The organism is Streptomyces globisporus (genome assembly GCF_003501885.1).
In the GTDB taxonomy this organism is placed as follows: domain Bacteria; phylum Actinomycetota; class Actinomycetes; order Streptomycetales; family Streptomycetaceae; genus Streptomyces; species Streptomyces globisporus_D.
In genome coordinates this window covers 1-53,811 of the sequence record NZ_QWFA01000011.1, presented here as the reverse complement: position 1 = coordinate 53,811, position 53,811 = coordinate 1, and the positions used below count along the sequence as shown (strand labels likewise).

General features: G+C 72.3%; 52 protein-coding genes and 2 pseudogenes. 28 read left to right on the top strand and 26 right to left on the bottom strand.

Features of this window, described 5'->3' with window-relative positions; all coding sequences use genetic code 11:
- The first annotated feature begins 271 nt into the window (after window positions 1-271).
- The 3 genes and pseudogenes from D3105_RS03935 (at window position 272) to D3105_RS03925 (ending at window position 2,140) form a co-directional block, all read left to right on the top strand.
- Window positions 272-616 (top strand): hypothetical protein, encoded by a 345-nt coding sequence (locus D3105_RS03935; protein WP_240646793.1) that lies wholly within the window; start codon window positions 272-274, stop codon window positions 614-616.
- Window positions 586-1,062, top strand: a pseudogene (locus tag D3105_RS03930) (hypothetical protein); the annotation flags it as partial. The gene D3105_RS03935 and the pseudogene D3105_RS03930, both read left to right, overlap by 31 nt.
- 61 nt (window positions 1,063-1,123) lie before the next feature.
- Window positions 1,124-2,140 (top strand): hypothetical protein, encoded by a 1,017-nt coding sequence (locus D3105_RS03925; RefSeq protein ID WP_118900019.1) that lies wholly within the window; start codon window positions 1,124-1,126, stop codon window positions 2,138-2,140.
- 21 nt (window positions 2,141-2,161) lie between these two features.
- On the opposite strand, the gene D3105_RS03920 is transcribed toward D3105_RS03925, so the two are convergent.
- On the bottom strand, window positions 2,162-2,872 hold the full coding sequence (locus D3105_RS03920) for a uridine kinase family protein (protein WP_118900017.1): 711 nt from the start codon (window positions 2,870-2,872) through the stop codon (window positions 2,162-2,164).
- A gap of 63 nt (window positions 2,873-2,935) precedes the next feature.
- Between D3105_RS03920 and D3105_RS03915 the strand changes: the two genes are divergently transcribed.
- The gene (locus D3105_RS03915; protein WP_006127092.1) at window positions 2,936-3,355 is read left to right on the top strand and encodes a hypothetical protein; all 420 of its coding nucleotides are present in this window, start codon (window positions 2,936-2,938) and stop codon (window positions 3,353-3,355) included.
- 82 nt (window positions 3,356-3,437) lie between these two features.
- Here the strand turns inward: D3105_RS03915 and D3105_RS03910 are convergent, their stop codons facing one another.
- The 3 genes from D3105_RS03910 to deoC are packed head-to-tail and all read right to left on the bottom strand — an operon-like array spanning window position 3,438 to window position 6,737.
- Window positions 3,438-4,355, bottom strand: coding sequence for an aldehyde dehydrogenase family protein (locus D3105_RS03910; protein WP_118900014.1), 918 nt, complete (start codon window positions 4,353-4,355; stop codon window positions 3,438-3,440).
- Window positions 4,348-5,784: an aldehyde dehydrogenase family protein gene (locus D3105_RS03905; RefSeq protein WP_118900012.1), complete on the bottom strand. Its 1,437-nt coding sequence runs from the start codon at window positions 5,782-5,784 to the stop codon at window positions 4,348-4,350. The genes D3105_RS03910 and D3105_RS03905 overlap by 8 nt, the downstream gene beginning before the upstream one ends.
- A 5-nt stretch (window positions 5,785-5,789) precedes the next feature.
- Window positions 5,790-6,737 (bottom strand): deoxyribose-phosphate aldolase, encoded by a 948-nt coding sequence (deoC, locus tag D3105_RS03900; protein ID WP_118900025.1) that lies wholly within the window; start codon window positions 6,735-6,737, stop codon window positions 5,790-5,792.
- A gap of 134 nt (window positions 6,738-6,871) precedes the next feature.
- Here deoC and D3105_RS03895 point away from each other — a divergent pair, with 134 nt between their 5' ends.
- A complete protein-coding gene (locus tag D3105_RS03895; RefSeq protein WP_118900010.1) occupies window positions 6,872-7,510 on the top strand; it encodes a PH domain-containing protein in 639 nt (212 codons plus the stop codon).
- 73 nt (window positions 7,511-7,583) lie between these two features.
- Here D3105_RS03895 and D3105_RS03890 read toward each other — a convergent pair whose 3' ends face one another.
- From D3105_RS03890 to D3105_RS03880, 3 genes are all read right to left on the bottom strand, one after another.
- Window positions 7,584-9,224 carry a phospho-sugar mutase gene (locus D3105_RS03890; RefSeq protein WP_118900008.1) on the bottom strand — a complete coding sequence of 547 codons (1,641 nt, stop codon included), beginning with the start codon at window positions 9,222-9,224 and terminating at the stop codon, window positions 7,584-7,586.
- A 226-nt stretch (window positions 9,225-9,450) separates the two neighbouring features.
- The gene (locus tag D3105_RS03885) at window positions 9,451-10,275 is read right to left on the bottom strand and encodes a purine-nucleoside phosphorylase (protein WP_118900006.1); all 825 of its coding nucleotides are present in this window, start codon (window positions 10,273-10,275) and stop codon (window positions 9,451-9,453) included.
- Window positions 10,276-10,391: 116 nt separating this feature from the next.
- Window positions 10,392-10,829 carry a gamma-glutamylcyclotransferase gene (locus D3105_RS03880; RefSeq protein WP_006127099.1) on the bottom strand — a complete coding sequence of 146 codons (438 nt, stop codon included), beginning with the start codon at window positions 10,827-10,829 and terminating at the stop codon, window positions 10,392-10,394.
- A gap of 260 nt (window positions 10,830-11,089) precedes the next feature.
- Between D3105_RS03880 and D3105_RS03875 the strand changes: the two genes are divergently transcribed.
- Window positions 11,090-12,529 carry an NAD(P)H-quinone dehydrogenase gene (locus D3105_RS03875; protein ID WP_118900003.1) on the top strand — a complete coding sequence of 480 codons (1,440 nt, stop codon included), beginning with the start codon at window positions 11,090-11,092 and terminating at the stop codon, window positions 12,527-12,529.
- A gap of 186 nt (window positions 12,530-12,715) precedes the next feature.
- The gene (locus D3105_RS03870; RefSeq protein WP_118900001.1) at window positions 12,716-13,678 is read left to right on the top strand and encodes a DeoR/GlpR family DNA-binding transcription regulator; all 963 of its coding nucleotides are present in this window, start codon (window positions 12,716-12,718) and stop codon (window positions 13,676-13,678) included.
- A 63-nt stretch (window positions 13,679-13,741) separates the two neighbouring features.
- On the opposite strand, the gene D3105_RS03865 is transcribed toward D3105_RS03870, so the two are convergent.
- Together D3105_RS03865 and D3105_RS03860 are read right to left on the bottom strand one after the other, a co-directional pair.
- Window positions 13,742-14,338 carry a TetR/AcrR family transcriptional regulator gene (locus tag D3105_RS03865; protein ID WP_097874599.1) on the bottom strand — a complete coding sequence of 199 codons (597 nt, stop codon included), beginning with the start codon at window positions 14,336-14,338 and terminating at the stop codon, window positions 13,742-13,744.
- 119 nt (window positions 14,339-14,457) lie between these two features.
- On the bottom strand, window positions 14,458-16,212 hold the full coding sequence (locus tag D3105_RS03860) for an acetyl/propionyl/methylcrotonyl-CoA carboxylase subunit alpha (RefSeq protein WP_118899999.1): 1,755 nt from the start codon (window positions 16,210-16,212) through the stop codon (window positions 14,458-14,460).
- A 351-nt stretch (window positions 16,213-16,563) separates the two neighbouring features.
- Here D3105_RS03860 and D3105_RS03855 point away from each other — a divergent pair, with 351 nt between their 5' ends.
- The gene (locus D3105_RS03855; RefSeq protein WP_118899997.1) at window positions 16,564-16,998 is read left to right on the top strand and encodes a hypothetical protein; all 435 of its coding nucleotides are present in this window, start codon (window positions 16,564-16,566) and stop codon (window positions 16,996-16,998) included.
- On the opposite strand, the gene D3105_RS03850 is transcribed toward D3105_RS03855, so the two are convergent.
- The 4 genes from D3105_RS03850 to D3105_RS03840 form a co-directional block, all read right to left on the bottom strand.
- Window positions 16,979-17,590, bottom strand: a complete 612-nt coding sequence (locus D3105_RS03850; RefSeq protein WP_118899995.1) for a nucleoside triphosphate pyrophosphatase — start codon at window positions 17,588-17,590, stop codon at window positions 16,979-16,981. The genes D3105_RS03855 and D3105_RS03850 overlap by 20 nt on opposite strands.
- A 56-nt stretch (window positions 17,591-17,646) precedes the next feature.
- Window positions 17,647-17,775 carry a morphogenic membrane protein MmpB gene (gene mmpB / locus D3105_RS35690; RefSeq protein ID WP_006127106.1) on the bottom strand — a complete coding sequence of 43 codons (129 nt, stop codon included), beginning with the start codon at window positions 17,773-17,775 and terminating at the stop codon, window positions 17,647-17,649.
- Between the two features lie 76 nt (window positions 17,776-17,851).
- Window positions 17,852-18,058, bottom strand: a complete 207-nt coding sequence (locus tag D3105_RS03845; RefSeq protein ID WP_010058521.1) for an acyl-CoA carboxylase epsilon subunit — start codon at window positions 18,056-18,058, stop codon at window positions 17,852-17,854.
- Between the two features lie 35 nt (window positions 18,059-18,093).
- Window positions 18,094-19,674: an acyl-CoA carboxylase subunit beta gene (locus D3105_RS03840; protein ID WP_118899993.1), complete on the bottom strand. Its 1,581-nt coding sequence runs from the start codon at window positions 19,672-19,674 to the stop codon at window positions 18,094-18,096.
- Between the two features lie 241 nt (window positions 19,675-19,915).
- Between D3105_RS03840 and D3105_RS03835 the strand changes: the two genes are divergently transcribed.
- The 5 genes from D3105_RS03835 (at window position 19,916) to hutH (ending at window position 26,220) form a co-directional block, all read left to right on the top strand.
- Window positions 19,916-20,824: a biotin--[acetyl-CoA-carboxylase] ligase gene (locus D3105_RS03835; protein WP_118899991.1), complete on the top strand. Its 909-nt coding sequence runs from the start codon at window positions 19,916-19,918 to the stop codon at window positions 20,822-20,824.
- Window positions 20,825-21,062: 238 nt separating this feature from the next.
- On the top strand, window positions 21,063-22,262 hold the full coding sequence (locus D3105_RS03830; protein ID WP_006127111.1) for an adenylate/guanylate cyclase domain-containing protein: 1,200 nt from the start codon (window positions 21,063-21,065) through the stop codon (window positions 22,260-22,262).
- 261 nt (window positions 22,263-22,523) lie between these two features.
- Window positions 22,524-23,336 (top strand): enoyl-CoA hydratase/isomerase family protein, encoded by an 813-nt coding sequence (locus D3105_RS03820; RefSeq protein WP_118899988.1) that lies wholly within the window; start codon window positions 22,524-22,526, stop codon window positions 23,334-23,336.
- A gap of 103 nt (window positions 23,337-23,439) precedes the next feature.
- A complete protein-coding gene (locus D3105_RS03815) occupies window positions 23,440-24,594 on the top strand; it encodes a GGDEF domain-containing protein (RefSeq protein ID WP_118899986.1) in 1,155 nt (384 codons plus the stop codon).
- Window positions 24,595-24,669: 75 nt separating this feature from the next.
- Window positions 24,670-26,220, top strand: a complete 1,551-nt coding sequence (hutH, locus tag D3105_RS03810; protein WP_118899983.1) for a histidine ammonia-lyase — start codon at window positions 24,670-24,672, stop codon at window positions 26,218-26,220.
- Window positions 26,221-26,299: 79 nt separating this feature from the next.
- Here the strand turns inward: hutH and D3105_RS03805 are convergent, their stop codons facing one another.
- A complete protein-coding gene (locus tag D3105_RS03805; RefSeq protein ID WP_118899981.1) occupies window positions 26,300-26,599 on the bottom strand; it encodes a hypothetical protein in 300 nt (99 codons plus the stop codon).
- Window positions 26,600-26,706: 107 nt separating this feature from the next.
- Between D3105_RS03805 and D3105_RS03800 the strand changes: the two genes are divergently transcribed.
- The 4 genes from D3105_RS03800 to D3105_RS03785 all read left to right on the top strand — a co-directional run bounded on the left by D3105_RS03800 (window position 26,707) and on the right by D3105_RS03785 (window position 31,002).
- Complete coding sequence (locus D3105_RS03800) at window positions 26,707-27,156, top strand: hypothetical protein (protein WP_240646790.1); 450 nt, start codon at window positions 26,707-26,709, stop codon at window positions 27,154-27,156.
- A gap of 235 nt (window positions 27,157-27,391) precedes the next feature.
- Window positions 27,392-28,660 carry a L,D-transpeptidase gene (locus tag D3105_RS03795; protein WP_118899977.1) on the top strand — a complete coding sequence of 423 codons (1,269 nt, stop codon included), beginning with the start codon at window positions 27,392-27,394 and terminating at the stop codon, window positions 28,658-28,660.
- A 226-nt stretch (window positions 28,661-28,886) separates the two neighbouring features.
- Window positions 28,887-29,297 (top strand): DUF1330 domain-containing protein, encoded by a 411-nt coding sequence (locus tag D3105_RS03790; protein WP_118899975.1) that lies wholly within the window; start codon window positions 28,887-28,889, stop codon window positions 29,295-29,297.
- Window positions 29,298-29,454: 157 nt separating this feature from the next.
- Window positions 29,455-31,002, top strand: a complete 1,548-nt coding sequence (locus D3105_RS03785) for a SpoIIE family protein phosphatase (RefSeq protein ID WP_118899972.1) — start codon at window positions 29,455-29,457, stop codon at window positions 31,000-31,002.
- Here the strand turns inward: D3105_RS03785 and D3105_RS03780 are convergent.
- Window positions 30,969-31,418, bottom strand: a complete 450-nt coding sequence (locus tag D3105_RS03780; protein WP_118899970.1) for an RDD family protein — start codon at window positions 31,416-31,418, stop codon at window positions 30,969-30,971. The two genes, D3105_RS03785 and D3105_RS03780, sit on opposite strands and share 34 nt — an antisense overlap.
- Before the next feature lie 495 nt (window positions 31,419-31,913).
- On the opposite strand from D3105_RS03780, the gene gdhA reads away from it, so the two are divergent.
- The 3 genes from gdhA (at window position 31,914) to D3105_RS03765 (ending at window position 34,568) form a co-directional block, all read left to right on the top strand.
- A complete protein-coding gene (gene gdhA / locus D3105_RS03775) occupies window positions 31,914-33,302 on the top strand; it encodes an NADP-specific glutamate dehydrogenase (RefSeq protein ID WP_107413075.1) in 1,389 nt (462 codons plus the stop codon).
- A 174-nt stretch (window positions 33,303-33,476) separates the two neighbouring features.
- Window positions 33,477-34,124 (top strand): hypothetical protein, encoded by a 648-nt coding sequence (locus D3105_RS03770; RefSeq protein ID WP_118899968.1) that lies wholly within the window; start codon window positions 33,477-33,479, stop codon window positions 34,122-34,124.
- Between the two features lie 9 nt (window positions 34,125-34,133).
- Complete coding sequence (locus D3105_RS03765; protein WP_206272642.1) at window positions 34,134-34,568, top strand: helix-turn-helix domain-containing protein; 435 nt, start codon at window positions 34,134-34,136, stop codon at window positions 34,566-34,568.
- A 46-nt stretch (window positions 34,569-34,614) separates the two neighbouring features.
- Here D3105_RS03765 and D3105_RS03760 read toward each other — a convergent pair whose 3' ends face one another.
- Entirely contained in the window at window positions 34,615-35,526 is a 912-nt protein-coding gene (locus D3105_RS03760) for an alpha/beta fold hydrolase (protein ID WP_118899966.1), read from the bottom strand.
- A gap of 105 nt (window positions 35,527-35,631) precedes the next feature.
- On the opposite strand from D3105_RS03760, the gene D3105_RS03755 reads away from it, so the two are divergent.
- Window positions 35,632-36,354 (top strand): TetR/AcrR family transcriptional regulator, encoded by a 723-nt coding sequence (locus D3105_RS03755; RefSeq protein ID WP_118899963.1) that lies wholly within the window; start codon window positions 35,632-35,634, stop codon window positions 36,352-36,354.
- A 22-nt stretch (window positions 36,355-36,376) separates the two neighbouring features.
- On the opposite strand, the gene msrA is transcribed toward D3105_RS03755, so the two are convergent.
- A complete protein-coding gene (gene msrA / locus D3105_RS03750; protein ID WP_010058498.1) occupies window positions 36,377-37,042 on the bottom strand; it encodes a peptide-methionine (S)-S-oxide reductase MsrA in 666 nt (221 codons plus the stop codon).
- 94 nt (window positions 37,043-37,136) lie between these two features.
- Entirely contained in the window at window positions 37,137-38,240 is a 1,104-nt protein-coding gene (locus D3105_RS03745; protein WP_118899961.1) for a hypothetical protein, read from the bottom strand.
- A gap of 67 nt (window positions 38,241-38,307) precedes the next feature.
- Here D3105_RS03745 and D3105_RS03740 point away from each other — a divergent pair, with 67 nt between their 5' ends.
- On the top strand, window positions 38,308-39,453 hold the full coding sequence (locus D3105_RS03740; RefSeq protein WP_118899959.1) for a cystathionine gamma-synthase: 1,146 nt from the start codon (window positions 38,308-38,310) through the stop codon (window positions 39,451-39,453).
- Window positions 39,454-39,513: 60 nt separating this feature from the next.
- Here D3105_RS03740 and D3105_RS03735 read toward each other — a convergent pair whose 3' ends face one another.
- The 4 genes from D3105_RS03735 to D3105_RS03720 form a co-directional block, all read right to left on the bottom strand.
- Complete coding sequence (locus tag D3105_RS03735; protein WP_118899957.1) at window positions 39,514-39,711, bottom strand: DUF1059 domain-containing protein; 198 nt, start codon at window positions 39,709-39,711, stop codon at window positions 39,514-39,516.
- A 70-nt stretch (window positions 39,712-39,781) separates the two neighbouring features.
- Window positions 39,782-40,045 carry a hypothetical protein gene (locus D3105_RS03730; RefSeq protein WP_118899955.1) on the bottom strand — a complete coding sequence of 88 codons (264 nt, stop codon included), beginning with the start codon at window positions 40,043-40,045 and terminating at the stop codon, window positions 39,782-39,784.
- On the bottom strand, window positions 40,042-40,566 hold the full coding sequence (locus D3105_RS03725) for a sigma factor-like helix-turn-helix DNA-binding protein (protein WP_118900021.1): 525 nt from the start codon (window positions 40,564-40,566) through the stop codon (window positions 40,042-40,044). Before D3105_RS03725 ends, D3105_RS03730 begins: the two co-directional genes overlap by 4 nt.
- Window positions 40,567-40,638: 72 nt before the next feature.
- Window positions 40,639-41,169: a MarR family winged helix-turn-helix transcriptional regulator gene (locus D3105_RS03720; RefSeq protein WP_118899953.1), complete on the bottom strand. Its 531-nt coding sequence runs from the start codon at window positions 41,167-41,169 to the stop codon at window positions 40,639-40,641.
- Window positions 41,170-41,325: 156 nt separating this feature from the next.
- On the opposite strand from D3105_RS03720, the gene ilvA reads away from it, so the two are divergent.
- From ilvA to D3105_RS03705, 3 genes are all read left to right on the top strand, one after another.
- Complete coding sequence (gene ilvA / locus D3105_RS03715) at window positions 41,326-42,555, top strand: threonine ammonia-lyase (RefSeq protein WP_118899951.1); 1,230 nt, start codon at window positions 41,326-41,328, stop codon at window positions 42,553-42,555.
- 137 nt (window positions 42,556-42,692) lie between these two features.
- Window positions 42,693-43,682, top strand: coding sequence for an ATP-binding cassette domain-containing protein (locus tag D3105_RS03710; RefSeq protein ID WP_118899949.1), 990 nt, complete (start codon window positions 42,693-42,695; stop codon window positions 43,680-43,682).
- A complete protein-coding gene (locus D3105_RS03705; RefSeq protein WP_118899947.1) occupies window positions 43,679-44,542 on the top strand; it encodes an ABC transporter permease in 864 nt (287 codons plus the stop codon). The genes D3105_RS03710 and D3105_RS03705 overlap by 4 nt, the downstream gene beginning before the upstream one ends.
- 93 nt (window positions 44,543-44,635) lie before the next feature.
- On the opposite strand, the gene greA is transcribed toward D3105_RS03705, so the two are convergent.
- Together greA and D3105_RS03695 are read right to left on the bottom strand one after the other, a co-directional pair.
- Window positions 44,636-45,133: a transcription elongation factor GreA gene (gene greA, locus D3105_RS03700; RefSeq protein ID WP_006127137.1), complete on the bottom strand. Its 498-nt coding sequence runs from the start codon at window positions 45,131-45,133 to the stop codon at window positions 44,636-44,638.
- 212 nt (window positions 45,134-45,345) lie between these two features.
- Entirely contained in the window at window positions 45,346-45,762 is a 417-nt protein-coding gene (locus tag D3105_RS03695; protein ID WP_029182089.1) for a DUF4307 domain-containing protein, read from the bottom strand.
- 157 nt (window positions 45,763-45,919) lie between these two features.
- Here D3105_RS03695 and mca point away from each other — a divergent pair, with 157 nt between their 5' ends.
- A complete protein-coding gene (gene mca / locus D3105_RS03690; RefSeq protein ID WP_006127139.1) occupies window positions 45,920-46,801 on the top strand; it encodes a mycothiol conjugate amidase Mca in 882 nt (293 codons plus the stop codon).
- A gap of 1 nt (window position 46,802) precedes the next feature.
- Window positions 46,803-47,048: a hypothetical protein gene (locus tag D3105_RS03685; protein ID WP_118899945.1), complete on the top strand. Its 246-nt coding sequence runs from the start codon at window positions 46,803-46,805 to the stop codon at window positions 47,046-47,048.
- A gap of 104 nt (window positions 47,049-47,152) precedes the next feature.
- Here the strand turns inward: D3105_RS03685 and D3105_RS03680 are convergent, their stop codons facing one another.
- The gene (locus tag D3105_RS03680) at window positions 47,153-50,374 is read right to left on the bottom strand and encodes a tetratricopeptide repeat protein (RefSeq protein WP_118899943.1); all 3,222 of its coding nucleotides are present in this window, start codon (window positions 50,372-50,374) and stop codon (window positions 47,153-47,155) included.
- 154 nt (window positions 50,375-50,528) lie between these two features.
- Window positions 50,529-51,611: a DUF4190 domain-containing protein gene (locus D3105_RS03675; protein WP_240646789.1), complete on the bottom strand. Its 1,083-nt coding sequence runs from the start codon at window positions 51,609-51,611 to the stop codon at window positions 50,529-50,531.
- A 308-nt stretch (window positions 51,612-51,919) separates the two neighbouring features.
- Between D3105_RS03675 and D3105_RS03670 the strand changes: the two are divergent.
- Window positions 51,920-53,800 (top strand): annotated as a pseudogene (locus tag D3105_RS03670) (thioredoxin domain-containing protein); the annotation flags it as partial.
- Window positions 53,801-53,811: the final 11 nt, after the last annotated feature.

Sequence of the window (53,811 nt, the reverse complement as noted above, 5' to 3'; positions counted from 1 at the left end):
CAGTAAAACGGGGACCGAGGGGACCCGGGGGAAATCGGGGGAGTACGGGGAAAGGTCCAGCGCTTCGGGGGAGGCGCGGGCCACGGGGGAAACACAGCGGGGTCGTACGGGCCGGGGGGTCCTGTACGGCCCCGCCGGCATGTGGCGAGTCCGGGAACGGCCCTTGTTAGGGTGATCGGGCCACGTCAAGCGTGGGTGGTGCCAAGGATTCCCGGGGGGACGGATGAGCAGCCAACCAGGTGACCCGACGGCCGGCTCCGCACCGGCATCGATGCGACTCAACGAGGCCCCCGCCGATCCTTCCCCACCTCCCGTCTACGGACCGTTCGCGCCCGGACAGGCCCCCGGGCTGGTCTCCAGTCCGGCGCAGAAGCGCGCGGCGGCCAACGCCATCGAGCAGCATCTCGAACCGGACACCAAGAAGTCGGGCAACTGGGCGAGCGAGGAGAACGCGGCCGCGGTCACGGCGCTCGGTGCCAAGGACGGTGAGGGCTGGATCACCTCGCGTGCGATGAAGGACGCGCACAGCGCGTGGGGCAAGCAGGTCCGGAACCTGATGAACCGGCTCGGCAGGGAGAAGAGTACTCCGGTCGGCAGGTGCCCCAGAGCAGCCTGACGGAGAACGTGACCAACTGGGATGTCAAGGCGCGGCACGTGGGCGAAGCATTCGGCGGCATGAACGCCATCGGCACGGACATGGTGCTCGATGTCAGGGACGCCGAGGTCGGGAAGATCAACGACCAGGCCCGTTACGGCTATCACGGGTTCGGAGCGGCGGCCAACATGATTCCCCAGGTCGGAGACATCGCGCAACGCGCCGTGGACGCCGCCGCATATGAGTGGTCCAAGGACGTCATCACCGAGCAGGAGGACATCGCGCGCGAAGGCGTCAGCAAGGAGACGGCGGGTGGCATAGCCGGGACGAACAACCTGATCGACTCCTGGGCCGACACCCGGGAGGCCAAGGGTACCGACGCAGCGGAGAACGCCAAGGGCGAGGCGAAGCAGAGCTACATCACCGGCCGTGAAGAGGCCTACTCGGCCCTGCGAACCAGGAAGTGAGCACGTGAGCACAGCAGGAGCAGCAGGCCGTACGCGTCCGGCGTGGAAGGTCTGGGCGGTCGTGGCCGCCGTCGTCGTGGTGATCGCCGGGTTGCTGCACGCCTGGCGCAACACCAACGTGCTGACGGCGGACCGGCTCTGCGGGGATCTGGTCTCGGCGGAGAAGGTGGACGCCGTCCTTCCGGGGGCCGGGCGCCTGGATGCCGAAGGGGACGGTCTGGACGAGGACGACCTGACGGATACGGGGTGCAGGGTCGAGAAGTCGTCCGTCGTCCTCGGTTCCGGCGAGAGCGGGCTCAGTGTCCGGCTCTGGGGGGTACGGGGCTATGACCCACTGGCGTTCGAAAGCGAGCCCTACCCACCGGGTGCCTCGTACTTCACCGGCGAGGTGACCGGTGGGGTCGATGCGTACAAGGCGTGGGTCATGCTGCCCGAGAAGTGCTGGACCGACCGGCCGGTGGTCGCCGAGTTCAGCATCAACGAACCGGCTGCCGACCGCACCGCCTTCGCCGCCCTGGCCACCGACACCGCACGGACCATAGCGGCCCGGAGCAAGTGCGGTGACCTCCCGGAGAAGCCCGGAACGCTCATCTCTGCCCGCTCCGATGCCGCGCGCCCGGTCTCCGAAGGGCAGGTGTGCGGTCTGGACGGCCTGACCTTGGCGGGCCAGGTTCCGGCCGGGACGAAGGTGCTCGAAGAGGGGCAGCAGGCCCCCGCCGACGTGTGGTCCTGCAAGCTGACCCTGGACGACGAGACGAGTGGTTTCGTCCGTGGTGACGGCTTCATGAAGTACACCGCCACCCGGGACCCGCTGCTCATCGATGCCCTGCGGAAGTTTCCGGGCACGGCCGAGCGCACGGCGCCGGACGGCCGGAAAGCCGAAGAGGTCGACAGGGGCGTCGGATTCATCCTGCCCTGCGCGGACGGCGGCCCCCTCTACCTGGCAGTGGATTCGGGTCAGCAGTACCTGGAGGCGAGCAAGCGCCACGCGGACCTGCCGAAGCGGGACACCTACGCCGCCCCCTTCATGAAAGCCGCCGCCAGGACCTTCGGCTGCGACGCGCCCGCCACCGGCTGAGCGCGAGCGGGGCGCCCGCCCCTACTCCGGGGCCGGCGCCCCCACGCTCGCCCGCCGGCACCGCCCCGCCGCCGCGGCCGCGAACCGGCCCAGTGCCTCCTCCTTGCCGCACGGATACGCCCCCAGCGCCGTCTGACGGGCCACGATGCGCCGTTCGGCCCGCATCAGGCGCCAGCCGCGCCGCAGCAGAAACGGGACCGATTTGCGGCCCTCGCGCAGGTCCCGCACCAGGCGTCGGCGGAACGTCGTCGACGGGCGGCCGCGCAGGCACAGCGCGTCGGCCAGCAGTCCCAGTTCCTGGCACCGCTCCACGATGTCCGCCGCGAAGATGCCCTCGGCCACGAACAGCGGTGACCGCTCGATGTGGAAGGTTTCGTGGCCCGTACGCGAGCTGGTGGCGATGTCGTACACCGGAACGTCCGTACGGCCGCACCGGCACAGCTCGGCGATGGCGGCCACCGCCGCGTCCGCGTCCCAGGACCCGGCGGAGTCCCAGTCGATGTCCGTGGAGCCGGGGACCCGGGGCAGCGTCGGGTCGTCGTACTCCTTGTAGAAGTCGTCGAGGCGCAGCACCGGAAGGCCGGTGCGGGCGGCGAGGACGGACTTGCCGGAGCCGGAGGGGCCCGCGAGCAGGACGACGCGGGTCGGGATCGGTTGGGAACTCACAGAACAGAAGTGTGAGGCATTGACCCGCGCAGGGGACCCCTCGGGCCTCCTGTTGGTATCCAGCATCACACCTCAACTACTCTGCGCGTACGGACGATTACCCGACCAGGCTCGATCAGGTGGAAAAACATGGCACTTCATGCACGTAAGCCCGAACGTCGCGTCCTGCTGCGCGCCGGTCTGACCTTCACCGCGCTGGGGGCCGCGCTGGGGGCCGGTGCGGGCTCCGCACAGGCCGTCTCGCTGCCGCCCGCGGCCGAGGTCCCGGAGCAGGGGGTCTCCGCCCTCCAGGCGGTCGGCGAGACGGCCGCGCCCGCCGTGACGAGCGCGCTCGGGACCTCGCTGGCCAGCAGCGTCGCCCCGATCACCGACCTTCAGCTGGACCCGCTGGCGGGCACCGGGGTGGACCCGCTGGACAACGCCGTGGGCACCCAGATCGCCGACTTCAAGCCGGTGACCACCGCGATCGTCACCGACCCGATCACCAGCGGCGGCGCGCTGAGCGACCTGCCCGTGGTGGGGTCGGTGACCAAGCTCGTCACCGGCTGACACACGCGGACACGGACACGGCGAACGGGGCCGCCCGGGGTGGAGGGCGGCCCCGTTCGGGTACCTGCGGTGCGGTCCGACCTCAGTACGAGGAGCCCGCGGCTCCCAGCGCGCCCGTCGGGTGCCAGACCGTCTTGGTCTCCAGGAACGCCGTCAGGCGGTGCGTGCCGGGGGAGGCCGACCAGTCCTCGGAGGCCGACGCGGCGTCCGTGTCCACAGGCTGTGGACGCAGTACGCGCTTCAGGTTGTCGGCGGACGCGATCTCCAGCTCCTTCGCCAGCTCGGCGTCCGCGCCGGTCAGGTCGATCGCGTTGACGTCCTGGTGGGCGGCGAGGGGGGCCGCCAGCTCCGCCGTGACGCCCGACAGGATGTTGACCACACCGCCGGGGACGTCGGAGGTGGCCAGCACCTCGCCCAGCGACAGCGCGGGCAGCGGGGCGTCGGCGGAGGCGATGACGACCGCCGTGTTGCCGGTCGCGATCACCGGGGCGATCACCGAGACCAGGCCGAGGAACGACGACTTCTGCGGTGCGAGGACCGCGACGACGCCCGTCGGCTCGGGGGTGGAGAGGTTGAGATACGGGCCCGCGACCGGGTTGGCCCCGCCCGCGATCTGGCCGATCTTGTCGGTCCAGCCCGCGTACCAGACCCAGCGGTCGATCGCCCCGTCCACCACGGCCGCCGCCTTGGACTTCGACAGCCCCTCGGAGGCGGCCACCTCGCGGACGAACTGCTCCTTGCGGCCCTCCAGCATCTCCGCGACGCGGTAGAGGACCTGGCCGCGGTTGTACGCGGTCGCGCCCGACCAGCCGCCGAACGCCTTGCGCGCGGCCACGACCGCGTCGCGCGCGTCCTTGCGGGAGGACTGCGGCGCGTTGGCCAGCCATGCGCCCTTGGAGTCGGTCACCTCGTACACCCGGCCGCTCTCGGAGCGGGGGAACTTGCCCCCGACGTACAGCTTGTAGGTCTTGAAGACGCCAAGACGGTTCTGATCAGACATCGAGGTACGCCTCCAGGCCGTGGCGGCCGCCCTCGCGGCCGAAGCCCGACTCCTTGTAGCCGCCGAACGGCGACGTCGGGTCGAACTTGTTGAACGTGTTGGCCCAGACGACGCCCGCGCGGAGCTTGTTGGCCACCGCGAGGATGCGGGAGCCCTTCTCCGTCCAGATGCCCGCCGAGAGGCCGTACTGGCTGTTGTTGGCCTTGGCGACCGCCTCGTCCGGGGTGCGGAAGGAGAGTACGGAGAGCACCGGCCCGAAGATCTCGTCCCGGGCCACCGTGTGCGCCTGGGTGACGTTCGTGAAGAGCGTCGGGGCGAACCAGTAGCCCGACGAGGGCAGTTCGCAGGGGGCGCTCCAGCGCTCCGCGCCCTCCGCCTCGCCGGTCTCGACCAGGGAGGTGATCCGGGCGAGCTGCTCGGCGGAGTTGATCGCGCCGATGTCGGTGTTCTTGTCCAGCGGGTCGCCGAGGCGCAGCGTCGAGAGCCGGCGCTTGAGCGCGTCCAGCACCTCGTCCTGGACCGACTCCTGGACCAGCAGCCGGGAGCCCGCGCAGCAGACCTGGCCCTGGTTGAAGAAGATCCCGGTGACGATGCCCTCGACGGCCTGGTCGATCGGGGCGTCGTCGAACACGATGTTCGCGCCCTTGCCGCCCAGCTCCAGGGTGACCTTCTTGTCCGTACCCGCGACGGAGCGCGCGATGGCCTTGCCGACGGCGGTCGAACCGGTGAAGGCCACCTTGTTGACGTCCGGGTGCGTGACGAGCGCCTCGCCCGCGTCCCCGTAGCCGGTGAGGATGTTGACGACGCCCTTGGGGAGCCCCGCCTGGCGGCAGATGTCCGCGAAGAAGAGCGCGCTCAGCGGCGTCGTCTCGGCGGGCTTCAGGACCACCGTGTTGCCCGTGGCGAGCGCCGGGGCGATCTTCCACGCGAGCATCAGCAGCGGGAAGTTCCACGGGATGACCTGACCGGCCACGCCCAGCGGACGGGGGTTCGGCCCGTACCCCGCGTGGTCCAGCTTGTCGGCCCAGCCCGCGTAGTAGAAGAAGTGCGCCGCGACCAGCGGGAGGTCCGCGTCGCGGGTCTCCTTGATCGGCTTGCCGTTGTCGAGCGTCTCCAGAACGGCCAGCTCACGGCTGCGCTCCTGGATGATCCGGGCGATCCGGAACAGGTACTTGGCGCGCTCGGAGCCGGGCAGCGCCGACCACTTCTCGAACGCCTTGCGTGCCGCCTTCACGGCCCGGTCCACGTCCGCCGCGCCCGCCTGGGCCACCTCGGAGAGGACCTCCTCGCTGCTCGGCGAGACGGTCTTGAAGACCTTGCCGTCGGCGGCCTCGGTGAACTCGCCGTCGATGAACAGCCCGTACGACGGGGCGATGTCGACGACGGAACGGGACTCCGGCGCCGGTGCGTACTCGAATGCGGATGCCATGGCTATCAGTCCACCGTCACGTAATCGGGGCCGGAGTAACGGCCGGTGCTGAGCTTCTGGCGCTGCATCAGCAGGTCGTTGAGCAGGCTGGACGCGCCGAACCGGAACCAGTGCGGGTCCAGCCACTCCTCGCCCGCCGTCTCGTTCACCAGGACCAGGAACTTCACCGCGTCCTTGGTGGTGCGGATGCCGCCGGCCGGCTTCACACCGATCTGCACGCCGGTGGCCGCCCGGAAGTCCCGGACCGCCTCCAGCATGAGGAGGGTGTTGGCGGGGGTGGCGTTGGTGGCCACCTTGCCGGTCGAGGTCTTGATGAAGTCCGCGCCCGCCAGCATCCCGATCCAGGAGGCCCGGCGGATGTTGTCGTACGTGGACAGCTCGCCGGTCTCGAAGATCACCTTGAGGCGGGCGGGGCCGCACTCCGCCTTCACGGCGAGGATCTCCTCGTACACCTTCAGGAACCGGCCGGAGAGGAACGCCCCCCGGTCGATCACCATGTCGATCTCGTCGGCCCCGGCCGCCACGGCGTCACGGACGTCCGCGAGCTTGACGTCCAGCGCGGCACGGCCCGCCGGGAAGGCGGTCGCCACGGACGCCACCTTCACACCGGAACCGGCCAGCGTGGCGGCGGCGGTGGAGACCATATCGGGGTAGACGCAGACGGCCGCGGTGCGCGGGGTCGTGCGGTCGGTCGGGTCGGGATTGACGGCCTTGGCGGCGAGAGCCCGGACCTTGCCCGGGGTGTCCGCGCCTTCCAGCGTCGTCAGGTCGATCATCGAGATGGCGAGATCGATGGCGTACGCCTTGGCCGTCGTCTTGATCGAACGGGTTCCGAGGGAGGCGGCGCGCGCTTCGAGGCCGACGGCGTCGACGCCGGGCAACCCGAAGAGGAAGCGGCGCAGCGCACTGTCGGACGCGGTCGCGTCGGCAAATGCGGGAGCAGTGGTGGGCATGGTCACCAGAGGAGCATATCTACGCGCGTAGCGACCTGTACAGGGGGCCGGGCGATCCGTGCGTTGCGACCCGTGGGCGCGAGCGCGGGCGGGCGCTCCGCCGGGCCGGACGCCCATCGGGCAGAATCGGCCCCATGACGAGCCCCACACCTCCCGCAGAGCCGCCCCACGCCGACCGGACCTACCGCTCCGTGGCCGCGCTGGTCTGCGGGTCGCTGCTGCTCCTGCTGATCGCCTGGATGGCCGGGGACGCCATGATCCGGGGCGAGGGGCGGACGCCGTGGCTCGCGCTGGCCGCGCTGCTCCTCGTGGTGCCGCTGGTGGTGGCGTTCACCCTGCGGCCCGCCGTCTTCGCGAACGACGAGCGCATCCGGGTCCGCAACCCGTTCCGGACGGTCCAGCTCCCCTGGACCGAGGTCGCCGACGTACGGGCCTCGTACTCCTCCGAACTGCTCGCCCAGGACGGTACGAAGTACCAGCTGTGGGCGATCCCCGTCTCCCTGCGCGCCCGCAAGCGCGCGGCGCGCAGCGCGGCCCGGGCGGCGCACGATGACCCCTACGGCCGTACGTCGGTGAGCGCCGACGTACGCGACTCCGCCGGGCGCACGGGCTCGGCCGACCAGACCGTCCGCGATCTGCGGGACATCGCCGAGCGAGCCGGTGACACGACTCAGGAGGGCGTGGACCGGGGCTCGGTGCGCTGGGCGTACGAGGTGATCGCCCCGGCCGTCGCGGGGGCCGTTCTGCTGGTGGTGCTGGTGGCGGTGGGCTGACGCCGACGCCACCGGACGCCGAAGGGCCGGCACCCCGGGAGGGGTGCCGGCCCTTCGGCGTGGCAGTGGCAGGTCAGATGCCCGCGGCCGTCGCCAGGTCCTGCTTGATCCCGGCGAGCAGTTCGGCTCCCCGGGCCCGCGCGGCGGGCAGCCCGGCCGCGTCCGCCACCGGGACGACGACCTCCAGGTAGCACTTCAGCTTCGGCTCGGTGCCGCTCGGGCGGACGATCACCCGGGCCCCCTCCAGCTGGTAGCGCAGCCCGTCGGTGGGCGGCAGCCGGTCCGTGCCGCGCGACAGGTCCTCGGCCGAGGTGACCGCGAGGCCGGCCAGGGCGGTCGGGGGCTGCTCGCGGAGCCGGGCCATGGCGTCCGCGATGACCGACAGGTCCTCCACCCGCACCGAGAGCTGGTCGGTGGCGTGCAGGCCGTGCGCGAGCGCCAGGTCGTCCAGCAGGTCCAGCAGCGTACGGCCCTGCTCCTTGAGTACGGAGGCGAGCTCGGCGACGAGCAGGGCGGCGGTGATGCCGTCCTTGTCGCGGACACCCTCGGGGTCGACGCAGTAGCCGAGCGCCTCCTCGTAGCCGTACCGCAGGCCGTCCACCCGGGCGATCCACTTGAAGCCCGTCAGCGTCTCCTCGTAACCGAGGCCCGCCTTCTCGGCGATCCGGCCGAGCAGCGACGACGACACGATCGACTCGGCGAACACGCCCGTGGCGCCCCGCTCCACCAGGTGCGCGGCGAGCAGCGCGCCCACCTCGTCGCCGCGCAGCATCCGCCAGCCGCCCTCGACGGAGGTGTCGGGCACGGCGACGGCGCAGCGGTCCGCGTCCGGGTCGTTGGCGATGATCAGGTCCGGGGCCGCCCGGCGCGCGGTGGCGAACGCGAGATCCATCGCGCCGGGCTCTTCCGGGTTGGGGAAGGCGACGGTGGGGAACGCGGGGTCGGGCTCGGCCTGCTCGGTGACGAGGACCGGCTCCGGGAAACCGGCCCGCCCGAACGCGGCGGTCAGCACGGAGGTGCCGACGCCGTGCATCGCGGTGTAGACCGTGCGCGCGGTACGGGGGCTGTCGGCGGCCAGGACCGCGTCCGTACGGGCGAGGTAGGCGTCCAGGACCTCCTCGCCGAGGGTCTCCCAGCCGTCCTCGGGGCGTACGACGCCCGCGAGCGGGCCGACCGCGGCGATGGCGGCCGCGATCTCGCCGTCGGCGGGGGGCACGATCTGCGAGCCGTCGCCGAGGTAGACCTTGTAGCCGTTGTCGCGCGGCGGGTTGTGGCTGGCCGTGACCTCGACGCCGGCGACGGCGCCCAGGTGCCTTATGGCGTACGCCAGTACGGGGGTGGGGAGGGGGCGGGGCAGCACGGCTGCGCGGAGTCCGGCGCCGGTCATCACGGCGGCGGTGTCGCGCGCGAAGTCCGCCGACTTGTAGCGGGCGTCGTAGCCGATGACGACGAGACCGCCCTCCTGCCCCTGGGCCTTCAGATAGGCGGCGAGGCCCGCCGCCGCCCGGATCACCACGGACCGGTTCATCCGCATCGGGCCGGCCCCGAGTTCGCCGCGCAGTCCGGCGGTGCCGAACTGGAGCGTGCCGGCGAAGCGGCCGGCGAGCTCCTGGGTGTCGCCCGCCTCGATCAGCGCGGCCAGCTCGGCGCGGGTCTCGGGGTCGGGGTCCTCGGCCAGCCAGGTATGGGCCTGCGCGATGAGGTCGTGCTGCACGGGGGCCGCCTTTCGGGGGTGTGCGGGTGGTGGTGGGGCGGTGCGGGTGGGTGGCGGACGCCGGGGCTCCGCCCCGGGCCCCCGCTCCTCAAACGCCGGAGGGGTTGGAAGCGGGCCCGGTCCTCCGGTGCGGGAGCGACGGAAGCGGCCCGGCCCTCGGGCGGGGGACGAGCTGGACGGGCCGCCGGAGAGGCTGGAAGGGCGGCCCGGAAAGCCGGGCTCGGTTTTAGATGCGCTCCAGCACCCTCGCCAGCAGCGCGCCCATCCGGGTCGCCGAGTCGCGGCCCGCCTGGAGGACCTCCTCGTGGTTGAGGGGTTCTCCGGAGAGGCCCGCCGCCAGGTTGGTGACCAGGGAGAGGCCGAGCACCTCCGCGCCCGCCTCGCGGGCCGCGATGGCCTCCAGGACCGTGGACATGCCCACCAGGTCGCCGCCCATGACCCGGACCATGTTGATCTCGGCCGGGGTCTCGTAGTGCGGGCCGGGGAACTGCACGTACACGCCCTCTTCGAGGGTGTCGTCGATCTCCTTGCACAGCGCGCGCAGCCGCGGGGAGTACAGGTCGGTGAGGTCGACGAAGTTGGCGCCGATGATCGGGGAGGCGGCCGTCAGGTTGATGTGGTCGCTGATCAGGACCGGCTGACCCGGGCGCATGCCCTCGCGCAGACCGCCGCAGCCGTTCGTCAGGACGACGGTCTTGCAGCCCGCGGCCACCGCCGTACGGACCCCGTGGGCGACGGCGGCGACGCCCCGGCCCTCGTAGAAGTGCGTGCGGCCGAGGAAGACCAGCGCGCGCTTCTCGCCGATCTTGTACGAGCGGACCGTGCCGCCGTGGCCCTCGACGGCGGGCGCCGGGAAGCCGGGCAGCTCGGTCACGGGGAACTCGGCCTCCGGGACGCCGAGTGCTTCGCCCGCGGGCGCCCAGCCGGAGCCCATGACCAGGGCGACGTCATGGGTGTCGGCGCCGGTCAGCTCGCGCAGGCGGGCGGCGGCCCCGGCGGCTGCCGCCTGCGGGTCGCCCTGGATGTTGTCCGGAATAACAGATGCGTTCACGCCGACGAGCGTAACCGCTGAATCCCTACGCGCGTAGATGCACTGGCGCAAAGACGCGCACGAGGCGTTGGTGCTTTTGTACGAAGACAGGTCGGCCGGGTCGGTGTCCGCCCTGGTCAGCAGGGGCGCTTGCGCAGTTCCATCACATAGTCGTGCGGGGCGCCCGCGGACTCGGCCGCGTCGGCGATCTCGCCCAGATAGCGCGCCGAGGGCAGCCCGCCCTCGTACCCGTTGAGCACATAGATCCAGGCCGGCTCCTCGCCGTCCAGGGTGTGCACCCGGATGCGCATCCGGCGGTAGATGTCGAGGCCGACACCCTCCCAGCGGTCCATGGAGTCCTCGTCCATCGGCGCCAGGTCGTACAGCGCGACGAAGACCTGGGAGCGCGGCGCCTCCACCACGGTGGCCAGCGCCCCCTCCCAGCCCATCTGCTCCCCGCCGAAGGTCAGCCGCCAGCCGTTGAGCCAGCCGGTGCTGCGCATCGGGGAATGCGGGGCGCGGCGGGTCATCAGCCGCGCGTCGAGGTTGCCGGCGTACGCGGCGTAGAGCGACATGGGTCCGAGGGTACGGGAGGCGGGGGCGGGAGCGGCGGTTCCTGTGACGAAGGCCCCGGTCGGGGGAGCGCGGGCGGCGGAGCGAGGGCGGGCGCGGCGCCCGTTCCGGGGGCTCGTTCCCGTATGGAGGGCCCCGGGGCGAAGCACCTTGGCGCGTGCGGGACAATGGAGTACGTACTGCATTCCCCCGGGGCGATCCCCCGGACCCCCGGCCGGGGCGGCAGACGGCCGCGGGTTACACAACGCGAGGCGGACTTTTCGTGACCCGGATCGTGATCATCGGCGGCGGCCCCGGCGGCTACGAGGCGGCCCTGGTGGGTGCCCAACTCGGCGCGGAGGTGACCGTCGTCGACTGCGACGGCCTCGGCGGAGCTTCGGTCCTCACCGACTGCGTGCCCTCGAAGACCCTGATCGCGACGGCCGAGGTGATGACCACCTTCGACTCCTCGTACGAGGAACTGGGCATCATCGTCGCCGACGACACCCCGCACGTGGAGCAGGCCGCCCGGGTCGTCGGCGTGGATCTCGGCAAGGTCAACCGCCGGGTCAAGCGCCTCGCGCTCGCGCAGTCCCACGACATCACCGCCTCCGTCACCCGGGCCGGCGCCCGCGTGATGCGCGGCCGGGGCCGACTCGACGGGCTCCAGGCCGCCGACGGCTCCCGGCAGGTCGTGGTCACCGCCGCCGACGGCACCGAGGAGCGGCTGACCGCCGACGCGGTGCTGATAGCGACCGGCGGCCACCCCCGGGAGATCCCGGACGCGCAGCCCGACGGCGAGCGCATCCTGAACTGGACCCAGGTCTACGACCTCGACGAGCTGCCCGAGGAGCTCATCGTCGTCGGATCCGGTGTCACCGGCGCCGAGTTCGCCGGGGCGTACCAGGCGCTCGGCTCGCGGGTCACCCTCGTCTCCTCCCGTGACCGGGTGCTGCCGGGCGAGGACCCGGACGCCGCCGCCGTGCTGGAGGACGTCTTCCGCCGCCGCGGGATGAACGTCATGGCCCGCTCCCGCGCCCAGTCCGCCAAGCGGGTCGGCGACCGGGTCGAGGTGACCCTCGCCGACGGCCGGGTCATCACCGGTTCGCACTGTCTGATGGCGGTCGGCGCGATCCCGAACACCGCGGGCATGGGCCTGGAGGAGGCCGGCGTACGGCTCAAGGAGTCCGGGCACGTCCTCACCGACCGGGTCTCGCGCACCAGCGCCCCCGGGGTCTACGCGGCCGGTGACGTCACCGGGATCTTCGCGCTGGCCTCGGTCGCCGCGATGCAGGGCCGGATCGCGATGTACCACTTCCTCGGCGACGCGGTCGCCCCGCTGAACCTCAAGGCCGTCTCCGCCAACGTCTTCACCGACCCGGAGATCGCCACCGTCGGCTACAGCCAGGCCGACGTCGACGCGGGCAGGATCGAGGCCCGGGTCGTCAAGCTGCCGCTGCTGCGCAACCCGCGCGCGAAGATGCAGGGCATCCGCGACGGCTTCGTCAAGATCTTCTGCCGCCCCGGTACGGGGATCGTGGTCGGCGGCTGCGTGGTCGCGCCGCGCGCCAGCGAGCTGATCCACCCGATCTCGATCGCGGTCGACAACAACCTGACGGTGGAACAGATCGCAAACGCTTTCACCGTGTACCCGTCCCTGTCCGGATCGATCGCCGAAGTGGCCCGGCAGTTGCACACCCGCAAGCTCACGGGCGAGGGCTGAGAGTCCGGGAAACCGGGCGACTCCCGCCGAACACCGGCAGATCGGGCGGTGCTGCGACCGCTTCGTGATCACCCTCGAACAACGAAGGGGCCTCCTATACCACTTGGAGGCCCCTTTGAAGTACAACTTCTGTTATTCGGCGCAAACTGCTGAAAACTCACCGGCGGCCAGGTTACTGTCAGTTTCGTGTTCGCTGCAGAACGTCGTCAATTGATCCTCGAAATGGTGCGCGCCAACGGGGCGGTATCGCTCCGTGAGCTCGCCCGCGTCGTCCAGACCTCCGAAGTGACCGTACGGCGGGACGTGCGGGCACTGGAGGCAGAAGGACTCCTCGACCGCCGGCACGGCGGTGCGGTCTTGCCGGGCGGTTTTACGCGGGAGTCCGGCTTTCCGCAGAAATCCCATCTCTCCACCGCGGAGAAGACCGCGATCGCCGACCTGGCCGCAGGCCTCGTCGGCGAGGGCGAGGCCATCGTGGTCGGCGCCGGCACGACCACGCAGGAGCTGGCCCGCCGGCTCGCGCGGGTCCCCGGTCTGACCGTCGTCACCAACTCCCTGCTGGTGGCGCAGGCGTTGGCCCATGCCAACCGGGTCGAAGTCGTCATGACCGGCGGCACCCTGCGCGGGAGCAACTACGCGCTGGTGGGCAGCGGGGCCGAGCAGTCCCTCCAGGGGCTGCGGGTCTCCCGGGCCTTCCTCTCCGGGAGCGGCCTCACGGCGGAGCGTGGCCTGTCCACCTCCAACATGCTCTCGGCCAGCGTCGACCGGGCTCTCGTGCACGCCGCGGCGGAGGTGGTGGTCCTGGCGGACCACACCAAGCTCGGCTCGGACACCATGTTCCAGACGGTGCCCACCGAACTGATCACCCGCCTGGTGACCGACGAGCCCCCGCTCCACGACGAGCGGGCCGCCGCCGAACTCCAGTCCCTGGCCGACCAGGGGGTGGAGGTCACGGTGGCCGGTCCGGACGCCGACGCGCCGGGCGGGGACGGTCCCCCTCCGGGGAGCCGGCCCCGGAGGGACATGCCTCTGCCCGGCCAGCGGCGCACGCAGAACGGCGGCCTCGGGCCGCAGTTGCGCAGCGCCTCCGCCTTGGCGGACGTACCGGGTGAGCGGGGAGCGCGCGTGGCGGATCTGCGGCGGCGGTAGGTCCGTGTCGGGGGCGCTGCCCCCCGAACCTCCGCTCCTCAAACGCCGGATGGGCTGGTTCGGCTACTTCAGCCCGCGCAGCGTCAGGCGCAGCAGCCGGTCCGCCAACTCCGGATCGTCCGGTGACTGTTCGGCGGCCAGGGCGATCGCGTTGGTCAGCTGGAGCAGGTCGTCGATGGAGACGTCGTCCCGTACGGACCCGCTCTCCTGGGCCCGCCGCAGCAGCCCCGCGCCCGCTTCCCGGAGCGGCAGATGGCACTGCACCAGGGCCGAGGTCTCGTCGCGCGAGGCGGACATCAGGGAGTGGGCCAGGCCGCGGTACTCACCCGCATGAGTGACGATCGCGCCCAGCCAGTCCACCAGCGCCCGGCACGGGGCCTCCGCCGCCGCCAGTTCCCGGGAGCGGTCCAGGAGTGAGCACAGGGCGTCCTGGAAGACCGCGTTCATCAGGGCGTCCCGGTTCGGGAAGTGCCGGTAGAGGGTGCCGATGCCCACGCCCGCCCGCCGGGCGATGTCCTCCAGCGAGGCGTCCGTACCGTGCTCGGCGAAGGACCTGCGCGCCTCGCCCACCAGCCGGTCGTGGTTCCGGCGCGCGTCCGCACGCATCGGCCGGGCCGGCGGCTGTGCCGTGCTCGCGTCCATCGGGATCGCCCCTGCCATGGCTTTCGCCCCTCCCTCGGTCCTCGGGACCTTCGTGGGTTCCAGGATGCCACTGCGACGAAGGGGCCCGGTCCACGTCTTCACGACGTGGACCGGGCCCCTTCGGAGCGTGCGGACGGTCAGTCCTTGATCTCGCAGATCAGGGCGCCGGAGGAGACGGAGGCGCCGACCTCGGCGGTGAGGCCCTTGATGGTGCCGGAGCGGTGCGCGTTGAGCGGCTGCTCCATCTTCATGGCCTCAAGGACGACGACGAGGTCGCCCTCCTTGACCTCCTGGCCCTCCTCCACCGCGATCTTGACGATGGTGCCCTGCATGGGCGAGGCCAGGGAGTCGCCCGAAGCGGCGGAGCCGGCCTTCTTGGCCGCGCGGCGCTTCGGCTTGGCGCCGGCCGCCAGGCCCGTACGCGCCAGGCTCATGCCCAGCGAGGACGGCAGCGAGACCTCCAGGCGCTTGCCGCCGACCTCGACGACGACGGTCTCGCGGCCGGCCTCGTCCTCCGCGTCCGCCTCGGCGGGTGCGGCGAAGGGCTTGATGTCGTTGACGAACTCGGTCTCGATCCACCGGGTGTGCACGGTGAACGGGTCCGCGGTGAAGGCGGGGTCGGTGACGACGGCCCGGTGGAACGGGATCGCCGTGGCCATGCCCTCGACCTGGAACTCCGCCAGCGCGCGGGCGGCCCGCTGGAGCGCCTGCTCACGCGTGGCGCCGGTGACGATCAGCTTGGCCAGGAGGGAGTCCCAGGCCGGGCCGATGACCGAGCCGGACTCGACGCCCGCGTCCAGGCGGACGCCGGGGCCGGTGGGCGGGGCGAACAGCGTCACCGTGCCGGGGGCGGGGAGGAAGTTGCGGCCCGGGTCCTCGCCGTTGATCCGGAACTCGAAGGAGTGGCCGCGCACCGCCGGGTCGCCGTAGCCGAGCTCCTCGCCGTCGGCGATGCGGAACATCTCGCGCACGAGGTCGATGCCGGTGACCTCTTCGGTGACCGGGTGCTCGACCTGGAGGCGGGTGTTGACCTCCAGGAAGGAGATCGTGCCGTCGAGGCCGACGAGGAACTCGACCGTGCCCGCGCCGACGTAGCCGGCTTCCTTCAGGATCGCCTTGGACGCCGCGTACAGCTCGTCGTTCTGCGCCTGGGTCAGGAACGGGGCCGGGGCCTCCTCCACCAGCTTCTGGTGGCGGCGCTGGAGCGAGCAGTCACGGGTGGAGACGACGACCACGTTGCCGTGCTGGTCGGCCAGGCACTGGGTCTCCACGTGGCGCGGCTTGTCGAGGTAGCGCTCGACGAAGCACTCGCCCCGGCCGAACGCCGCGACCGCCTCGCGGACCGCGGAGTCGTACAGCTCCGGGATCTCCTCCAGCGTGCGGGCCACCTTCAGGCCGCGCCCGCCACCGCCGAAGGCGGCCTTGATCGCGATCGGGAGGCCGTTCTGCTCGGCGAACGCGACGACCTCGTCGGAGCCGGAGACCGGGTCCGGGGTGCCCGCCACGAGCGGGGCGCCCGCGCGCTGCGCGATGTGCCGGGCGGCGACCTTGTCGCCGAGGTCGCGGATGGCGGCCGGCGGCGGGCCGATCCAGGTCAGCCCGGCGTCCAGGACGGCCTGGGCGAACTCCGCGTTCTCCGACAGGAATCCGTAACCCGGGTGGATCGCGTCCGCCCCGGAGTCCGCGGCGGCCTGCAGCACCTTGGCCATGTCCAGATAGCTGGCGGCCGGGGTGTCACCGCCCAGGGCGAACGCCTCGTCAGCGGCCCGGACATGCAACGCGTCCCGGTCCGGCTCGGCGTAGACCGCGACACTCGCGATCCCCGCGTCCCGGCACGCCCGAGCAACGCGGACAGCGATTTCGCCACGGTTGGCGATGAGCACCTTGCGCACGATGACTCCCTCCTCGAAACAAGCTGAGTTTAGGGACTACCGACACGGCCGTACGACCTGTCCCCAATGGTGAGCTTGCCCACACGGAGTGTGATCCGAGGCTTGCCCCAGTAGTGAAATCCCTTGTGGCACTACGGTACGCCGGGATCCTCAACCGCACAGTAACCAGCCGGTGTGGTCCAGGTCTCTGTCATGGGGGTCAAGGCCGTACGGCGTTTCTTTGTGGACTCCCTACGAACGGGCGGTGGATTCTTTGCCCGACGCCCGGGCCCGTCCAACCCCTTGTCCGGAGGAATACCCGCGAGTAGCGTCCGCGCTACGCACGTACCAGAGGTAACAGGGGGGGCGCTGATGCGCAGACCGGTGGCGATCGTGACCGCGCTCGTGCTGTTCGGGGAGGCGGTGGGCATCGTGCTCATCAACGCCGTCCTGGCCACGGTCGCCGAGAACCAGAACATGTCGCTCGCCGGCCTGGACCCGGACGCCATGTCCACCGGGACCTGGGTGATGGGCGGCGTCTCCGGGCTGCTGCTGGTCCTGTGCGGGCTGACAGCCCTGATCGCCGGCATACGCGACCGCGCACCCGGACGCGTCGGACGGATCGTCCTGATCGGCTGCGCGGTCGTGCACGGCGTCCTCGGCGCGGTCACCGTCGGCCTGGTCGGCTGGGCCGCCTTCGCGTTCATGATGGTCGTGCTGGCCCTGCTGGTGCTCACCCTGCTGTCGTACGGGCCCGAGACCCGCCCTCAGGCCCAGCGGCCCGAACTCACACCCACAGCTCCGTGACCGACACGTCCAGCTCGCCCAGCAGCCGGCGCAGCAGCGGCAGCGAGAGGCCGATGACATTGCCGTGGTCGCCCTCGATCGAGTCGACGAACGGGGCCGACCTGCCGTCCAGCGTGAACGCCCCCGCCACGTGCAGCGGCTCGCCCGTCGCCACGTAGGCCGCGACCTCGGCGTCGCTCGGCTCGCCGAACCGTACGACCGTGGACGCCGTCGCCGACGCCGTACGGCCGGAGGCGGTGTCGATCACACTGTGCCCGGTCTGCAGGACGCCCGCCCGGCCGCGCATCGACTTCCAGCGGGCGGTGGCCTCCTCGGCGTCGGCCGGCTTGCCGAGCGCCTCGCCGTCCAGCTCCAGCACCGAGTCGCAGCCGATGACCAGGGCGCCCGCCGCCTCGGGGCGCTCCGCGACCGCCGCCGCCTTGGCCCGGGCCAGGACGAGCGCCAGCTCGGCGGGGGTCGGGGCGCTCAGCGCGTCCTCGTCCACCCCGCTGACGATCACCTCGGGGGCGAAACCGGCCTGGCGCAGCAGACCGAGACGGGCGGGTGAGGCGGAGGCGAGCACAAGACGGCGCTGATCAGTCATGCACGCCATCGTAGAAGGGCCGCCGGGCCCCGGGGCGCCGGATGCCGGAGCCGGGGGATGCCGGGTCAGCGGATGCCGAGCACGAACATCGCCAGCAGCATCGCCAGCGCCAGCAGCACGCCCGCTCTGCGCATCATCGCCTGGGCGTCGCGCAGTTCCTTCGGCGGCTTGTTCTCGGGGTCGGACCACAGCATGGTTCCGATCCTGCTGCGCCGGGCGCCGCCGCGCCTGAGTACGGGTACTCAAGAGGCGGCGGCGCCCGGTTCCGGCTCAGGCCGGCCAGTACGTCCGGGCCCAGGCCCGGGGGCCCGGCTGCGGGCGCCCGGTGCGGGCGATACGGCCCGGGTCGGACCACTGCTCGGGCGGCAGCGGCGCGCCGGACGACACGGCGGACGCGGCGGCGGCACGCGCCTGGACCACCGCCACGGCGGCGGCCAGCTCCTCCGGGGTGGGGTTGCCCCGTACGACCTTGATCATGGGCAGACCTCTCTGTGAGCGGGTGGGGCCGACGGCTACAGGGGGATGTTGCCGTGCTTCTTCGGGGGAAGGGATTCCCGCTTCGTACGGAGTTGACGCAGGCCCTTGACGATGTGGGCCCGGGTGTCGGACGGCATGATCACCGCGTCGACGTAACCGCGCTCGGCCGCCACGTACGGGTTGAGCAGCGTGTCCTCGTAGTCCGCCATCAGCTCGGCGCGGGTCGCGTCCGGGTCCTCGGCGGCGGCGATGGTGCGTCGGTGCAGGATGTTCACCGCGCCCTGCGCGCCCATGACGGCCACCTGCGCCGTCGGCCAGGCGAGGTTGAGGTCGGCGCCCAGATGCTTGGAGCCCATCACGTCGTACGCGCCGCCGAAGGCCTTGCGGGTGATGACGGTGATCAGCGGGACCGTCGCCTCCGCGTAGGCGTAGATCAGCTTCGCGCCGCGCCGGATGATGCCGCCGTACTCCTGGTCCACGCCCGGCAGGAAGCCCGGCACGTCCACGAAGGTGATGACGGGGACGTTGAACGCGTCGCAGGTGCGGACGAAGCGGGCCGCCTTCTCGCTCGCGTCGATGTCCAGGCAACCCGCGAACTGCATCGGCTGGTTGGCGACGATCCCGACCGGGTGGCCCTCGACCCGGCCGAATCCGGTGATGATGTTCGGCGCGAACAGGGCCTGGGTCTCCAGGAATTCGGCGTCGTCCAGGACGTGCTCGATCGCGGTGTGCATGTCGTACGGCTGGTTCGCCGAGTCCGGGATCAGCGTGTCCAGCTCGCGGTCCTCGTCCGTGATCGTGAGGTCCGCCTCCTCCGGGAAGGCCGGGGCCTCGGAGAGGTTGTTCGACGGCAGGTACGACAGCAGGGACTTGACGTACTCGATGGCGTCCTTCTCGTCGCCCGCCATGTGGTGCGCCACCCCGGAGGTGGTGTTGTGCGTACGGGCGCCGCCCAGCTCCTCGAAGCCGACGTCCTCACCGGTGACCGTCTTGATGACGTCGGGTCCGGTGATGAACATGTGCGAGGTCTGGTCGACCATCACCGTGAAGTCGGTGATCGCGGGGGAGTAGACCGCACCGCCCGCGCAGGGGCCGACGATCAGCGAGATCTGCGGGATCACGCCGGAGGCGTGCACGTTGCGGCGGAAGATCTCGGCGAAGAGACCGAGCGCCACGACGCCTTCCTGGATGCGCGCGCCGCCGCCGTCGTTGATGCCGATGACCGGGCAGCCGGTCTTCAGCGCGAAGTCCATGACCTTGACGATCTTCTCGCCGTAGACCTCGCCGAGCGAACCGCCGAAGATCGTGAAGTCCTGCGAGTACACGCAGACCGGGCGGCCGTCGACCGTGCCGTAACCGGTGACGACTCCGTCCCCGTACGGGCGGTTCTTCTCGATGCCGAAGTTGGTGGAGCGGTGCCGGGCGAACTCGTCGAGCTCCACGAAGGAGCCCTCGTCCAGCAGCAGCTCGACCCGCTCACGGGCCGTCAGCTTGCCCTTGGCGTGCTGCTTCTCGACCGCGCGGGCCGAACCGGCGTGCGTCGCTTCGTCGATGCGGCGCGTCAGGTCCGCGAGCTTGCCGGCGGTGGTGTGGATGTCGCTTTGCGGCTCGGACATCGGGGGAGGCTCCCTGCCTGGTCACGGGGACGACGACCGGATGGTGGTCACGGGGGGACGGGCGGTCGTCCGTCCGGCTCTGCGGCTACTGACTCGTAACGCGGACTCTGGGTTCCGCTCTGGTGCTGGGTACGGGTTCTGCTCTGGCGCTCTGTTCGTAACTCTGCGGTTACTGCCTCGTAGGGTATCGGCGCGCCTCCGGAAAGGCAGTGCGTCCTTTGCCACACCTAGGCTGGGTTGCATGACACCACCGGATGCGTCACACAACCGCTGGTCGGACCTCGACCGGCCCCCTCTCAACGCCACCGCGCTGCGCCGCGGGCTGCTGCGGCCGGACGCGCTGTGGGCGTCGCTGGAGGTCGTGGAGTCCACCGGATCCACCAACACCGACCTCGCCGAGCGGGCCCGCGCCGGGGCGGCGGCCGAGGGCACGGTGCTGGTCGCCGAGGAGCAGACCGCCGGGCGCGGGCGGCTGGAGCGGGCCTGGACCGCACCGCCCCGCTCCGGTCTCTTCTTCTCGGTCTACCTGGAGCCGGGCGACATCCCGGTGGAGCGGTGGGGGTGGGTGCCGCTGCTGGCCGGGGTCGCCGCCGCGACCGGGCTCGCCAAGTCGGCCGGTGTCGACATGTCGCTGAAGTGGCCCAACGACCTGCTGGTCACCATCCCCAAGGGCTCCGACAAGCTCCGTCCGGGGGAGACCCCACCGGGCGAGGAGCGCAAGACCGGCGGCATCCTCGGTGAGTTCGCCGGGAACGGCATCGTCGTGGGCCTCGGCATCAACGTCTCCCTGCGCGCCGACGAGCTGCCCGCCCCCACCGCGGGCTCCCTCGCCCTCGCCGGGGCGGTCTCCACCGACCGGGAGACCCTGCTGCGGGCCGTCCTGCGCTCGATGGAGCACTGGTACGGGGCATGGAAGGCGGCCGACGGCGACGCGGCCGCGAGCGGGCTCCAGGCCGCCTACGCGGCGGGCTGCGCGACGCTCGACCGGACGGTGCGGGCCGAGCTGCCGGGGGGTGCGTCCCTGGTCGGCGAGGCGGTCGCGATCGACGGGGACGGCCGGCTGATCCTCTCCACCGAGGACGGGCTCCAGCAGCCGGTGTCCGCCGGGGACATCGTCCACCTGCGCGGCGCGGCGGGCGGCCTGACCTGAGGCGGGCCCCGGCCCCCGATGGCGTACGGACCCGAGGCTGCCGCCGCCCCCGATGGCGTACGGACGTGAGAGCGCTTCCGCCGGTGATGTCACGCGCGACGCACCGAGGACGGGCGACCAAGGACGTGAGCCAGAGCACACCTGCCGTATTGTTGAGGCGATCCAGCGACAGATCACTGTTGGGGCGATCAGCGACAGATCGGCAGGCAGTGCGCAGGGAACGGGCAGGAGGCGGCTGGTGACCGTCGGCGACACGTCGTCCGGCGCGGGTGAGGAGCCCGGGGCGGACTCCTCGGTCCACGCCACACCCCACCACGAGGTCGACCACACGGTGGAACCGACCGACGACCCCCTCGCCATCCGCCTCGAAGCGCTGATCCTGGGGGCCGACCGGCGCTACACGCCCTTCCAGGCGGCCCGCACCGCCGGGGTCTCGATGGATCTGGCCTCCCGGTTCTGGCGGGCCATGGGCTTCGCCGACATCGGCCAGGCCAAGGCGCTCACCGAGGCCGACGTCCTCGCCCTGCGGCGGCTGGCCGGTCTCGTCGAGGCGGGGCTGCTCAGCGAGCCGATGGCGATCCAGGTCGCCCGCTCCACCGGGCAGACCACCGCCCGGCTGGCCGAATGGCAGATCGACTCCTTCCTGGAGGGGCTGACCGAGCCGCCCGAGCCCGGCATGACCCGCACCGAGGTCACGTATCCGCTGGTCGAGCTGTTGCTCCCGGAGCTCCAGGAGTTCCTCGTCTACGTGTGGCGGCGCCAGCTGGCCGCCGCCACCGGGCGGGTCGTGCAGGCCGCGGACGACGAGGAGATGGTCGACCGGCGGCTCGCGGTCGGCTTCGCGGACCTGGTCGGCTTCACCCGGCTGACCCGGCGCCTGGAGGAGGAGGAGCTCGGCGAACTGGTCGAGTCCTTCGAGACGACCGCCGCCGACCTCGTCGCCGCGCACGGCGGCCGGCTCATCAAGACCCTCGGCGACGAGGTCCTCTTCGCCGCCGACGACGCGGGCACGGCCGCGGAGATAGCGCTCCGGCTGATCGAGGCGATGTCCCAGGACGAGACGATGCCCGCGCTGCGCGTCGGCATCGCCTTCGGCACGGTCACCACCCGGATGGGCGATGTCTTCGGCACCACGGTGAATCTCGCCAGCCGGCTCACCTCGATAGCCCCGAAGGACGCCGTCCTGGTCGACGGGGCGTTCGCCAAGGAGCTCGTCCGCCACGGCGACGCCCCCGAGTCCGAGGCGCAGGCCGCCGAAGCCGTCGCCGCCGCCGCCGAACGGGCCCGGCTCGCCGAGAAGGAGGGCCGCGAGCCCGACGACGAGCCGCCGCTGCCGACGTACCGCTTCGGGCTCCAGCCGATGTGGCAGCGCCCCGTGCGCGGGCTCGGCGTGGTGGAGCCGTGGCTGCTGGCCCGCCGGGGCAAGACGGGCTCCTAGGGCCTGTCGGCAAACTGCCGCCTGCCGTGCGACGCCTGGCACGCACGCTCGCGGCGTTGCCGAAATGCCCTGGTAGCTCCGCCACAAGACCATCCCGGCGCCTGGCGGTCGCACGCACCGGACGCCGCGCGGCCGCCCTCCGGGCGACGACGGCAGTTTGACGACAGGCCCGAGGGCCTGTCGGCGGTCCGGCGGTCCTGTCTAGGATTCCTGCCGGGTAACGCTCGTTAACGGGCGCCGTCAATCGACAGGGGTGCAGCCATGACCGTCACGTCCGAGCAGCGGTTCGGGGAGTTCGTCGTCGTACGGCGGCACGAGGGGCAGGACCACGTCGCCGAGCTGGTCCTCGACCGTCCCAAGGCCATGAACGCCGTCTCCACCGACATGGCCCGCTCCATCGCCGCCGCCTGCGACGCGCTCGGTGCCGACCGGGACGTCCGGGCCACCGTCCTGACCTCCAGCCATGAGCGTGCCTTCTGCGTGGGCGCGGACCTCAAGGAGCGCAACTCCTTCTCCGACGCCGACCTCGTCCGCCAGCGGCCCACCGCCCGCGCCGCCTACACCGGGGTCCTGGAGCTGCCGATGCCGGTGATCGCCGCCGTGCACGGCTTCGCCCTCGGTGGCGGCTTCGAACTCGCCCTCGCCTGCGATGTGATCGTCGCCGACGCCACCGCCGTGGTCGGGCTGCCCGAGGTGTCCGTGGGTGTCATCCCGGGCGGCGGCGGTACGCAGTTGCTGCCGCGCCGGGTGGGCGCGGCCCGCGCCGCCGAGCTGGTGTTCAGCGCCCGCCGCGTCGAGGCCGCCGAGGCACGGGAACTGGGGCTGGTGGACGAGCTGGTCGAGGCCGGCCGGGACCGCGAGGAGGCCCTCGCGCTGGGCGCCCGGATCGCCGCCAACTCGCCGGTCGGGCTGCGGGCGGCCAAGAAGGCGCTCCGGCTGGGCCAGGGGCTCGATCTGCGGGCGGGCCTGGAGGTCGAGGACGCGGCCTGGCGGTCGGTGGCCTTCTCCGGCGACCGGGCGGAGGGCGTGGCCGCGTTCAACGAGAAGCGGCGCCCGGCCTGGCCCGGCGAGTGACGAGACGCGTGCGTGACGCAGAGTGATCTCCCGGCCCGAAATAGGCGAAATTAGGTACGCATCAAACTGATCAAAAGGGGACAAATCTACATAGGCTGTAGAAATGGGTGGTGACGACGAACGGCTGCGGGCCGTGGTTTCGCTGGCGCAGACCATGGCCGCGGCCTATACGCCGCGCGAATCGTGGCGGGCGGCGGCGCTGGGCGCCTGCGATGCGCTGAGCGGCAGCTTCGCCGCGCTCTCCGTGTGGGAGCGGGACCGGGGCAGGCTGCGGGTGCTGGTGAACGCGGGGCAACGGGCCGAGGGGGAGGAGGAGTTCCCCGAGGAGGAGGCCTACCCGGTCCACGAGTTCCCGGAGATCACCGAGTTCCTGCACGAGCGCTGGGCCGGTGGCGGCGAGCCCGACGCCTGGGTGGAGACCGCCGACGGGCTGGCCGGGGCGGGCGGTCCGGCGCGCGGCGCCCGCCCGTACTGCCACCAGAGGGTCGCCGCGCTGCGGCGGCGCGGCCGGGGCTGCTGCGTGGTCGCGCCGATCGTGCTGCACGGCCGGGCCTGGGGCGAGCTGTACGTGGCGCGGCCGGCCGGGCAGCCCGTCTTCGACCGGGCCGACGCCGACTTCGCGACCGTGCTCGCCGCCGTCGTGGCCTCCGGGATCGCCCAGACCGAACGCCTGGAGGAGGTCCGCAAGCTGGCTTTCACCGACCCGCTGACCGGCCTCGCCAACCGCCGCGCGGTCGACATCCAGCTCGATGAGGCCGTCGAGCGGCACCGGGCCGACGGCACGGTCGTCAGCCTCGTCGTCTGCGATCTGAACGGCCTCAAGGCGGTGAACGACACCCACGGCCACGCTGTCGGCGACCGCCTGCTGGAACGTTTCGGCTCGGTGCTGTCGCTGTGCGGGGCAATGCTGCCGGAGGCGCTCGCGGCCCGGCTCGGCGGCGATGAGTTCTGCCTGCTCGCGGCGGGCCCGCCGACCGACGCGGTGGTCGGGGTCGCCACCGAGCTCTGCGACCGGGCGGCGGTGATCGAGCTGGGCGACGGGGTCGCCTGCGGGGTCGCGTCGACCGGCGACCCGATCGGTCCTGTGCGCTCGGCCCGGCGGCTGTTCCGGCTCGCGGACGCCGCCCAGTACCGGGCCAAGGCCGCCCGCTCCAAGGGGCCGGTGGTGGCCGGGCGGGACGGCGAGGTCATCCGGCTCGCGGACTCCCCGCCGAAGTCCGCGCACGACCGGCGCAGGCTGCGGGGCAACCGGCCGTGAGCCCGCCGGTGCCGTAAGGGGCCCTGTACGGCAGCACTAGTGACATGGAGGGTTTCAGTCCGTACGCTGCTGAATATGGATATGCACACTGTCGTGGTGGGGACGTCCGGAACCACCGCCGAGGACGTCGTCGCCGTGGCCCGCCACGGCGCCCGGGTCGAGCTCTCCCCCGCCGCCGTGGACGCGCTCGCCGCCGCCCGTCTCATCGTGGACGCGCTCGCCGCCAAGCCCGAGCCGGTCTACGGCGTCTCCACCGGCTTCGGCGCCCTCGCCAGCCGCCACATCAGCCATGAGCTGCGGGCCCAGCTCCAGCGCAACATCGTCCGCTCGCACGCGGCCGGCATGGGCCCGCGCGTCGAGCGTGAGGTCGTCCGCGCGCTGATGTTCCTCCGGCTGAAGACGGTCGCCTCCGGCCGCACCGGCGTACGCCCCGAGGTCGCGCAGACCATGGCGGACCTGCTGAACGCGGGCATCACGCCCGTCGTCCACGAGTACGGCTCGCTCGGCTGCTCCGGCGACCTCGCGCCCCTCTCGCACTGCGCGCTCACCCTGATGGGCGAGGGCGACGCGGAGGGCCCCGACGGCACGGTCCGCCCGGCCGGCGAACTGCTCGCCGCCCACGGCATCGCGCCGGTGGAGCTGGCCGAGAAGGAGGGCCTCGCCCTCCTCAACGGCACCGACGGCATGCTCGGCATGCTGGTCATGGCCCTCGCCGACCTCCGCAACCTCTACACCTCCGCCGACATCGCCGCCGCCCTCTCCCTGGAGGCGCTGCTCGGCACGGACAAGGTGCTCGCCCCCGAGCTGCACGCCATCCGCCCGCACCCCGGTCAGGGCGCCAGCGCGGACAACATGCTGCGGGTGCTGGCCGGTTCAGGCTTGACGGGCCATCACCAGGACGACGCGCCCCGGGTCCAGGACGCCTACTCGGTGCGCTGCGCCCCCCAGGTCAACGGCGCAGGCCGGGACACGTTGGACTACGCGGCCGTCGTCGCGGGCCGTGAACTGGCCTCCTCCGTCGACAACCCGGTGGTGCTGCCCGACGGACGGGTCGAGTCCAACGGCAACTTCCACGGGGCGCCCGTCGCCTACGTCCTGGACTTCCTCGCGATCGTCGCCGCCGACCTCGGCTCCATCTGCGAACGCCGCACCGACCGGCTGCTCGACAAGAACCGCTCGCACGGCCTGCCGCCGTTCCTCGCCGACGACGCCGGGGTCGACTCCGGTCTGATGATCGCCCAGTACACCCAGGCCGCCCTGGTCAGCGAGATGAAGCGGCTCGCGGTCCCCGCGTCCGCCGACTCGATCCCGTCCTCCGCGATGCAGGAGGACCACGTCTCCATGGGCTGGTCCGCCGCGCGCAAGCTCCGTACCGCCGTGGACAACCTGGCCCGGATCGTCGCGGTCGAGCTGTACGCGGCGACCCGCGCCGTCGAACTGCGCGCCGCCGAGGGCCTCGTGCCCGCCCCCGCCTCGCAGGCCGCCGTGGCCGCGCTGCGGGCCGCGGGCGCCGAGGGCCCGGGCCCGGACCGCTTCCTCGCGCCGGACCTGGCCGTCGCCGACACGTTCGTACGGGAAGGGCGCCTGGTCGCGGCCGTGGAGCCGGTCACCGGGCCGCTGGCCTGATCCGGTCCCGTACGCGTACGGAGGAGGGTCCCCGCGCCGGGGGGTGCGGGGACCTCTTCGTATGCGGACCCGTACCGGGTCAGTAGGCCGAGCGCGTCCCGGACTGGCGTACCGAGTACGTGACGAAGCCCGCGCCGATGCCCAACAGGGCCGTGCCGCCGATGAGATACGGAGTGGTGTCCAGACCCGGACCGGTGTCGGCGAGGCGCGCCCCGGAGGCGTCGTCGGCCTGGCCGGCGGTCCGGTCGGACGTGGCGGCCGGTCCGACCTGCTGCGCGGCGTTCTCACCGGTCGCGTTGGCCGACGGGACGAACCAGAGGGCGGCCAGCAGCGTGCCTGCGGCGGTGGCGGTCAGCAGTGTGCGACGAGCGACGGACACAGATTCGATCCCCTTGCGACAACCATGAGTTAGCCCCGTGGGCCGATGCTAAGCAAAGCAGCGGGTCGGAGGAAAGTCGTGGCCTCGCCGGGCCGTACGCTCCGGCCATGAGCACAGATGAGACATCCAGGTTTGTTCGACTTCGCGTCGAGATGGTGCTGGAGGTCACCGATCTCGACGCCCTGACCGGCACCGCCCTCGAATCGATCGCCGCCGAGTACGGGGAGCCCGTCGCCGGCGTCGGCGGGGGCGAGTCCGCCGAGGAGCGGATGCATGCCGAGGCCACGGTCCGGGCAGACGGTGCAGAGGCCCTCGCCTCACTGGTCGACCCCTTCGACCTGGTCAGCGAGGTGCCCGGGGTCGAGCTCGCCCAGGCCTCCTGGAGCAGCGAGTCCATCGAGTACGACCCCGACGCGGAGGGCTGGGACGACGCGGACGACGGCGATGAGGGCCTCTTCCTGCCGCGGGACGGGGACGACGAGGAGGGGTACGGCGACACGGTCGCGCACAATGGGAAGAACGACGGCGAGGACGGTGACCCCGCGCAGCGGGTGTGACGTGTGAGAACACCGGCCCCGGCCCCGCTCACCCGCGGACCGGGGCCGCGCCGTGCGGCGAAGGAAACCGGGGCCCGGCCACGGGAACCACGGCCGCCGGGGCGGCGTCGATGAGTGGTGTTCCCCACATCTGTCGAGGATGCGGAACGGACCGCCCTTTCCGGGTGTTCTTGGAACATTGACGGGGAAAGCCGTCTGGCGGTCCCGTCCGGGGATTTTGGGGAAATCGGCAACGATGGAGAAGCGTGTGATGACGGACAGCAAGCGGCGCAAGGGCCTCGTGGCCGTGTCCGCACTGCTCGGCGGCGTGCTGGTGCTTTCGGCCTGTACCGACGGCGGCGACAAGAGCGGAAAGACGAGCGCCGGGAGTTCGGAGTCGTCGCAGCAGGAAGTGGACAAGGCAGCAGCCGCGGACGCCTCCGAGGCGCAGATAGCGATCAAGCCGAAGAACGGCGCGACCAACGCCAGTATCAACAACGCGGCCCAGGTCACCGTCACCAAGGGCAAGCTGACCAAGGTCGTCATGACGACGGCGGACGGCACCCCGGTCGAGGGAACGCTGGCGGCCGACGGCTCCAGCTGGAAGCCCGCGGGTCAGCTGGAGCGCTCCACCACGTACAAGATCGACGCCACGGCGGCCGACTCGAAGGGCCGCGAGGCCCACGAGAACAGCTCCTTCACCACCGTCTCGCCCGACAACAGCTTCATCGGGAACTTCACCCCCGAGGACGGCTCCACGGTCGGCGTCGGGATGCCCGTCTCGATCAACTTCAACAAGGCGATCACGGACAAGAAGGCCGTCCAGGACGGCATCACCGTGACCTCCAGCAGCGGCCAGGAGGTCGTCGGCCACTGGTTCAACGGCCAGCGCCTGGACTTCCGCCCGCAGGACTACTGGCAGGGCGGCTCCACCGTCACCCTGAAGCTGGCGCTCGACGGCGTCGAGGGTGCGGACGGCGTCTTCGGCGTCCAGCAGAAGACCGTCACCTTCAAGATCGGCCGTAACCAGGTCTCCACCGTCGACGCGAAGACCAAGCAGATGACGGTCACCCGCGACGGCAAGACGATCAAGACGATCCCGATCTCCGCGGGCTCCCCCGACAACCCCACGTACAACGGTCAGATGGTGATCTCCGAGAAGCACAAGGAGACCCGGATGAACGGCGCCACCGTCGGCTTCACCGATGACGACGGCAAGGGCGAGTACGACATCAAGGACGTGCCGCACGCCATGCGCCTGTCGACGTCGGGCACCTTCATCCACGGCAACTACTGGGGCAAGGGCATCTTCGGCAACGCCAACACCAGCCACGGCTGCGTGGGTCTCGCCGACGTGAAGGGCGCGAACGACCCCAACGCCCCCGGCGCCTGGTTCTACGACAACTCGCTCGTCGGCGACGTGGTCATCGTCAAGAACTCCCCGGACAAGACGATCACCCCGGACAACGGCCTCAACGGCTGGAACATGAGCTGGGCGGAGTGGACGGCCGGCTCCCAGGCCTGATCCACCCACCGGCCTCCCTTCCCGGTCAGCCGGTCCCCCTTCTCCGCACCACCCCCGTCCCCGCCCGAAGGCGGCGGCCCCGGAATCCCGGGACCGCCGCCTTCGGCGTGTCCGGGCCCGGTCGGCCCTTCGGGCATGACCTCCGAGGTAATCGACGGTCTCCGCCCCGCCCGGCAGCATCGTGGTGTCACGAAGAGCACCCCCCGATCGCCCGGAGGACCGGACCATGACCGCGTACGCCATCGTTCACCTGCACCCCGCCGACGGCCCCGTGGAGGACGAGGTGCTGACCTACATCGAGCGGGTCCAGGCCACCTTCGAGCCCTACGGAGGCCGCTTCCTGGTGCACGGCGCCGAGGTGGAGGTGGTGGAGGGGGCCTGGCCGGGCGCGGTGGTCATGGTGGGCTTTCCCGGAGTGGCCGAAGCGCACGCCTGGTACGCCTCCCCCGCCTACCAGGAGATCCTGCCGCTGCGCACCCGGCACATGGGCGGAGACATGGTCATCGTCCCGGGGGTCGGCCCGGAGTACGAGGCGTCGGCCACTGCGGCGGCGATACGGGCGGCGCGGGACCGTACGGCGCCGCCGGCCGAAGAACAGGCTCAGCCCGTACGGTCCTCCGTCCGCGCCGCACGGTAGCTCCGCAGGTCCTGCGGAGCGGCGGGCCCGCCGCGCTCGCGCCTGGGCTGCCCACCCAGGTCGCGAGGGGGACAATGGAGCAGCCGGGAGATGGATGTCGGCACAGGGACCGCACCGGCGGACGACAGCAGGAGCGGGGCCGGGAGGAGTCTGGGCCATGGGTGCCACCGAACGTTTCCAGGGCGATCCCGGCTCTTCGGCTGTGGCGCCATCGGGCCCCGGTGGCCTGCTGGATGTGCTGAACGTGGCCGCAGTCCTCCTGAACGCCGATGGCAGGATCGATCTCTGGAGCCCCCAGGCCGAGATCCTTTTCGGCTACAGCGCCGAGGAGGCCCTGGGCGAGTACGCGGGCCATCTGTTGATCGACGAGGAGCACCTCGACAAGGTGCTGGCGCTGTTCGCCCAGGTCATGGACGACGGCGAGAGCTGGGCAGGCGTCTTTCCCGTCCGGCGCAAGGACGGCAGCACGCGGATGGTGGAGTTCCGCAACATGCGGCTCCAGGACGACCAGCGCGAATACTGGGCCCTGGGGCTGGCCACCGACCAGACGACGCTGCGGCGGGTGGAGCGGAACCTGGCCCTGTCCGCCCAGCTGGTGTCCCAGGCACCGATCGGGCTGGCCATGCTGGACACCGACCTCCGGTACATCTCCGTCAACCCCGCGGAGGAACGGATGAACGGTGTGCCTGCCGCCGAGCATGTCGGCCGGCACGTCCGTGAAGTGCTGCCCCTGATCGACGCGGCCTTCGAAGGCGCCATGCGAGAGGTACTGGCCTCCGGGGTACCGATCGTGGACCAGTACACCGTGGGCCGCACGCCCGCCGACCCGGACCATGACCACGCCTGGTCGATCTCGTTCTACCGGCTCGAATCCTCCGACGGGAGAGTCCTGGGAGTGGCCACCTCCAGCGTCGATGTCACCGATCGGCATCGCGCCGTGGAAGAACAGCGCCAGACCGCCCTCACCCTCCAGCGCAGTCTGCTGCCCCACCCGCCTGCACAGCGGCCGGGGCTGGACGTCGCCTTCCGCTACCTCCCCGCCCAGGCGACGATCGAGATCGGCGGGGACTGGTTCGACGTCATTCCCCTGGCCGGCGACAAGACCGCCCTCGTCGTCGGCGACGTCATGGGCAGCGGTGTGACAGCCGCGGCCACGATGGGACAGCTGCGCACCGCCACGAGAACCCTGGCCGATCTCGATCTGCCCCCGGCCCGGGTCCTGCACCACCTCGACCACATCACGGACGGCCTCGACACCATCGCAACCTGCGTCTACGCCGTTTTCGATCCCCGCACCGAGCGGTGCGACATATCCGTCGCCGGGCACCTGCCGCCCGTGCTCCTACGTCCGGACGGCGAACGCGAGCTGCTCGACCTGCCCACCGGCGCGCCCTTGGGAGGCTGCGGCATCTCCTTCGAATCCACTTCCGTCGATTTCGAGCGGGGAGACCAGCTCGTCCTCTACACCGACGGCCTCGTCGAGACGCGCGACCAGCCGATCGACGCACGCCTGAACGCTCTCCTCGACGTTCTCGACGACCCCCGCCGTTCGTTGGACGCCACCTGCGACCTGCTTCTGCACACCCTGCGTCACAGCGGAGAGCGCGACGACGTAGCCCTGCTCATCGCCCGGGCCGGTCCCAGCCCCGCGATGCGAGGCGAGGGGCGGGCTCAGTCCGTACGCCCCCGCACCGCCGCCCGGTAGGACCGCAGGTCGCTGCGCCGCACCTGGCGTACCCCCGCGAGGTCCTCGTACGGCTCCGCGGGGCGTCCCACCGGCCACTCCGGTCCGCCGGCCGCCGCCGGGCCGCGCAGCCGCCGCCAGGGCTGGAGCGGCAGCCAGAGGAGCCCGTACAGCCAGCGCAGCACCAGCCTGCGGAAGCCCGGCCTGCCCGCGTCGGGCAGCCGGATCACCCGGACGCCCATGATCAGCTTTCCGGCGCTCGCCCGGACGGCCATCGTCAGCAGCACCTGGTTGGCGAACGACAGCACGGTCAGCTGGACGACCAGCAGGGCGATCGCGCGCCCCGTCCCGCCCGAGGCCAGGCAGGACCGCACCAGCAGCCCGACGGCCAGCAGGCACAGATAGGCGTCGAGCCCGACCGCCAGATACCGGCGCATGTCCCCCGTCCCCTTGGGCAGACGCGGCTGCCGGCGGGGCCCCGGGGCGGGGAAGTCGGAGGCGCGGGCGTATGCCGGATACGCCGCTCGCGCGGGCGCCTGCGCGGGGGGCGGTGAGGGCGGCGCCGGGCGGGACCTCGGCGGGCCGTTCCCGGCCCGGTGCGCCCCGCGCGGCACCCGTAACGCATCAGGAGGCTGCCCTCTCCGACGCCCCCGTGGCTTGGTCATGGGGGCATCATGACTGATCGTCAGGCGGGGTGTCGCCGTTCCTGACCGGTAACAAGCGCACCGGCCCCTTGTTTCACCGGACCCCCACGGTCCACTCGACGGCGCCTTGCCGCGGGTACGGCCCGGAAGCGGGGGAAACGCCTGATCATGGCCACTATGTGGATGGCCCTCGAAGATCATCGGACAGCGTTGGACAATCGGACCGGTGGCGCCCTCCGGGACGGGGGCGCCGACGCGCACGAGCCGACCACGGAAGGTCTTGATCAGATGCCGGTCATCCCCGACTCGCCCGACTCCGCCCGCACGCAGGACGCCGCAGCCCGTGTCATCGAGCCGCTCTACGCCGAGATCCTGCGCCGCAACCAGGGTGAGCAGGAGTTCCACCAGGCGGTCCGTGAGGTCCTGGAGACGCTCGGTCCTGTGCTGACGCAGCGCCCCGAGTTCGTCGACGCCCGCATCATCGAGCGCATATGCGAGCCGGAGCGCCAGCTGATCTTCCGGGTGCCGTGGTCGGACGACTCCGGCGACATCCACGTCAACCGCGGCTTCCGGGTCGAGTTCTCCAGCTCGCTCGGCCCGTACAAGGGCGGGCTGCGCTTCCACCCCTCGGTCAACCTCGGCATCGTGAAGTTCCTCGGCTTCGAGCAGATCTTCAAGAACGCGCTCACCGGCATGCCCATCGGCGGCGGCAAGGGCGGCGCGGACTTCGACCCCAAGGGGCGGTCCGACGCCGAGATCATGCGGTTCTGCCAGTCCTTCATGACCGAACTCCACCGCCACCTGGGCGAGTACACGGACGTGCCCGCCGGTGACATCGGCGTCGGCGGCCGGGAGATCGGCTACCTCTTCGGTCAGTACAAGCGGATCACCAACCGTTACGAGTCCGGCGTCCTCACCGGCAAGGGCCTCGGCTGGGGCGGCGCGCAGGCCCGTACGGAGGCCACCGGCTACGGCACGGTCCTGTTCACCGCCGAGATGCTGCGCAGCCGGGGCGAGTCGCTGGAGGGCCAGACCGTCGCGGTCTCCGGCTCGGGCAACGTGGCCATCTACGCCATCGAGAAGGCCCAGCAGCTCGGCGCGACCGTCATCACCTGCTCGGACTCCGGCGGGTACGTCGTCGACGAGAAGGGCATCGACCTCGCCCTCCTCAAGGAGATCAAGGAGGCCGGCCGGGGCCGGGTCTCCGAATACGCCGAACGGCGCGGATCCCACGCCCGGTTCGTGCCCGGTACGGGCGTGTGGTCGGTCCCCGCGGACGTGGCCCTGCCCTGCGCCACGCAGAACGAACTCCACGAGGCCGACGCGCTGAACCTCGTGCGCAACGGGGTCAAGGCGGTCGCGGAGGGCGCCAACATGCCCACCACGCCCGAGGCGGTCCGGGTCCTCCAGGAGGCGGGCGTCGCCTTCGCCCCGGGCAAGGCGGCCAACGCGGGCGGAGTCGCGACGAGCGCTCTGGAGATGCAGCAGAACGCGTCGCGGGACTCGTGGACCTTCGCCCACACCGAGGAGCGCCTCGCCGAGATCATGCGGCACATCCACGACTCCTGCTACACGACGGCGGAGCGCTACGGCAGCCCCGGCAACTACGTGGTGGGCGCGAACATCGCGGGCTTCGAACTGGTCGCGGACGCGATGCTGGCGCAGGGGCTGATCTGACGGACGCCGGGGGCGATGCGGGCCGGGGAGGCGTCGACGCCTCCCCGGCAGACGGCAGTTCGACGACGGGCCCTTGAGCCTCACCCGCGCGGGGGAGCGGCCCGGCCCGCGCGGGGGAGCGGCCCGGCCCGCGCGGGGGATTCGCCGTCGGGCCCGCCCCGCGAGGGTGGAGCCATGACACCGAAGCTCTTCCACCGCCCTCCGCCCGCGGGGGACACCGAGCGGCCCGTTCCCCGCTGGGCGGTGCGCCTGGCCCACGTGCTTCCGCTGCTCCTGCTGCCGGCGTGCCTGTGGCGGCTGCCCTTCGCCGTGCACTTCGAGATGGGGCAGGTGCAGGCGGGCGGCATGCCCGCCCACTGGCTGAGCGTTCCGTACGTCCTCGGGCTCAGCGTGCTGACGGAAGTGATCGCGATCCTGACCATCGGGCTGGTCCGGGGCTGGGGCGAGGTGGCGCCCGCCTGGATACCGCTCATCGGCGGCAGACGCGTCCGGCCGATGGCCGCCTTCGTCCCGGCGGTCCTCGGCGGTCTGATCCTCACCTTCCTGTTCACGGCCGTCCCTGTCGGCGACGACCGCAGCCTCACCCCGTACGGCGTCGTCGACACCGTCGCGTACACCAACGACGCCTGGAGCGCGCCGGCGACGGTCTGCGTCACTCCCGTCGCCGCCTGGGGGCCGATCACCATCGCTCTGGCGATCGCCTACTACCGTCGCCGGACCGCCCGTTCTCCGAACACAGCCGTCTGTCACGGAACTTCGCCGACAGCAGATCCGCCCGCAGCGCAACGCCCACCCCGTGCGGAGGGAGCGCCGCGCTCCTAGCCTGGGACGGTGACCATCCGAGCGACGAACCAGGCCGACGTGATCCCCCTGCGCCCGCTCCCGACGGCGGCGGACCCGGCACCCCAGGACCTGCCCCGGGAGCCGCTCTGGCGCGACCTCGTCGGGGAGGTGCTGCGCCGCGAACGCCGGGCGCGGGGAAGGACGTTGAAGGACGTGTCCGAGGCGTCCCGGATCTCCATGGCGTACCTCTCCGAGGTGGAGCGCGGCCGCAAGGAGGCCTCCTCGGAGGTGCTGGCCGCCGCGGCCCGGGCGCTCGGCCTGAGCCTCGCCGACGTCCTGGCGCTGGCGGGGGAGCGACTGGTGAGCCTCACGGCGGCCCGCACCCGGACCCGGTCCCGGCCGCTGGGGACAGCGGGCGGGCAGCGGTCGGTACGGACGACAGGCCCGGCGGGCCCGCTGGGCGGCGTGCTGCTGGCGGCCTGAGCGACGGGCGGCGGCTTGCTGCCTGTGCTGCGACCGGGCGTGGCCGTTACGCGCGGCCGTCGACCCGGGCTGCCCGGTCCGCGAGTGCCCGCACCTCGGCGGCGACCTCGGTGTGCCGCTCGCGCGGGATGTCGTGGCCGATGCCCGGCTGGAGGACGAGCCGGGCGTCGCGGATCGCCGCGGCGGTGGCGCGCCCCGCGGAAGGCTTGAGCAGCGGGTCGTCCGTGCCGTGCAGCACCAGCGCGGGGACGCGCAGTTCGGCGAGGGACGGGCCGTGCCAGGCCGCACCGATCTGGCGGGACTGGGCATCCGGGTCGGCGATGCCGGTGTCCACGTCGGCGGTGATCCGTTCCAGGGCCTCCGTCTCGTCGAACGGATAGCCGGGCGAGGCGCAGATCCGCGCCACCGCCAGTCCCGCCGCGATCCGCCCCTCCCGGTCCTGGGCGGGCTTGATGCGGGCGAACTTGGCCAGCGTGCCGAGCCGCAGATGGCGGAGGGCGCCCAGTCCGCCGACATCGCTGGGCAGCGCGGCGGAAGAGGTGAGCGTGCGTACCCGGTCCGGGTGGCGCAGGGCCACGCGCTGGGCCACCACCCCGCCCAGCGAGTGCCCGAAGAGGTGCGCCGACTCCCAGCCGAGCGCGTCCAGGACGGCGACCGCGTCGTCGGCCAAGTCCTCGGCGGTGTAGGCCGCACCGCGGCCGGCGGCCAGTGCGGCGAAGGGGTTGCCCCGGGTGTTCCCCGGCAGCCGGGTGGACTCGCCGGCGTCCCGCTGGTCGTAACGGGCGACGGCGAACCCGGCGTCGGCGAAGGCCGCGCACAACTGCTCGGGCCACCAGTGCCGGGAGACCGCCAGTCCCATCACCAGGAGCAGCGGCTCGCCGTGCGCGCCCTCCTGGAGCCGGTCGTGGGCGAGCTCGACGGCGCCGTTGCGGGCGAAGCGGCGTTCGGTCCAGGTCATGGCGGGCTCCTCCGGCGGACGAAAATACTGCGAACGGTGTTCGCAGTATTAGACTACAGCCTGTTCCGGACTCCCGGACGAGGCCTGAAGGGAAGGTGGCGGACCGTGGCCGAGCGTGCGACCCGGCCGACGACCGTCTGGTCACGCCCCGAGCGGGGCGCGCGTGGACCCGCACCCGAGCGGAGCCGCGCCCAGATCACGACGGCCGCTCTCGCGCTCGCCGATGCGGAAGGCCTGGAGGCCGTGTCGATGCGCGCGCTGGCGCAACGGCTGGGTACGGGGCCCGCCTCGCTCTACCGCTACGTGGGGAGCCGGGACGAGCTGCTGGACCTGATGGCGGACGCGGTCGCGGACGAGCTGGACCTCTCCGTGGCTTCTGCCGGTGACTGGCTGGACGACCTCGTCGGCCTGGCCCGCCAGTCCAAGGCCGCGCACGTCCGGCACCCGTGGCTGGCCGATCTGAACGACCGGCGCGGCGAGGTTCTGGGCCCGCACGCGATCGACTACCTCGACCACGCGCTCGGAATCCTGGCCCCCGCGCCCGGCACCGCCGGGCAGAAGCTGGAGGTCGTCGGGCTCCTCGGCGGCCTGGCCGTCCTCTTCGCCCGCCGCGAGTCCGCCGCGACGTCCTCCGGCGACCCGACCGCCCGGGCGGCCCACCTGGCCGCGGTCGCCGCCGAGGGCCGCCACCCGCACCTGCTCGCCGCCCTCAAGACGGCGGACGCCCCGCCCCCGACCGACCGGGACGCCCAGTTCGTACGGCTGCTGCGGCGGCTGCTTCCGGCGATGCTCGGGCAGGGCGAGCAGTTCGGCCAGGGGGAGTCGTAGGACCCGCGCCGGCCGGTCCGGGTCAGCCCTCGGCCGGGGCCACGCCGATCGGGCAGGAGACGCCCGTGCCGCCGATGCCGCAGTAGCCGCCCGGGTTCTTGTCCAGGTACTGCTGGTGATACGCCTCCGCCGGCCAGAACGGGCGCCCCTCGGCCGGGAGGATCTCCGTGGTGATCTCCTTGTGGCCCGAGGCCGTCAGGACCTTCTGGTACGCCTCACGGGAGGCGTCGGCCGCCGCTGCCTGGGCGGGGGAGTGGGTGTAGACCGCGGAGCGGTACTGGGTGCCCACGTCGTTGCCCTGGCGGAAGCCCTGGGTCGGGTTGTGCGACTCCCAGAACAGCTTCAGCAGCTCCTCGTACGACACGACGGCCGGGTCGAAGACGACGCGTACCGCCTCCGTGTGGCCGGTCAGGCCCGAGCAGGCCTCCTCGTACGTGGGGTTCTCCGTGTAGCCGCCCTGGTAGCCGACCAGCGTCGTCCACACGCCCTCCGTCTGCCAGAACTTCCGCTCCGCACCCCAGAAACAGCCCAGCGCGAAGTCCGCCACCTCCAGGCCCTCCGGGTACGGGCCCACCAGCGGGTTGCCGAGGACCGTGTGGCGGGAGGGGACGGTGAATTCGGGGACGGGGCGGCCGCGCAGGGCCTGCTCCGGGGTGGGGAGCACGGGGGTGCGGTGGTTCAGGAACATGCGGGGCTCCTCCGGGGGGTCGGTGTTCGGTACGTACAACAAGGGAGCGGCCACCGGGATTCCGTCCGGACCGGCCGCTCCCGCCCCGCCGTGATCAGTGCGGCAGCGTCGCCGGGCTGCCGCCGTTCGCCTCGTACCCCGCGACCGCCAGCGCCCGGTAGACCGTGTACTGCGCGGCCGGGTCCGGCTCCGCCGTCCACGGCAGGGCGCCCACGTGGCCGTCGATCCGGATCAGCTGGTGCATCGCCTCCGACCAGCGCTCCATGTGCACCAGGAACAGCACCAGGAGGTGGCGGACCTGGGCCAGCATCGGGTCGTCCTGCCGGGCCGCGTGCACCGCGAACATCGCGCCGTCGACCGCCTTGGTCACCACCTGGCTGCGGTAGAAGCCCTGCACCAGGTTGACCTCCGGCAGGTGCTCGTACACCGCGAACAGCGGCAGCGCCGCCAGCAGCGAACCCTGCGGGGCGCGGGCCGCGGCGGCCGTGGCGAACGCCTCGGCGTCCTTGCGCGAACCGTGCCACCGCTCGGAGTGGAAGTGCAGCGCCGCGATGTGCGCGCCCATGTGCGCCGGAGCCCGGTCGATGATCTTCGCCCACAGCTGGTCGAACTGCTCGGGGGTGTAGCCCAGGCCCCGGGCCACCGCCAGCTCCACGATGTACGGCACCGGGTCGCCCGGCGCGAGCAGGGCCGCCTCGCCGCAGACCGTACGGGCCTCCTCCAGGATGATCCGGAAGTCGTCGCTCCCCGCCGCCGAGGACCGCCACGCCTGCTGCACCAGGAACTCCGCGTGCACCGCCGCGCCGCCCGCGTCCTTCGGGGACTCCGCGCGCCAGGCCCGCAGCCACGAGCCGCCCTTGCCCGGCTGCTGCGCCAGCTCCAGCGAGGCCGCGCCCGCGAAGGCCTGCACCCGCTGCCAGCGCACCTCGCCCTCCTTCGGCGTCCCGGCCAGCAGCTGGGAGGCCGCCTGCCACTGCTGGGTGCCCTGGACGACGTCGAGTACGTCCAGGAGGTCCTGGTCGGGGCCCGGCATCCGGACGTCCAGCTCCTCCTGGCGGGCGAAGCCGTACGTGTCCGGGTCGGCGGCGTCCGGCGAACCGGGGGCGACCTGGCGGATACCGCCTCGGCGGCGCATCACCCAGGGGCCGATGACCGCCGCGAGCATGCACATCGCGAGCAGGAACAACAGAATCTCCATGGACCCATTGTCACCGGAGCGGCGAGTGGCCGGTAAGGGCCCTTGCGACGAACTACGCTCGGGCCTCATGAGCGACCAGCACAGCTTCGAAACCCTCGCCATCCACGCGGGGAACACCGCCGACCCCCTCACCGGTGCGGTGGTTCCGCCGATCTACCAGGTCTCCACGTACAAGCAGGACGGCGTGGGCGGACTGCGCGGCGGATACGAGTACAGCCGCAGCGCCAACCCCACCCGCACCGCGCTGGAGGAGAACCTCGCGGCCCTCGAAGGCGGCCGCCGCGGTCTCGCCTTCGCCTCCGGTCTCGCCGCCGAGGACTGCCTCCTGCGGACGCTGCTGACCCCCGGCGACCACGTGGTCATCCCGAACGACGCCTACGGCGGCACGTTCCGGCTGTTCGCGAAGGTCGCCGCGCGGTGGGGCGTGGAGTTCTCCGTGGCCGACACCTCGGACGTGGCCGCCGTACGGGCCGCGATCACCCCGCGCACCAAGGCGGTCTGGGTGGAGACCCCGTCCAACCCGCTGCTCGGCATCACCGACATCGCCGCCGTCGCCCAGGTCGCGCACCAGGCCGGGGCCCGCCTCGTCGTCGACAACACCTTCGCCTCGCCCTACCTCCAGCAGCCCCTGGCGCTCGGCGCGGACGTCGTCGTGCACTCCACCACCAAGTACATGGGCGGCCACTCCGACGTCGTCGGCGGCGCGCTCGTCGTCAGCGACCCGGAGCTCGCCGAGGAACTGGCGTTCCACCAGAACGCCATGGGCGCGGTCGCCGGTCCCTTCGACGCCTGGCTCGTGCTGCGCGGGATCAAGACGCTCGCCGTCCGCATGGACCGGCACACCGAGAACGCCACCAAGGTCGCCGACCTGCTGACCCGGCACCCCAAGGTCTCCCAGGTCCTCTACCCGGGCCTGCCCGAGCACCCCGGCCACGAGGTCGCCGCCAAGCAGATGAAGGCCTTCGGCGGCATGGTGTCCTTCCGTGTCGCGGCCGGCGAGGAGGCGGCGGTCGAGGTCTGCAACCGCGCGAAGCTCTTCACGCTCGGCGAGTCCCTCGGCGGAGTGGAGTCGCTGATCGAGCACCCGGGCCGGATGACGCACGCCTCCGTCGCGGGCTCCCTGCTGGAGGTCCCGGCCGACCTGGTCCGGATCTCCGTCGGCATCGAGAACGGCGACGACCTGCTCGCCGACCTCACGCAGGCGCTGGGCTGATCCTGCGGACATGACAGGGGCGCCCGCCGGGACCGGCGGGCGCCCCTGTCGTTCCGGCGTTCAGGCGCTCACCTTCTCGTCCACGTCCTCCAGCATGCCCCTGATCTGCTCGCGCAGTTCGGGCGTGTTCTCGTGCCCGTGGACCGACGCCGCGTGTTCGCTCGCGGCCCGGACGACCTCGTCCTCCTCACCGGTGAGGGTGAGGGTGCAGTTCATCTCGCTCGGATACTTGCGGCAGTCCGCTGTCTTCCTCGTCATCACGGCCTCCTCGGCTCGTACGACAGCCGCTTCCTCCAGCGTAGGCCTCCCGCACCGGGGACCCAACGGCTCACCAGCCCTCCAACGGCGGAGTGACCTGGGCGGGCTCGGTCGCCCACGGCTGCTCGACGCCGACCCAGACCAGGAACGCCACGAGCACCAGGGCCAGCAGCCAGCCCGCCGTCCGCTGCGCCGCCCTGCGCAGCCGCAGACGGCGTCCGCCGTGCCGGACCGCCTGCGCGGCCAGGTCGGGCGGCAGGACCGGATGCGGGCCGTCCAGCATGCGCCGGACCTGCTCCTCGCGCGGGTCGGGATCCCGCCGGCCGGCGCTCACGGCGTCACCCGGTCCCCGGGCGCGGAGGCCGGTCCGGCAGCGGAGGCCTGCCCGCGCCCGGTCGCCCCGCGTCGGGGCCCGCCCGCCCGCAGCGTCGCCACCGCCCGGGCGCACACCGCGCGGATCCGGTCGGCCGGCAGGCCGAGCAGCGCCGCCGTCTGTTCCTCGCCGACCTCCTCGTACATCCGCAGCACCAGCACCAGCCGCTCGATGGGGGTCAGCCGGTCCAGCACACCGCCGCGCGGCCGCTGGTGGCGCCGGGCCTCCCGGGCGAAGCGGAGGGCCAGCTCCCGGCGGGCCCGGTCGTAGGGGTCGCCGCCGTGCAGCCGGTCCCAGTCGGCGTACGTACGGGTGAGCGCCGCGCGCAGCAGCGCCTCGGCCCGGACATACGCGCCCGGCGGCTGCGACGGTTCGCCGGTGAGCAGGGTCGCCGTGTGCAGCAGGCGTCCGCCCGCGCCCGCCACGAAGGCCTCGAACTCCAGGGCGCGGAGCCGGTCCCGGTGGGTCGCCCGCTCTGCCATGCACCACATACGAGCCCCGGTGCACCGCCCCGGTCAAGGGTCCGGACGGCGGGGAAGAGACGTGTGCGGCCGTCAGTCGGGCTGCGGCGGCTGGTGTGCGGCCTGCCGGGCGGCCAGCGACCCGTTGAAACGGGTGAGCAGGGCGCAGAAGGTATCCCGCTCCTCCTCCGTCCACCCGTCCGTGACCTGCGACATCAGCTCACGCCGCGAGGCGCGGACCTCCTCCAGGCGGGCCTGGCCGCGCGGGGAGAGCTGGAGCACCACGGCCCGGCCGTCCTCCGGGTGCGACGTGCGCTTCACCAGACCGGTGTCGACGAGCGGGGCGACCTGCCGCGTCACCGTCGACGAGTCGATCCCCATCCCGGCCGCCAGCGCCTTGACGCCCATCGGCCCTTCCCGGTCGAGGCGGTTCAGCAGCAGGTACGCCGCCCGGTCCATCGAGTTGCGGACCTGGCCGACACCGCCGAGGCGGGTCTGCTCGGCACGGCGGGCGAAGACCGCCACCTGGTGCTGGAGCGCGTCCAGCAGGCGGTCGGGGCCCGGGTGTTGGGGGGCGGCGCCCCCGGAAGGAGACGCAGCAGTCGTCATGTCCTGAGGGGGCATGGCCGGGGGCTCTCTTCGTGCGGTGTCGGATGGGTGGGGGACAGAGTACGCGGCCCCGGGGCAACGTGTACCAGTGCCGCACAAACCTGCGGACACCACCGCAGGCCGCCATGGACAAGTCTGCCGCGCCCGGTCCGAGCTGCAAGACTTGCGGGCATGAACTTCCGCGCGACCACCCACCACCCGGCCCTGATCCTCGACGACGTCCGGGGCGCGCAGAAAATGCTGGACGGGGTGGCCCGGATGACCGCGCTGGAGGGAAGCCGCCATCTGACCGAGCTGGTCGGCGCCCCGGTCCACCTCAAGTGCGAGAACCTCCAGCGCACCGGCTCCTTCAAACTGCGCGGCGCCTACGTCCGGATCTCCGGCCTCACCCCGGTGGAGCGGGCGGCCGGGGTGGTCGCCGCCAGCGCCGGGAACCACGCCCAGGGCGTCGCGCTCGCCTCGTCCCTCCTCGGCGTACGCTCCACGGTCTTCATGCCCGTCGGGGCGCCCCTGCCCAAGGTCGCCGCGACCCGGGAGTACGGGGCCGAGGTGCGGCTGCACGGCCAGGTCGTCGACGAGACCCTCGCCGCCGCCCAGCGGTACGCGGAGGAGACCGGCGCGGTCTTCATCCACCCCTTCGACCACCCCGACATCATCGCGGGCCAGGGCACCGTCGGCCTGGAGATCCTGGAGCAGTGCCCGGAGGTCCGCACGATCGTCCTCGGCATCGGCGGCGGCGGGTTCGCCGCGGGCGTCGCCGTCGCGGTGAAGGCCCTGCGCCCCGACGTCCGGATCGTCGGTGTCCAGGCCGAGGGCGCCGCCTGCTACCCGCCCTCGCTCGCCGCCGGATACCCCGTCTCGCTGGACGCCCCGGCCACGATGGCCGACGGCATCAAGGTGGGCCGCCCCGGCGACGTACCGTTCGCCCTGGTCGAGGAGCTGGTCGACGAGGTCCGCACGGTCACCGAGGACGAGCTGTCCAGTGCGCTGCTGCTCTGCCTGGAGCGGGCCAAGCTGGTCGTCGAGCCCGCCGGGGCCAGCCCGGTGGCCGCGCTGCTCAGCGACCCGAAGGCGTTCCGCGGGCCGGTGGTGGCCGTGCTCTCCGGCGGCAACGTCGACCCGCTCCTGATGCAGCGCATCCTGCGGCACGGGATGTCCGCGGCGGGTCGCTACCTCAGCCTGCGGCTGCGGCTCACCGACCGCCCCGGAGCGCTGGCGGCCCTGCTGGCCACGCTGACCGTCGCCGACGCCAACGTCCTCGACATCAGCCATGTGCGCACCGACCCGCGCCTCGGGCTGACCGAGGCGGAGGTCGACCTGTATCTGGAGACGAAGGGCCCGCAGCACTGCGCGGACGTCGAGGAGACCCTGCGCGCGGAGGGCTACCGGGTCATCGGCTGACCGTCCGCTTCGCGTCGCTTGGCCGGATCTCGGCATTCAGCGCGCGGCGACGCCCCGGGAATCCTAGGATCGCCGAACAAGCGCCGAGTGAGCCGCGTACGGGTGCAGTCGTCCACGAGTGACGGGGGAGTCTCTCCATGCCAGGTGCGATCCACGCCGAGGGTCTGGTGAAGACCTTCGGTGACGTCCGAGCCCTGGGCGGCGTCGATCTCGACGTCCCCGAGGGCACCGTCCTCGGACTGCTCGGGCCCAACGGCGCGGGCAAGACCACCGCCGTACGGGTGCTGACCACGCTGCTGCGCCCGGACAGCGGCACGGCGACCGTGGCCGGGATCGACGTACTGAAGAAGCCCAACGAGGTACGCCGCTCGATCGGGCTCTCCGGGCAGTTCGCCGCCGTCGACGAGTATCTGACCGGCCGGGAGAACCTCCAGATGGTCGGGCAGCTCTACCAGCTGAGCGCCCGGGACGCGAAGGCCCGCGCGGGCGTCCTGCTCGACCGGTTTAACCTCGGCGACGCCGCCGACCGCACCGCCAAGACGTACTCCGGCGGTATGCGCCGCCGCCTCGACCTCGCGGCGGCGCTCGTCGTGTCGCCGCCCGTGATGTTCATGGACGAGCCGACGACCGGCCTCGACCCGCGCAACCGGCAGCAGCTCTGGGACGTGATCGAGGACCTGGTGGCGGGCGGTACGACCCTGCTGCTGACCACGCAGTATCTGGAGGAGGCCGACCGCCTCGCGAACGACATCTGCGTCATCGACCACGGCAAGGTCATCGCCCGCGGCACCTCCGACGAGCTCAAGGCCCGCACCGGCGGCGAGCGCGTCGAGGTCGTCGTGCACCGCCCCGACGAGATCGAGCGCGCCCGATCCGTCCTGACCTCCCTCGGCAAGGGCGAGGTCACCGTCGTCCAGCTCTCCCGCAAGCTGACCGCCCCGGTCAGCGGCGGGGCCAAGCTGCTGGCCGAGATCATCCGCGACCTGGACGCCCAGGGCGTGGAGATCGACGACATCGCCCTGCGCAGGCCCACCCTCGACGACGTCTTCCTCTCCCTCACCGGCCACGCGGCCGAGGCGAACCAGAACGAGGAAGAGGACTCCCGGAGCAAGGAGGACACCCGGTGAGCGCGATCGCCAAGGACGCCCCCACGCTGGTACCCCGCCCCTCCGGAGGCGTCACGCAGTCCGTGAAGGACTCCCTCGTCGTCGCCAAGCGGAACCTGATCCGGATGACCCGGATCCCGGAGATGGTGATCTTCGGACTGATCCAGCCGATCATGTTCGTGGTGCTGTTCACCTACGTCTTCGGCGGCTCGATCAGCATCGGCGGCTCCACCGACCCGCAGTTGTACAAGGAGTTCCTGATGGCGGGCATCTTCGCCCAGACCGTCACCTTCGCCACCGCGGGCGCCGGCGCGGGCATCGCCGACGACATGCACAAGGGGCTCATCGACCGCTTCCGGTCGCTGCCGATGGCCCGGGGCGCGGTCCTCACCGGGCGGACGCTCGCCGACCTCGTCCAGACCACCCTCACCCTCGTCGTCCTCGCGGGGGTCGCCCTGCTGGTGGGCTGGCGCACCCACGAGAACATCGGCAAGGTCATCTGCGGCTTCCTGCTGCTGCTCCTGCTCGGCTACGCGTTCTCCTGGATCGGCGCGCTGATCGGCCTGTCCGTGCGCACCCCGGAGGCGGCCACCTCCGGCGGGCTGATCTGGCTGTTCCCGCTGACGTTCATCTCGAACGCCTTCGTCCCGGTCACCGGCATGCCGACGTTCCTCCAGCACGTCGCCGAGTGGAACCCCTTCAGCGCCACGGTGGCGGGGGCCCGCGAGCTGTTCGGCAACACGATGCCCGGCGTGCCGAAGTCCGTGACCGGGGCCTGGCCGATGGAGCACCCGATCATCGCCTCGATCATCTGGTCGGTGCTGATCATCGTGGTCTTCCGCACGCTCGCGGTCCGCAAGTACCGCTCGGCCGCCACCTGAGCCACCGAGGACCGGCCCATGACGCGGGAGCCCCGGCCTTCATCAAGAAGGCCGGGGCTCCCGTGTCGTGTATGCGTCGTGGCGGGCCGGACGTCAGCCCGTGTAGGGCTTCGCCGCCAGGATCTTCACCGAGGCGGTCCTGCCGTTCGGCAGCTCGTAGTCCGCGTCGTCGCCGGTCCGCTTGCCGTTCACACCGAGGCCGAGCGGGGACTGCGGGGAGTACGTCTCGATCTCCGTGCTGGCGTACTCACGGGAGGCGAGCAGGAAGGTCAGCGTGTCGTCCTCGTCGCCGTCGAAGGCGATCGTGACGACCATGCCGGGCTCGACCACGCCGTCGTCGGCCGGGGCCTCGCCGACCTTCGCGTGCTCCAGGAGCTGGGTCAGCTGGCGGACCCGGAGCTCCATCTTGCCCTGCTCCTCCTTGGCCGCGTGGTACCCGCCGTTCTCCCGGAGGTCACCCTCCTCACGGGCCGCCGCGATCTTGACGGCGATCTCCGTGCGCGCGGGACCAGACAGGTACTCCAGCTCGGCCTTGAGCTGGTTGTACGCCTCCTGCGTGAGCCAGGTGACGTTTTCGCTGGTCTGGGTCACAGGTGCTCCTCGTCGGTACTGGGAAGTGCTGGGAATGCTGGGAAGTGTCGGGAATACAAAGCATCGCCCTACCCAGAAGCATGTGCCTCTGCGAGTGGGCGAAACCACGAGCCTAACAATTCCGCAGGAAAAGGGGGAGAAGGTAAACCGTCACACGCCAGGACCGCCCGCCGCGCCCCGTATCGTCGCAGGTCGGAGCCGGTGTGCCCGGATCAGCCGCGCGGGCCGTCGTCGGCCGTGCAGCCCATCGGCTCGACCGCGGTCGCCCGGGACCGGGTCACCACGGTCACGACCTCGTCGATCCGGTCCTCGGCCCGGTCGAACCGGACCTCCTTGCGGCCCACCTCGGAGCCGTCCTCGCTGAGCGCCCGCACCACGCAGTAGCCGTGGCCCTCGCGGTCCTTGCGGACCTCCAGGTGGACGTCGGCCCGGGTGTCGGAGACGACCTTGAACTTGATCATCTCGCCGCTGATGCCCTGGTTGCCCACGTAGTCGTAGCCGATCCACCCGATCACACCGAGCAGGGCGACGCCCAGGACCGATCCGACGATCTTCAGCTTGCGGTCCGCACGCTGGTCCTCGGTCCGGCCGTACCGCCCCTCGGGCGCAGCCTCGCGAACCGTCGTCATGATCGTTCCCTCCGGACCGGGCATCGAGGAATTTTCCGGCCCCTCGTTCAGTCACTATAGAAGCCGCACCCCCGTCACCCGATCGCGCCCCACACCGACCGGATGGACCAGAGCGACCGATGATCGACCAGAGCGACCAATGACTGAGGATCGAGCTTTGACTGAGCAGCTGCGACTGATGGCCGTTCACGCCCACCCCGACGACGAGTCGAGCAAGGGCGCGGCCACCATGGCCAAGTACGTGTCCGAGGGGGTGGACGTGCTGGTCGTGACCTGCACGGGGGGCGAGCGCGGCTCCATCCTCAACCCGAAGCTCCAGGGCGACGCGTACATCGAGAAGAACATCCACGAGGTCCGCAAGAAGGAGATGGACGAGGCCCGGGAGATCCTGGGCGTCCAACAGGAGTGGCTCGGCTTCGTCGACTCGGGGCTGCCCGAGGGCGACCCGCTGCCGCCGCTGCCCGAGGGCTGCTTCGCCCTGGAGGACCCGGAGCTCGCGGCGGGGCGCTTGGTGGCGAAGATCCGCGCGTTCCGGCCGCAGGTCATCACCACGTACGACGAGAACGGCGGCTACCCGCACCCCGACCACATCATGACGCACACGATCTCGATGATCGCGTTCGACGGTGCGGCCGACGCGGAGCGCTTCCCCGAGGACGAGTTCGGCCCGGTCTGGACGCCGCGGAAGCTCTACTACAACCAGGGCTTCAACCGGCCGCGCACCGTCGCCCTGCACGAGGCGCTCCTCGCCCGTGGCATGGAGTCCCCGTACGGGGAGTGGCTGGAGCGGTGGAAGGAGTTCGAGCGCGTCGAGCGCACCCTGACCACGCACATCCCCTGCGACGAGTTCTTCGAGATCCGCGACAAGGCGCTGATCGCCCACGCCACGCAGATCGATCCCGAGGGCGGCTGGTTCCGGGTCCCGATGGACGTCCAGCGCGAGGTCTGGCCGACCGAGGAGTACGAGCTGGCGAAGTCTCTGGTCGATACCTCCCTCCCCGAGAGCGACCTCTTCGCGGGCATCCGCGACAATGCCTGATATGTACGCGACCCAGGCACTGACGCACCTCGTCCCGCTCGCCGCCGAAGAGCTCGACAAGAACAAGGTCACCCCCGGCGTCCTCGGCTTCCTCGTCTTCGCCGCGCTCGCCGTCGGCGTGTGGGCCCTGATGAAGTCGATGAACCGCCACATGGGCCGGGTGAACTTCGAGGAGGCCCCCGACCCGGACGCGGCGGCGGCCGAGCCCGTCGGCGACCAGGGCAAGGCGGCCTCGCCCGGCAAGTAGCGCGCCGAGTTCGCGCGTACGGAGCCGATCTCGCGCGTACGGAAACGGGAAGGGCGTCCGGCGGGTTGCCGGACGCCTCGTTCCCGTTCGCGCCGCTCACCCGCTCACGGCCTCGCCGGCTCCACCGCCACGCCCATGATCTGGCCGGCCCCGCGGGTCGGGGTCAGCCCCAGCCGCCATGCCTGCCAGCCGTCCTCCAGGTCGACGCCCCGCTCCAGCGCCACCGCGAACGCCGCCGCCGACTGCTCCAGCTTGGCGTCCCGTGCCGGATGCCGGGCTCCGGCCAGCTCGGCCAGCTCCTGCTGGGCGACCACCGTGCCCACCTCGCTGCCCCCGGGCGAGGCGTACGGCAGCAGCGTGCAGCGCAGGAAGCGGGCCCAGTCGCCGCCCCGCGCGTCCCCGTACGAGGCGAACAGCTCCGCCGCCTGACCGCACAGCTCCAGCGCCTGCGGGGCCCGCCCGTTGCCCGCGTCGATCAACGCCAGCTCCACGCACGCCCACGCCTCGCCGTACGGCACCTTGATCCGCCGGAAATCGGCCCGGGCGTCCATCAGCAGCTGCCGGGCGAACCCCGAATTGCGGAGGTTGCCCGTCTGCGCGGCCCGCTGGTCCCGGGTCACCCGGCCCGAGTGGTGCCGGGCGCACGCGAGCCCGTACACGTCCCGCATCCGGGAGAACATCGTGCGGGCCCGCTCCAGCTCCCGTACCGCCTGATCGGTGTCGCCGTCCTCCTCCAGCGCCTGACCGAGGTAGTACAGGGTCCACGCCTCACCGCGCGCGTCCTCGTTGTCCCGGTGCCGGGCCAGGGCGTCCCGCAGCTGCTCCAGCGCGGCGGCCGGGTCCTCGTCCAGCAGCCGGGCCCGGGCCAGCTGGGTGATCGCCCACGCCTCACCGCGCCCGTCGCGGGTGCGCCCGTACAGCTCCAGGGCGGTGCTCAGCGCCTCCTCGGCCGCCGCCACCTCGCCGGTGCGCAGCCGCACCTGGCCCAGCTGGAACTGCGTCCACGCCTCGCCGTGCAGCGACTCGCCCTCCCGGTGCAGCCGCAGCGCGTCGGCCAGCAGCGCCAGCGCCCTCGGCAGGTCGCCCCGGTCGCGCTCCACGGCTGCCAGCGCGTGCAGGGTCCAGGCCCGGTCCTCGGCCTGCGCCTCGGACGACTGGAGGTCCAGCGCCTCGCCGAGCCGGGCCGCGGCCTCGGTCAGATTGCCCTGGTGGTGCAGGGTGATGCCGAGCGAGCACAGCGCCAGCGCCTCGCCCGCGTCGTTCTGCGCCTCGTGGTAGAGGCCGACGACGGAGGACAGGGTGGTGCGAGCCTTGTCCAGCTCGCCGAGCTGCCGGGCCGCGATGCCCGTACGCCACTGCACCGAGCGCTCCAGCAGCCCCTGGTCCACGGCCTGGGTCAGCTCGCTGATCTCGCCGAGCCGGTACAGGTCGCCGCGCAGCAGGCAGTAGTCGCACAGGGCGCCCAGCAGATGCAGCACCGTGGCCTGGTCGACGCCTTCCGCGTGCCGCAGCGCGGAGGTGATGAAGCTCGACTCGTCGTCCAGCCAGCGCAGCGCCGAGTCCAGCGAACCGAAGCCGTGCGAGCCGAACTGTCCGGCGCGGGTCGACATCTTCCCGTCGACCATCCGGATCACCGCGTCGGCCAGCTCCGCGTAGTTCGTCAGCAGCCGCTCCTGGGCGGCCGTCCGCTCGGCCGGCTCCTCCTCGTCCAGCAGCCGGGCCAGCGCGAAGGCCCGCACCAGGTCGTGCAGCCGGTAGCGCGAACCCCGTACACGGGTGAGCAGCCCGGCCCGCGCCAGCACGGTGAGCAGCCGGTCCGCCTCCTGCTCGTCCGCCGCCAGCAGCGCGGCGGCCGCCGCAGCGCCGAGGCTCGCCCGGCCCGCCAGCGCGAGCCGCCGCAGCAGCTGGCGGGCCTGATCGCCCTGGTCGGTGTAGCGCAGCCACAGCGCCCGCTCGACCGGGTCCACCGGCCCGTAGGCTCCCAGGTCCTCCGCCAGCGTGTGGCGGCTACGGGCCCCGAGCGCGGAACCGGCCACCCGCAGCGCCAGCGGCAGCCCGCCGCACAGCTCCACGATCGCGTCCGTCGACGGGTAGTCGTACGGTCCGGCCTCCTCTTCCCCGGCGATCTCCCGCAGCAGCTCCTCCGCGCCCGCCGCGTCCAGCGCGCCGACCGGCAGGTGGTGCACCCAGGCCGCCAGGTCCTCGGACAGCTCCAGCGGCTCCCGGGCGGTGACGATCACCAGGCTGTCCGAGCGCTCCGGCACCAGGGTGCGCACCTGACCGGCGTCCGTCGCGTCGTCGAGCACGATGGTGACCGGCGTCCCCGTCAGGTGCTGGTGGTACAGCTCGGAGAGCCGCCGCACCTGCTGCTCCGCCGACGAGCCCTCCCGGAACAGCAGTTGCTCGCGCGGCGCGCCCAGTCGGTTCAGCAGATGGAGCAGTGCGTCCCGGGTCGGCAGCGGGTTCTCCCCGGCGACCTGGCCGCGCAGATCGACCACACACGCCCCCCGGAACTGGTCCTTGAGCGTGTGGGCCGCCCGCACCGCGAGCGCGGTCCGCCCCGACCCCGGGGCGCCGTGCAGCACGACCACGGTCGGCCGGGTCTGCGTGGAGGCGCGGGCCGCGTGCACCCACCGGGCGATCTGCGCCAGCTCGGTCCGCCGCCCGCTGAACGGCCCGTCGGCCTGCGGGAGATGGCCGAACGACTGCTCCAGCACCACCCGGGTGCGGGCCGCCGCGCTGCGGTCGCCGCCGCGCAACTGCTTGACCACCGGGGCGGTCTGCTTCTTCGGGGTGCGCTTGGCGGGGTTGAGCATCCGCTGCTGGTCCAGATACGGGCGGATGCCCCGTACCTCCAGGGCCGTCAGCCACTGGAGCCGCAACTGCTCGGCCCCGCCCGGCTGTCCGGCCGCCGCGGCCCGGCGGTGCGCGGCGGGCCAGTGCGAGGCGGTCACCTTCGCCACGGTCGTCGCCGTGCCGGCCACCGCGACGGCCGCGCCCGCGCCGAACGCCAGGCCGGTGTTCGCGCCGAGCGCCAGATCCGCGCCGAACGCGGCGGCCGCGGCAACTCCCGTCACCAGCAGGGGCGTTCCGAGCGTCGCTCTGCTGAAGCGCTCCGCCAGCGGCCGGTCGCCCGCCGCCGCCGAGTCCAGCGCCTGCGTGTACGCGGCGTACTCCTCGCCCGCGCTGGCGGCCATGGTGTCGAGCGCGGCCCGCGCCCGCGACATCAGCGCCCCGGCATCGGACCGCCCGCCGCTGCGCCGCGCCTCTTCCTCCACGGCCCGCACCAACAGCCTCTCGGCTTCCGCCCGATGGCTGTCCCGCATATGTGTCCCCCTCCGAGAGCTGCGCTCCGGACCTCGGGTTCCGGAGCGCCGGATCAAGCGTCGGATACCAAGCGTCGGGGTCAAGTGTCCTGCGTAGCGCGCTTCGGCGCGAGGGGCGCAGGGCAAGGGAGGGTCGAGGCGTGCTCCGGCCCGCTCACCCCTGCCGCTCCCCACCGGCCTCGTCCTCCACCGGCAGCCCCAGGACGAGCCGGACCTCCCACTCCTCCCCGGACGCGTCCTCGTCGCCGTCGTTCTTCCAGCGCTTGTCGAACTCCGCCAGGGTGGGGGCCCTCGACGCGGACCGGTGGACGCCGGACAGGGCGTCGAGCCGGTTCGCGAGCGCGACGACCTGGCTGTGTGCCCGTGCCGGGAGGCCGTCGACCGAGCGAAGCAGCTTCGCCGACTCCGCCTCGCCCCGCGCCATCCGGCCGGCCCACGCGGTGGCCGCGGCGAGGTCGGTGTCCACCTCGTCGCCGGGGGCACTGGACCAGGCTTCGGCCGAGGGCCGCATCGCCTTCAGGTACGCCAGTTGACCGGTGTCCCAGGCGCCGGGGTCCTGCCGCAACGAAGCCTCCGGCAGACCGGCCTCCGCGCCCAGCCAGCACCGCACGGTGCGGTCCCCGCCGGTCCCGCTGACCGACTCCGGGTAGTAGAAGGAAAATTCGACGTCCGGCAGGGTCCAGGTGTCCGGTGCGAAGTCGTGGAGCAGTGGGACGCATCCTTCGAAGGCCTGCGCGGCGATGGCCGCGGGGTCGGAGATGGCGTGGTCGCCCTTCAGCCGGAATGTTCCGTAGACCTGGGCCGGATGCGGGCCGTTGCACGGCACGATCTCGGCCGACGGGTCCGTCATCCGCTCGTCCTCGCCCTCCCGGGTGGAGAACAGCCCACCCGCCGGTACGAAGCAGTCCCCGGCCTTGAGGTCGAACAGCGTCCCCGTTCTCGGGTTCCGGGGGCCGAGGAGGCTCCCGCCCTCCTCCGCCCAGGCGTCCAGCCGCGCCCCACCGACGACCAGCAGCAGCACGCTCAGGGCCACCACGGTCCCGCCCACGGCCGTCCCGGCGATCGCGAGCCCCTTGCCGCGCCGGCCGCCGCGGGGGATCCGTACCAGTGCGACGACGCCGAGGACCAGCCCCAGCGGTGCGAGGCAGACGAGCGACGACAGTACGAGTGAGGCGACGGCGAGGCCGCTGAGCGGAGGCTGCGAGGCCCCGGCATCCCCTGGACCGTTCGGGCCCACCTCAGGGTACGAACAAGGCCCAGGAGGCATGGGGGAAGAAGGCGGCGGCACGGTCATCGTCCTGTGCCCTTTCGTCCGAGGTGAGCAGCGCAGGAGTCCGTGTGGGGCCGGGGTGCCGGAACGGTAGCACCACACGTGTCCGGGCCCATCGCCCGCCCACCCTGGTCCACCTGCGCGTTCCTCCGCCGCACGTGGCGGTCGGCTGCCGGCCCCGGTGCGGGACGATGGACCAGCCCCCGCCTCCCTGTTTCCCACCCCGCCCCGTGGCGCAGCCGCGTCGTTGGGGAGGGTGCGCGAGGATGGGGTGTATGGCCAACCGACTTGCGCAGACCACCTCCCCGTACCTCCTCCAGCACGCCGACAACCCCGTCGACTGGTGGCCCTGGTCGCCCGAGGCGTTCGAGGAGGCCAGGAAGCGGGATGTGCCCGTGCTGCTCAGCGTCGGGTACGCCAGCTGCCACTGGTGCCACGTCATGGCGCACGAGTCCTTCGAGGACGACGACACCGCCGCCTACCTCAACGCGCACTTCGTGCCCGTGAAGGTCGACCGGGAGGAGCGGCCCGATGTCGACGCCGTGTACATGGAGGCCGTTCAGGCGGCCACCGGGCACGGCGGGTGGCCGATGACCGTTTTCCTCACGCCGGACGCCGAACCGTTCTACTTCGGGACCTACTTCCCGCCCGAGCCCCGGCACGGCTCGCCCTCCTTCCAGCAGGTCCTGGAAGGGGTCACGACCGCCTGGACCGACCGGAGGGACGAGGTCGCCGAGGTGGCCGGGCGGATCGTGGCCGATCTGGCGGGGCGGTCGCTGGTCCACGGTGGGGACGGGGTGCCGGGGGAGTCCGAGGTGGCGCAGGCCCTGCTCGGGCTGACCCGGGAGTACGACGAGCAGCACGGCGGGTTCGGGGGCGCGCCCAAGTTCCCGCCGGCCATGGTCGTGGAGTTCCTGCTGCGGCATTACGCCCGGACCGGGGCCGAGGGAGCCCTCCAGATGGCCGCCGACACCTGTACGGCGATGGCCCGCGGCGGGATCTACGACCAGCTCGGCGGCGGGTTCGCGCGGTACTCCGTGGACCGGGAGTGGATCGTCCCGCACTTCGAGAAGATGCTCTACGACAACGCCCTGCTCTGCCGGGTGTACGCCCATCTCTGGCGGGCCACCGGGTCGGACGAAGCGCGCCGGATCGCCCTGGAGACCGCCGACTTCATGGTGCGGGAGCTGCGGACCGCCGAGGGCGGGTTCGCCTCCGCGCTGGACGCCGACAGCGAGGACGCGGAGGGCAAGCACGTCGAGGGGGCGTTCTACGTGTGGACGCCCGAGCAGTTGCGTGAGGTGCTCGGGGAGGACGATGCCGCCTTCGCCGCGGCTTGTTTCGGGGTGACCGAGGAAGGGACCTTCGAGGAGGGCGCCTCCGTGCTCCGGCTGCCGGGTGACACCGGGCCCGTGGACGCTGCCCGCGTCGCCGGCGTACGGGCCCGGCTGCTGGCCGCCCGTGACGAGCGGCCGCACCCGGGGCGGGACGACAAAGTTGTCGCCGCCTGGAACGGGCTCGCCATCGCCGCCCTCGCCGAGACGGGCGCCTTCTTCGACCGGCCCGACCTCGTGGAGCGGGCCACCGAGGCCGCCGATCTGCTCGTCCGGGTGCACCTGGGCGAGGTGGCCCGGCTGACCCGTACGTCCAAGGACGGGCGCGCCGGGGACAATGCCGGGGTGCTGGAGGACTACGGCGATGTCGCCGAGGGGTTCCTCGCGCTGGCCGCGGTGACGGGGGAGGGTGCCTGGCTGGAGTTCGCCGGGTTCCTGCTGGACATCGTGCTGGAGCAGTTCACCGGGGAGGGCGGTCAGCTGTACGACACCGCCCATGACGCCGAGCAGCTCATCCGGCGGCCCCAGGACCCGACCGACAGCGCCACCCCGTCCGGGTGGACGGCCGCCGCCGGGGCGCTGCTCTCGTACGCCGCGTACACCGGGTCCGAGGCCCACCGCACCGCCGCCGAGGGTGCGCTCGGCGTGGTGAAGGCCCTGGGCCCGCGCGTCCCCCGGTTCGTCGGCTGGGGGCTCGCCGTGGCCGAGGCGCTGCTCGACGGGCCCCGGGAGGTCGCCGTCGCGGGACCGGTCGGCGGTGAGCTGCACCGTACGGCGCTGCTGGGGCGGGCCCCGGGCGCGGTGGTCGCGGCGGGGAAGGGCCGGGGGTGAGC

Bases quoted from the DNA above. Each gene is read 5' to 3' on its own strand.
- D3105_RS03935 (WP_240646793.1), top strand. From the start codon at position 272: ATGCGACTCAACGAGGCCCCCGCCGATCCTTCCCCACCTCCCGTCTAC.
- D3105_RS03920 (WP_118900017.1), bottom strand. From the start codon at position 2,872: ATGCTGGATACCAACAGGAGGCCCGAGGGGTCCCCTGCGCGGGTCAAT.
- D3105_RS03915 (WP_006127092.1), top strand. From the start codon at position 2,936: ATGGCACTTCATGCACGTAAGCCCGAACGTCGCGTCCTGCTGCGCGCC.
- D3105_RS03910 (WP_118900014.1), bottom strand. From the start codon at position 4,355: ATGTCTGATCAGAACCGTCTTGGCGTCTTCAAGACCTACAAGCTGTAC.
- D3105_RS03905 (WP_118900012.1), bottom strand. From the start codon at position 5,784: ATGGCATCCGCATTCGAGTACGCACCGGCGCCGGAGTCCCGTTCCGTC.
- deoC (WP_118900025.1), bottom strand. From the start codon at position 6,737: ATGCCCACCACTGCTCCCGCATTTGCCGACGCGACCGCGTCCGACAGT.
- D3105_RS03895 (WP_118900010.1), top strand. From the start codon at position 6,872: ATGACGAGCCCCACACCTCCCGCAGAGCCGCCCCACGCCGACCGGACC.
- D3105_RS03880 (WP_006127099.1), bottom strand. From the start codon at position 10,829: ATGTCGCTCTACGCCGCGTACGCCGGCAACCTCGACGCGCGGCTGATG.
- D3105_RS03865 (WP_097874599.1), bottom strand. From the start codon at position 14,338: ATGGCAGGGGCGATCCCGATGGACGCGAGCACGGCACAGCCGCCGGCC.
- D3105_RS03855 (WP_118899997.1), top strand. From the start codon at position 16,564: ATGCGCAGACCGGTGGCGATCGTGACCGCGCTCGTGCTGTTCGGGGAG.
- D3105_RS03850 (WP_118899995.1), bottom strand. From the start codon at position 17,590: ATGGCGTGCATGACTGATCAGCGCCGTCTTGTGCTCGCCTCCGCCTCA.
- mmpB (WP_006127106.1), bottom strand. From the start codon at position 17,775: ATGCTGTGGTCCGACCCCGAGAACAAGCCGCCGAAGGAACTGCGCGAC.
- D3105_RS03845 (WP_010058521.1), bottom strand. From the start codon at position 18,058: ATGATCAAGGTCGTACGGGGCAACCCCACCCCGGAGGAGCTGGCCGCC.
- D3105_RS03840 (WP_118899993.1), bottom strand. From the start codon at position 19,674: ATGTCCGAGCCGCAAAGCGACATCCACACCACCGCCGGCAAGCTCGCG.
- D3105_RS03835 (WP_118899991.1), top strand. From the start codon at position 19,916: ATGACACCACCGGATGCGTCACACAACCGCTGGTCGGACCTCGACCGG.
- D3105_RS03820 (WP_118899988.1), top strand. From the start codon at position 22,524: ATGACCGTCACGTCCGAGCAGCGGTTCGGGGAGTTCGTCGTCGTACGG.
- D3105_RS03815 (WP_118899986.1), top strand. From the start codon at position 23,440: ATGGGTGGTGACGACGAACGGCTGCGGGCCGTGGTTTCGCTGGCGCAG.
- hutH (WP_118899983.1), top strand. From the start codon at position 24,670: ATGGATATGCACACTGTCGTGGTGGGGACGTCCGGAACCACCGCCGAG.
- D3105_RS03800 (WP_240646790.1), top strand. From the start codon at position 26,707: ATGAGCACAGATGAGACATCCAGGTTTGTTCGACTTCGCGTCGAGATG.
- D3105_RS03795 (WP_118899977.1), top strand. From the start codon at position 27,392: ATGGAGAAGCGTGTGATGACGGACAGCAAGCGGCGCAAGGGCCTCGTG.
- D3105_RS03790 (WP_118899975.1), top strand. From the start codon at position 28,887: ATGACCGCGTACGCCATCGTTCACCTGCACCCCGCCGACGGCCCCGTG.
- D3105_RS03785 (WP_118899972.1), top strand. From the start codon at position 29,455: ATGGGTGCCACCGAACGTTTCCAGGGCGATCCCGGCTCTTCGGCTGTG.
- D3105_RS03780 (WP_118899970.1), bottom strand. From the start codon at position 31,418: ATGCGCCGGTATCTGGCGGTCGGGCTCGACGCCTATCTGTGCCTGCTG.
- gdhA (WP_107413075.1), top strand. From the start codon at position 31,914: ATGCCGGTCATCCCCGACTCGCCCGACTCCGCCCGCACGCAGGACGCC.
- D3105_RS03770 (WP_118899968.1), top strand. From the start codon at position 33,477: ATGACACCGAAGCTCTTCCACCGCCCTCCGCCCGCGGGGGACACCGAG.
- D3105_RS03760 (WP_118899966.1), bottom strand. From the start codon at position 35,526: ATGACCTGGACCGAACGCCGCTTCGCCCGCAACGGCGCCGTCGAGCTC.
- msrA (WP_010058498.1), bottom strand. From the start codon at position 37,042: ATGTTCCTGAACCACCGCACCCCCGTGCTCCCCACCCCGGAGCAGGCC.
- D3105_RS03745 (WP_118899961.1), bottom strand. From the start codon at position 38,240: ATGGAGATTCTGTTGTTCCTGCTCGCGATGTGCATGCTCGCGGCGGTC.
- D3105_RS03740 (WP_118899959.1), top strand. From the start codon at position 38,308: ATGAGCGACCAGCACAGCTTCGAAACCCTCGCCATCCACGCGGGGAAC.
- D3105_RS03735 (WP_118899957.1), bottom strand. From the start codon at position 39,711: ATGACGAGGAAGACAGCGGACTGCCGCAAGTATCCGAGCGAGATGAAC.
- D3105_RS03725 (WP_118900021.1), bottom strand. From the start codon at position 40,566: ATGGCAGAGCGGGCGACCCACCGGGACCGGCTCCGCGCCCTGGAGTTC.
- D3105_RS03720 (WP_118899953.1), bottom strand. From the start codon at position 41,169: ATGCCCCCTCAGGACATGACGACTGCTGCGTCTCCTTCCGGGGGCGCC.
- ilvA (WP_118899951.1), top strand. From the start codon at position 41,326: ATGAACTTCCGCGCGACCACCCACCACCCGGCCCTGATCCTCGACGAC.
- D3105_RS03710 (WP_118899949.1), top strand. From the start codon at position 42,693: ATGCCAGGTGCGATCCACGCCGAGGGTCTGGTGAAGACCTTCGGTGAC.
- D3105_RS03695 (WP_029182089.1), bottom strand. From the start codon at position 45,762: ATGACGACGGTTCGCGAGGCTGCGCCCGAGGGGCGGTACGGCCGGACC.
- D3105_RS03685 (WP_118899945.1), top strand. From the start codon at position 46,803: ATGTACGCGACCCAGGCACTGACGCACCTCGTCCCGCTCGCCGCCGAA.
- D3105_RS03680 (WP_118899943.1), bottom strand. From the start codon at position 50,374: ATGCGGGACAGCCATCGGGCGGAAGCCGAGAGGCTGTTGGTGCGGGCC.